Below are 56,850 nucleotides of genomic sequence, written 5' to 3' on the forward strand. Positions count from 1 at the left end.
ATCTCCTCGGCGACCTGTTTCACCGACCGGTTCGTGGACAAAACAAGCCGCACAGCATCCTCACGGAAAGCCGCATCGTATTTTCTTCTGGGCGTGGTCATCTGAACTGAAGCTCCCATCAAGCTGTCTCACAAAACCATACGACCGCACCCGGCATCCCTCTCTCACATCACGTTGACACCCTTTTGAAACCTTGGAGTGGTAGTTTGTTCTCTGCTTGAGCCAGACACCCGCACCCAATCGGAGGACATTTCCATGCTTAAGGGTTTCAAGGACTTCATACTTCGCGGCAACGTGATCGAACTGGCTATTGCCGTGGTCATCGGCAGTGCGTTCACCGCACTCGTTGCGGCTTTCACCACCAACATCATCAACCCCGTCATCGCGGCTGCGGGCGGCGTGAACGCCGACGGTCTGGGCTTCCGGATCTGGCAGGACAACCCCGCTACGTTCATCAACTTTGGTGCCGTGCTCACGGCAATGGTGACCTTCGTGATCACCGCCGGAGTGGTCTACTTCATCTTCGTAGCGCCCATGAACAAGATCAATTCAATGGTCAAGAACCGCCTCTCCACCGAGGAACCCGAAGAAGAGCCACTGCCGGCTGACACCGCCCTCCTGGCCGAAATCCGCGACCTCCTGAAGGATGCAGCGGCCCATCGTGGCACCGGACGGGGTTCGGATCTGGATTCGGATTCCGTCCACTAAGACAAATTCCCCGAGCGCTCCTTCCCGGTTGCTTCACATAGCCCGGCGTTCTCCCCGCGAGAACGCCGGGCTTTTGCGTTGCCAGCGTGGTGCGGGCAGGTAGTAAGTGGGCAGGAATTCAGCCGTTCGACGCCAGTAACCAGAAACGTGACGCGCAGGCAACCCTCACGAAACAGGCGTCGGGCAGCATGAAATCATGAAGCCCAAAGCGAGCTCTCCCGTCACCGCGGACCTCCGATGCGATGTCTGCGGACAGTTGCCCGAACCACCCAAGGCCCGGCTCACCCTGGCCAACATCGCGGTGATGCTTCCCATTGAGCTGCTGGTTCACGCCGCGGTTGTGGAAACTCATCTCCCCTATGTGGCCAAGGTCCTGCTCCTGACCGTGACTGCAACAGTGCTGGTTATCTGGGTGGCCGAACCGTCGGCCGCCAAGGTCCTCCGCCGCTGGTTGCATGCCCCTGCCCTCCGCCAGCGGCACAAGCTACATGCGGCCCCGTCTTTGTGGCGTGCTCGGGTCACGCTGCGGGACCAACCCGGTTCCCTGCAGAAAATCACCCAGTCCCTGGCCAAGCTGGAGACGAATATCCTCAGCATTCACGTTCACCCGATGGACGGCCCGGCTCGCGACGGATCAGAAGTCTCGCAAATAGTGATGGATGAGTTCGTCCTCTCCGCTCCGGGGGAGGTCACCGAACGTGAACTGCTGAAAGCGCTCGACGACGGCGGCGGGCGTGAGTCCCACGTGTGGCCTACCACGGCACTCGCCATGGCTGATGGCCAAACCAAGGCGCTGAGCCTCGCCACCCGTATTGCCGGGAATCCGAATGAGCTTCCACACGCGGTCGCCGAACTGCTGTCCGCGAAAGTAGTTCCCAACGATCCAGAGAATCCGGCACCCGAGGCGAGTGCCGGCGTCGGGCCTTCAACGGACATCCTCAAGATTCCAACAGCATGGCATGGACCTCTGGTCTTCTCCCGCCCAGGCGAGCCATTCACCCCGGCCGAGTCGGCTCGCGCGCACCGGCTTGCTGAGCTCGCGGAGATTTTGGCATACAGTCCTGACACATCCCCAAGCTCGGCATACCAGCGCTAATCAGCACCCCTTCCCAGTTACCGCCCCGAAAGCCCGGAATTTCCCAGGAAAGGCCGGGTTTTCGCGCGTCCGTGCAGGAGTAACCGGGCAGGAGCGTTCGCCCGCCAGCCCGCCCAGTCACATTCCGTTTCCAGATTGGGTATACCAAAACTCTTGACCGTGCCGCCCGTCACATCTAACTTAGATTTTGGGATCCCAAAACGGGATCCCAAATAGACCCGCTACCGGCTGCGGCCCCCGCCACCAAAAGGGCAGGGATCGCAACAGTTGCCGCCGGCACGGATCCAGCTGAAGCGATATCGCGCCCCGGCTCATCCCCCAAAGACATACCCCAAGACATTCCACCCCTGTTGACTCCTCTGAAGGAGAAGCTGTGTCTCCCCAAAACACCCAACTGGCAACCCAGGAAAACCAGGAAAACGAGCCCAAAACCGGCAAGGACGGCGTGCAGCGACGCACCAACGTCCGCTGGAAGCTCTTCATCCTGCTCCTGGTCCTTGTCTCGGTCAACTACATTGACCGTGGATCCATCTCCGTAGCCCTGCCCATCATCCAGAAGGAATTCAACCTCCCGCCCGAGCTTGTGGGGCTTCTGTTGTCGGCATTCTTCTGGACCTATGCCCTGATGCAAATCCCCGTCGGTCTGTTGATCGACAAGTTTGGCCCACGCAAAGTGGTCACCGCATCCTGCATTGGCTGGGGCGCCGCTACCGCCGCCTCGGGTTTCGCCGGCGGATTCCTCAGCATGTTCATCGCCCGCCTGGGCATCGGCGTGACGGAGGCAGGCGTCATGCCTGCCGGCGGTAAGCTCAACGCCATCTGGATGCACAAGAAGGAACGTGGCCGTGGCGCCACCATCCTCGACGCCGGTGCTCCGCTGGGTGCTGGCCTCGGCGGCATCCTCATCACTTGGTTGATTGCCTCCACCGGCAGCTGGCGGATGTCCTTCATCATCGCCGGCGCCCTCACGATTCTCATGGGCCTGGCCGTCTGGTGGTACGTCCGCGACAACCCCCGTCAGCACAAGAGTGTCAACAACGCTGAAGCTGACTACATCGAGGCTTCACACGCCGAGGACGACGCTGAAGCTGCCAAGGAAGGTGCGCAAGGTAAGCGCGCCCTGCTGCCCTACCTGAAGTTCCGTTCCTTCTGGGCAATGTGCTTCGGCTGGCTCGGCTTCAACGGCGTGTTTTACGGCCTGCTCACCTGGGGCCCGCTGTACCTGGCTCAAGCCAAGGGCTTCGATCTGAAGACCATCGGCTGGTCCACGTTTGTGATCTTCGGCGCCGGGTTCGTCGGCGAAATCCTCGGTGGCATCATCGCCGACAAATGGCGGGCGTCCGGTGCTTCGGCCAACCGGGTCATGCGCACCCTCCTGGGTATCTCCAGCGTCGTAGTGGTGGGCGGCCTCGTAGGCGTCACGGTCGTCGCAGACCCGATCACCGCCGTCGTGCTTCTCTCGGTAGTCCTGTTCTTCCTGCGCTGGGTTGGCCTGTTCTGGTCCATCCCGTCCATCCTGGGCGGTCGCACCAATGCCGGCGTGCTAGGCGGGGCCATGAACTTCAGCGGCAACATCGCCGGATTCGTCACCCCGATTGTGGTAGGCCTGATTGTCGGGGCCACAGGCTCTTACACCTGGGCTCTGCTGTACTTTGTTGGATCCGCCGTAATCATGGGCATCTCCGTCCTGGTCCTGGATTACAACAAGCGACTCCCGGTCTAACTCGCCTGACCGGGCCGGCCGGACGGTCCTGAACCGCCGGATGGCCGGAAGCCCACCTGGTCGCCGGGCGCACTGCCTCACACATCACGAAATGGAGCTGGAAATGCTAGCCGCAGAAGACACGAACATCGCTGACCGCCCCCTCCGGGAGTCAGTGCGTGACACGCTCCGTTCCAGGATTTTTGAGGGGCACTATGCGCCCGGCACCAGGCTGGTGGAGCGCGACCTCGCCGCCGAATTCAACGTCTCCCGACTGCCCATCCGCGAAGCACTGCGCATGCTGCGGCAGGAAGGACTTATCCGGGACCGCGCCGGCCGTGGTTCCGAAGTCAGCGGCCTGAGCCCCAAGGATGTGGAGGACCTCTTCGACGTCCGTCAATCCTTGGAAGTCCTCGCCTGCCGGCTGGCCGCCAAGCGGGCCACCACCCAGAATCTTGAACACCTCGCCGGCCTGCTGGATGAGGCCGATCGCTGCCTGGCCAAGGGCTCCATCCTGGAAGCCCACCGCGCCAACAGCGATTTCCACGATGCCATCACGGCAATCGCCAACAACGACTTTCTCCGCTCCGCGCTGGAACCACTCCAGGGTCGCATGCACTGGCTGTTCCGCCACGTCAGCGATCTCCCGGAACTCATCCAGGAACACCGCGACCTGTACGCTGCTATCGCCAGTGCTGACCCTGACCGGGCCGCTCTCCAATCGGCGTCGCACATCGGCAAGTACCGCGAACAGTTCCCCGAGGATTCCAGCCACACTGAGCCCAAACTGCAACGGAAAAAACCATGAGACTCCTGGTCATCAACCCCAACATCAGTGACGACGTCACAGCCCTGATCGAGGCCGAGGCCTTGCGCTCAGCCGGGCCGGACACCGAATTGATCGTTCGGACTGCCGGGCACGGCGTCGAATACATCGAAACCCGCTTCGAGTCGCTCATCGCGGCCGGCGCAGTGGCTGAGCTGATCGCCGAATACGCGCACGACGGCGGCGCCAGCCTTGGGCGGGAACGCGACAGCGCCGCTGTGGACGGCGTCGTTGTGGCTGCTTTCGGAGATCCAGGAATGCCTGCGCTGAAGGAACTCGTTGACGTACCGGTCATCGGTATCACGGAGGCGGCACTGTGCGCTGCGGCCTTGCAGGGCCACCGGTTCTCGATCATTGCCATCTCGGATCGTATCCAGGCCTGGTACCTGGACTGCGTGGAACGCTTCGGTTTTGGCGGCCGTCTCGCTTCCATCCGCTCCATCAACCAAAGCTTGAACTCGATAGGGTYGGTGCAGGCAGACTTCAAGGAAACCCTGCTGGCGCTCAGCCGGCAGGCCGTCGCTGAGGACGGCGCCGACGTCGTGATCCTTGCCGGTGCGCCGCTCGCAGGGCTTGCCCGGGAGCTCGAAGGACAGATCCCCGTGCCCGTGGTGGACGGCATTTCCGCCGGGATCCGCATGACGGAGGCCGTGGTCGCGTTGAAGTCCGGCGTTCACCGGCGCGGCTCGTTCGCAGCGCCACCGGTCAAGCTACGGCAGGGTCTTTCGGAAAACCTCGACGCTGCCCTGACCGGTGCTCAGTCCGCGGCCCAGTCAGCAGCCCACTCCGCGCACCTCTCCTCCGCGCCGGTTCCGGCATCGCCCGCCCTCCCGTCCCGCTAAAAACTTCCAAGAACAAGGAGGACAACGATGTCCCACTTCCCCGATCTCGTCATCGCCAACGGCACCGTCGTCAACAGTTTCGGCAGGCAAGCCGCCCATGTCGTAGTCGACGGCGGACGCATCGTCCAGCTCGTTGACGCTGCCGAACCCATTCCCGCGGCCGCACGAACCATTGAAGCCCATGGCCAGTTGGTCATCCCCGGCGGCATCGACGGCCACTGCCATGTTGCCCAAGTGACGGGCCGATTCCGCACTTTGGATGACTACCGGACCACATCAACGGCGGCGCTCTGGGGCGGCACCACCACCATCATCGATTTCGGCATCCCCCGCGATGCACAGGAGACTCCGCTCGAAGCGGTCCTGAACAAGAAGCGCCTCGCCACCGAATCCCGCTGCGATGTTGCCCTGCACGGCGCTGTTGTCACGTGGGATGAGACGGTTCCGTGGCAGCTCGAGCAGCTTGCAGCCGAGGGCGTCAGGTCCGTGAAGATGTACACCACCAATCGCGGCTCAACCATGGCCGATGGTGACACCATCCTGAAGGTCATGCGCGAGATGGTGCGCCTGGATGGCCTCACGTACGTCCATGCAGAGCACGATCCCATCATCACCGACTGCACTGAGCAGCACGCCTCGGACGGCCGCATCGGCATCGAGCATCTGCACCGCACGAGGCCCGAGCTTGCCGAAGAGATCTCGGTCAAGGAAACCCTGGCCATGGCTCAGTACACCGGAGCGCCCGTCTATTTTGTCCATCAGTCGACTCCGGGTGCCGTGGACCTCGTGGCCGAAGCCCGCGAGAGCGGCCAGGAGGCGTACTCGGAGACGTGCCCGCACTACCTGACCTTGGACGACACCGTCTATGGTTCCGCGTTCCCGGAATGGTACGCGTGCTGCCCGCCGATGCGCAGTGCCGAAACGGTGGCCGCTTTGAAGGATCGGCTTGCTGCCGATGCCATCCACACAGTTTCTTCGGACCATTCCTGCTACGACCTCTCCCAAAAACTCGAGCGCACGGACGATGTCCGCTACATGCCGCACGGCCTCCCCGGCGTGGAAACCCGCATGCCCGTGACGTTCACGGCACTGGTCACGGAGTCGGGCGGCTCTGTGGAGGACTTCGTTGAGGTTTTCTCCGCAGGTCCCGCCAGGATCAATGCAGTCCCGCGAAAGGGCGCGATCGTGGAAGGCTTCGATGCCGACATCGTGATCTTCGATCCCGCCTCACAGCAAACGGTCGACGGCGGTGCGTTGCACATGGGGACGGATTTCTCGCCTTTTGAGGGGAAGACACTCAGCGGCTGGCCCGCAGTGGTGATCTCCGCGGGACGGGTGGTCCTTGATGAAGCAGGTTTCCACGATCCCGGGCCGGTGGGTCGCTTCGTGCCCCGCAATGGCTTCACGGAACACCGCGACGCCCTCTCCGTTCCCGTCATTCCTTCTGCCGAATCCCTTAGCGCTTAGGAGCAACCATGCCTTCAAACAACCGCCCCATCCGCATCGGCATGATCGTGCCGTCCTCCAACACCTGCCTCGAGCCGCAGACTTACCGGATTCTTGGCGACCGCCAGGATGTAACCATCCATTCAACCCGCATCCCCGTCACCCGGATTGCCTTGGACGACTCCTCGGACAAGCAATTCGATTCCTCCGTGATGCGCGCCGCCGCCGAGTTGCTGGCCACAGCGAACGTGGACGTTATTGCATGGAACGGCACGTCCGGATCCTGGCTCGGCGCTTCCCACGACCACGCCTTGGTCCGTGAGATCACCGACGCCACAGGCATACCGGCCACCACGTCCACGCTCGCCTACTTGGAGGCCTTCTCGTCCTTTGGCACCGAGCGAATTGGTCTGTTCACGCCTTACACCGCAGACGTGAATGAGGCCGTGATCGCGTCCTATGCCAAAGAAGGCATCAAGACGATCGATCACCGGCACCTTGATCTCACCGATAACGAATCCTTTGGCCGCGTTACTGATGAGGAAATGCTGCCGGGTTCATTGGAGCTGGCTGCAGCTCATCCCGATGCCTTGGTCTATTTGTGCACCAACCTCTATGGAGCCAACATCACAGCAGACGTGGAAGCCCGAACAGGCGTCCCGGTACTCGATTCCGTGGCAGTGACACTCTGGCATGCACTTAAACTTGCCGGAGCTCCATTGCTGGACCCGAAATGGGGGCGGTTGCTGGCTGACGCCGTACGCTAATCCTCGTTGTCCTCATCGATGCGTTCGAGCAGCTTGCCGAGCGCATCCCGGATATCGTCATAGTCGTTCTGCGCCGCACGGCTCTCGGCAGAGATGACCGCACATCTGTGGATCTTCTTGAAGTCGCCGAAGGGGAATTTGTAGTGGCCCTTTTGGTCATCCGGGTGATCGTCGTCCACACCGAGATACCACTTGGAATACTCCGCCTGGCCGTGCTTCTCCAGGAACTTATTCTCGTCCTGGGTGGACGGGGCATGCTCGCTCCAGTCATCCCGGACGTCCTTGACGATCTTCCCGTCGCGGATCAGGTGCTTCGCGTTGTCGAATGCTTTCTTGTTGAGTTTGACGGTCATGGCGCAACCTCGCTTAGATGTGGCGGTTCGGCATGGGTTGGGTAACTCGTACGGTTCAGCTTAGGACGACGGCGGATGGCCGGGAAGGGTGCGAGGCCGGGCACCCCGGCTTTGTGCTCAGGTGATGAGCCGTACCCGAAGCCCTGTTCCGGCTTCCTTCATGACAAGCCGACGGTTGGTTGCTCCCTCTTGTTTGAGCCATAAAACGTCGCCGTCAGCGGTCACCGCTTCCACCAGGCCTTGGTCCACGATCTTGTTGCCGCGCCAGATTTGAACGTCCAGGCCAACGAGTGGCCTCCAATCTGTCACCCTCTTGCTTTGTGGTTTGTCGAAGCGGGAATCCGGCGTCGAATCCTTCATATCGTCTTGCAATCGATGACTCCTAGCCATGCATCTTTCTGCAGTCGCCTTTCTGGGCAGACTTCTGTTTAAAAGATGTGGCTTCACCAGTCGGAACGTGACGCAAAATTAGGGCCCGAAATTAGAGGGCCGATCCTCCTAGAGCGCCTTTACTGCGCCCAACACCTTGGTCAATGAATCCTTTGCGTCGCCGAACAGCAACGTGGTCTGGGGCTCGTAGAGAAGTTCGTTTTCTATGCCGGCGAATCCAGGACGCATGGACCGTTTGAGGAATACCACCTGCCGGGCGTCAGCTACTTCCAGGATTGGCATTCCGTAAATCGGCGAGCCGGAGGTGGTCTTGGCTGCAGGGTTCACTACGTCGTTGGCACCCACCACCAAAGCAACATCGGCCGTCTTGAACTCCGGGTTGATATCGCTCATTTCCTTCAGCGAGTCATACGGCACGTTTGCCTCGGCCAGTAGGACGTTCATGTGCCCGGGCATGCGTCCGGCAACAGGATGGATGGCGAAGTCCACCTCTGTCCCGCGTGCCTCCAAAGCCAAGGCCAACTCAGCGGCCGTGTGCTGGCCTTGCGCCACGGCCAAGCCGTACCCGGGAACGATAATCACCCGCTGGGCGTACCCGAGCAGCACCGCAACATCCTCCGGGCTGGAGGATCTGACCGGGCGCTCACTAACCGCAGTGGACCCAGCCGTGGAGCCACCCTTGAAGGCACCGAACATGATGCCCGCAACGCTGCGGCCCATTGCGGCGGCCATGGCCCGAGTGAGGATGGTGCCGGACGCCCCAACCAGGGTGCCGGCCACCACCAGGAGTACGTTGCCCAGCACCAATCCGGATGCGGCCACAGCCAATCCGGTGAAGGCGTTGAGCAGCGAGATGACAATAGGCACGTCGGCGCCACCCACCGGGAGGACCAGCAGGATACCGGTCACTAGCCCAAGAATCAGCAGCGCCAGCGCGAGCAGCAGCGAACCGTTCAGTATCACCACAACCCCTGCGCCCACTGCCGCCAGCAACACCACGGCCATGAGCACAGGCAAGCCCGGGAACGTCACCGGCCGGGTGGTCATCAGCCCCTGCAGTTTGGCAAACGTAACTCCAGAACCGGCGAAGGAAACGGCCCCGACGAGCAGCGTGAACACAATGGCCAGGCGGACCCACGCATCGCCTGTATGCGAGAGCTCCAGCAATGCCACGAGCGCGGCAGCGCCCCCGCCCACACCATTGAACAGGGCCACGAGTTGGGGCATCTGCGTCATCTGAACGCGCCGTGCCACGGGTGCGGCCACCACCGATCCCAGAGCTATTGCCCCAACGATCCACGGAACGTTGTCCAGCTTCACCGAGACGAACACTGTGACGACAGCCAACAAGGCTCCGAACGCCCCAATGAGGTTTCCACGCCGTGCCGTCCGCGGTGAGTTCAGACCTTTAAGCGCCAGGATGAAACAGGCTGCGGCCGCGAGATAGAGGAGAGCTGTCCAGGTGGGATCCAGAAGAGTCACCGGCCGAGCTCCTTACCCGCATGATCCTCGGATGAAACAACTGGCGACGGCGGCCGTTGCCTCCCGCGGAACATCTCCAGCATGCGGTCGGTCACCACGAAGCCGCCCACAAGGTTGGCAGTGGCAAGGACAACAGCCAGCAGGGCGACCGCCAATACCCAGGGATCAGAGGCCTGGCCCGCGACAATGATGGCACCCACGAGGATGATTCCGTGGATCGCATTTGCCCCGGACATGAGGGGTGTGTGCAGGGTGCTGGAAACTTTGGAGACGACCTCGAAGCCCACGAAAACTGCCAGTACGGTGATCGTCAGCAGACTCATGCCATCCATCAATGCGCTCCTTCACTGCCAGGGTTGGCCGCTGTGTGGGCACTGCCAAAGGGGCCGGTCTCACCCGCGAGCGCCGCGAGTGCCTCAGCTGTTGGCCCGTGCCGCACCTCGCCATCGTGAGTGAGGCAGGTTCCCGCCACAACCTCGTCTTCAAAGTCCGGGGCTACAACTCCGTCCCGGGTCATCAATGCGATCAGGTTGGCCACGTTCTTGGCGAACAAGCGTGAGGCATCGCCGGGCATCGCGGACGCTGGGTCCTTGAGCCCCACCAAGGTCACTTCGCCTTGCCCATCAGCGGTGGGGATGTGGATGTCCTGCCCGGGGATGCTGCCTTCCACGTTTCCGCCTGACTCTGCCGCCAGATCTACTACGACCGATCCTGGGCGCATCCCCTGGACCATTTCGCGGCTCACCAGAAGTGGTGCCCGGCGTCCGGGGACGGCAGCAGTGGTGATGAGGACATCTGCCTGCGCTACGTGCGGGGTCAGGAGCGCACGCTGCAAGGCACCCCTGTCTGCGCTGAGCTCGCGCGCATATCCGCCTGAAGCTTCGGCTGTTTCAAGGTCCAGCTTGATGAAAGTCCCACCCATGGAAGCCACTTCGTCTGCCGAGGCCGGCCTGATGTCATTGGCTGAAACACGCGCGCCAAGCCTTTTGGCAGTGCCGATCGCTTGGAGTCCGGCCACGCCTGCCCCCAGCACCAGGACTCGCGCCGGCGGAATAGTTCCGGCCGCGGTCATGTACAAGGGGAAGAACCGCGGCAGGCGCGTCGCGGCTTCAAGGACACAGCGGTATCCAGCCACCAGGGCCTGTGAGGTGAGGGCGTCCATGGACTGGGCCCGCGAGATCCGGGGAACCAGTTCCAGCGCAAAGGAGGTGATGCCACCTGCCGCGAGCGCGCGGACGGTTGGCAACTCCGACGACGGCGACCCCAAACCAACGGTGACTGAACCCGCGCGGAGAGCTCCCGCCGTCGACGGTTCCATGGGACGCACGTGGCAGTAAACGTCTACGGATCCGAGATCCAAGGACTGCACAACAGAAGCGCCGGCCTGCCGGTAATCATCGTCGCTGTGTCCGGAGGCAAGCCCCGCTCCGGACTCGATCTCAACATCAAGGCCCAACCCGGTCAATTGCTTGACCGTTTCGGGCGTGGCTGCCACTCTGCGCTCGCCGTCGAGTGCCTCGCGCGCTATGCCTGCTTTCACCCGCCACCCCTCTTCGGGAACTCTCCGGAACCAGTTGGCATGAGTCTATGGCCGCAAGGGTCCGGACGGGAGTAGGGGGGTGCGCTATGTGGACAAGTCCATTAGGGTCGGTGGAAGCTGGGGCAACCAGCGTCCACACCGTCGACGAGCCGGTTCCGGCCGTGCCGTCGGGAAGGAACGCCGCTATGGACACATTCAAAATCGGCTATTTCGTCGGAAGCCTCTCTAGTACCTCGATCAACCGGGTCCTCTCCAAGGCGCTCATCAGCGTGGCGCCTCCGGAACTGGAGTTCCATGAGATCGCCATCCGGGACCTCCCCTTGTACAGCTCCGACTATGACTCCGACTTCCCGCCTGCCGGCAGGGAATTGAAGGACGCGATCGCCGCATCGGACGGCATTCTTTTCGTCTCCCCCGAGTACAACCGCTCCATTCCAGGCGCATTGAAGAACGCCATCGACTGGGGATCACGGCCGTGGGGAAGCAACTCCTTCGCACGGAAGCCGACCGGCATTATCGGCGCGTCGCCTGGTGGCATCGGAACTGCGGTGATGCAGTCCTCCATGCGCAGCGTGCTCAGCTTCCTCGACGCGCCTCAGCTGAATGCCCCGGAGGCTTACATTCGCTTCGTCGCGGACGCATACGACGACGACGGCTCGGTTAAGGACGAAGGTACGGCAGGGTTGCTGCGGCACTATATGGAGGAATACAGCGCGTTTGTCCAGCGTGTCCTGGCAGCCAACGCTCCGGGCCATATCGGCGATCCGGAACCGGATTCGGCCAAGCTAACGCGCTAGCTCCTCGGGTGGGGTCGCCCCTTGTCTAGGGGCGACCCCATCCCATTTTCTTTGTTAGTCAGTATGCTTACTACTATGAGGATTCGCGGACACGCCCTATCCCACAGGAGAAACGATGCTTCGTAGATTAGCCCTGACAACGCTGGCACTGACCCTCTTCACCGGGTCCATGTTGTCCATCGCGGCAGCAGCAAACGCAGCAAACCCGGCCGCCCTGCAAGGCCACGTAGCTGCCACCACCTCCACACCGTCGGCCTCGCCCAGCAATCCTTCCGGCCCATCAACGGCGACACCCACAAACCCAGCTCCATCGTCCGGCGGGCAAACCACGTCCAACCCGGCAAGCAGCGGACCCGCGAACCCAGGGACCGGAGAGTCCCAACCCCAGGAACAAACCCGGACCGACGTCACGCCGTGGATCCTGGCAGCCGTTGCTGCGATCATCGTCATTGCGTTGATCATCTGGGCGGTTCGAGGACGCGGCCGGAATGAGGAAGTGCGGGACGAGGAACTCTAGACGGGGCCAGGCGCGGCCGTCAGGCTGTGATCAAACGCGGGAAGCAACTGCGGCCTGCCTCTGTTCCTACAGATACGTGATGAGAGAACAGAGAGTTGGCTGACATGACTGAGTTGGATGATGCGCACCCTTCCGACCAAACGAGTGGTGAGCAGCCTTCGGACGTGAGGCACGAGACTTTCAGTATCACGCGCGATTTCGATGCGAACCGGGCGGACCTCTTCGCCGTGTTCGCGGATGATCGGTTGCGCCGGCAATGGTTTCGGATGCCAGGAACGGGGTCCGTCTATGATCACGACTTCCACATTGGCGGCGGTGAGGAAGCGAGCAGCACTTTCGTCATGCTAGACGGGCAGGCCGAGAAACTGCGCAATCGTTCGCGCTACCTCGACATCATTCCCGATCGCCGGATCGTTTTCGTCTATGAAGCGATCGTGGACGATGTAACCCGGTGGGCATCGCTTGTAACAGTGACCTTGGCGGATGCGGAAACAGGGAGGAGCAAGCTGACCTGGACAGAGCAGGTCACGTTCCTCGAGCGAACCGGAGACGGCAGCGCTGACTTACCTCATCTGCGCACGGGGACGACCCTTCGCCTCAACGGGATACCGGGAGCCCTCAAAGCATAGTTTGGCGGTCGTAGAGCGATCCGTACCAGGTGCCGGACGCCGAAGCCCCCGAGCACCACGAGCTCCGAGGCTTTTGCGTCAATCTGCAGCGTTAGGAACTTTTCCTGCTGCCACGATCCGCGGAATGTATTCACCGTTCAGCCATTGGACGGCATCGCCGACAGTGGGAAGCACTACTTCCTCCAGGCCAAGGGCGGCATCGGCATATAGAGTGTCCCACTCCTTGGTCGATACTGCCATGGCTGGCCAGTCGTGTTGGCGCCGGAATCGGAAGAGCCGTTCCACCGTCTCGGCCACCAACACGTCATCGGCAAGGCCTGCCAACAGTTGCAAGTCCACCAGATCGTGGGCCCGCTGGCTTCCGGGTTCGGTACACGCATGCAGTTTCTGTGATACCTGATGGTGGAGGGGTAGGACAGGCACCGGATTCGGTCGAGGGAGCCCTAGGGCCATGAAGGTGTCGATCAATTCCGCCGAGAGTGCTGTCTCCGTGAGATCTCCGGTTGCTCCAAGCTCGTCGAAGCCGACTTCAAGCTCCACCGTCGTGAAGGACTTGTTTCGGTACTGCAGCTTCACCGCGAAAGGCTGCATGATGTAGGCGGTCGGCACGCTCTCTGGTGCGCGAGGAGTTCCCGGCACAACCGCACCGGTGAATCCTCCCCAACCAGCCGCAAGATTCTTTCGCAACTGCTCTTCAAAATTCTGCATGTTCCCGCGAAAGGCGGTGTCCAGATCAGGGGTTTGACGCGTGAGGTTCTCGCCAAGCCGTAGCTTTAGACCAGTGCCGCCCTTCACCGCTGATGGGGGCAGCATTTGGCACACCGCCAGGTTGGCTACTAGGGACTTGAGCTTGGCGACGGTCGAGTTCTCGGCCTTTGCGAGCTCTGCGATCCTGCCCTCTAAATACCGGACATTCTTGGGCGCAGTGATTTCCTCTGGCTGATTGTCGTTCGGTGGTGTGCTCAAGATGTTTCCAATTCTTTGATGACGCGGGCTGCGGCTGCTGAATCGAGCAGACCACGCTGCTCCGCTTTGCGGGCCGCATCGACCAGACGCTCAGTCATGATTCGTCCTCGAGAACCCAACAGGGCGCTTTCCACACCCATGGCTGGAATACCTTCAATGTAGCCGCTGTCCCAAAGAGGCACTTTCCGCTGTTCAATCTCGACCGTGTCCGGGAGCCGGCTGCGGACCCTCCGAGGGGTGACCACCCTGATTTTGCGGAGGTTGACCTGACCCAAGCCGTAGGCGGCGAGCACAGATTCGTCGGCGAGTACAGCTTCTTCTCCTCCGAGGGCTACGGCTTCAGCGAACTCGTCGAGGTTGCTCGAAGGGGCTTCGATCATCCGGTACACGCCGTGCCCTATGCGCCGCAGGGCTCCTCGCGCAGTCAATTTCCGGAGCTCCACGGGCGGTACTCCTGCTTCGCGCGCGTTGGCCACTGTGATGACGCCATGGGTGTCGTAGGCAAGTTCCCTCAGGATCTGCCGGTACGAACTAGTCAGCCTCACGGCAAAAGCGTACCGCTTTCGGTACGCTTGTGCCATCCTTGCGACCATTTTGGTCATCATCTCATCCTCGCCCGCAAGTCGGTCCACCATGGCCGTCCGAACGCCCAGCTTGTCGACGAAGTCCAATTATCCGAGGCGTTCGAACACCATCGTTGCCTGAATGCGGTCCCCGCCACCGATCATCCCCTTGCTCCCGCTGCTCGACGTGGTGATGGTGTGGAGCCGGTAGCCCTTCGCGGCCTGATCGTTGATGGCTTTCTCCAGGGAGGTCAGATTGCCCGAACCAGTTCCCAACAGTTTCTCCTTAAGGATCACTTGCAGGACGACATACTGCTGCATGACGCGACTTCCTTCCGTTGCTGGTCAATTGGGGGCAATGCTACTCAACCCGGTGGCGCGGGCGGCCACGCTTCTTAACCACTGAGCGTCTCTTAACCACTGAGCGTCGCCGCCGTCAGCCTTCCAATGGCGCTGCTTTCCAGATTCTCCAGCAAGTGCCGCGGATTGTCGTAGACCTCCGCGGCGCCTGCGTCACGCAGTTCTCCCTCGCTGATACCACCGCAGGTGAGGGCGATAGCGGGAACGCCAATTGCCGCAGCAGCCTTCACGTCCCAGACAGCATCGCCAACAAAGACGACGTCCGCTGGATCGAGTTCCAACTTCTTCAGGCACGCCAGGAGGATATCCGGGGCAGGCTTGCTTTCGTCCGCGTCATTGGAGCTGGTCCACGCGTCAATGGACCCACCGGCGTCGAGGAGCCGCCTGCTGACGTCAAGGTCGCGCTCTTGCGCTGACGACGCCAGCCCAACCGCCAGCCCGGAATCGGAGCAGGCTGCAAGGAGGTCCCTGGCGGAGTCGAAGGCGCGTAATGACGGCCAGAATGTCGAAAACACAGCTCCGTGCGCGGATTTCAATTCCTTTTGCATGTCTTCCGGACAGTCCGGAACCAGGTGCTGGACCAGCTTGTCGCCACCCATTCCGACACTGCGATGAATGTCGGAGATCTGGATGTCCAAGCCTTCGCGCCTGAAGGCCTGCCACCAGGCGAGGGCGTGGAAGTAGCTGGAGTCGATCAACGTCCCATCGACGTCGAAGAGGACACCGCGTTTCTTGGAGCTTGAGTTCGCTGGAGTAGACATTTAGTAAGCCTACTTATCACCGCCATTCACGGAAACTCTCGGCGCCCTTCGACATATTCCGTAACGCCGGAAATACGCGCCTGCAACATCTTGTTGGCGGGAGTATGACAACAATCGGAATCATCGGTGCAGGACACATTGGCAGCCAGGTTGCGCGCAAAGCCGTGGAACTTGGGTACGACGTCGTGATCAGCAATTCCAGGGGGCCGGAAACCCTCGCGGAACTGGTCACCGAACTCGGCCCGCGGGCCCGGGCCGCGACGGCGGCTGAGGCAGCAGCGGCAGGTGATTTCGCCGTCGTGACCGTTCCCCTGAAGAACTATCAGGACATCCCGGCGGGGCCTTTGGAAGGCAAGATCGTCATCGACACCAACAACTATTATTGGGAGCGCGACGGCCGTATTCCCGCGCTCGATAACGGCGAGACCACCACCTCGGGCCTGCTCCAGAAGCACCTGCCCACGTCCAAGGTAGCCAAGGGCTTCAACCACATCTTCGCCAAGGACATCACTACCGATGGCACCCCTGCCGGCACACCCAACCGCCGCGCATTGGCCACAGCCAGTGACTTCCCGGAGGCCGCCGAACTCGTGACCAAGCTGTACGACGAGTTCGGTTTCGACACCGTCAACATCGGGCCGCTCGAAGACAGCTGGCGCGTCGAGCGCGACCGCCCGGCCTACGTCATCCGTCAGAACGCGGACGAACTTCGCGACAACCTCGCCAAGGCGACGCGCACCGTCTGATAGACCGCACCATCTCACAACAGAACACGCACGACGGCGGCAGGCGGCTTACGCCTGCCGCTTCCTTTGTACTGGGCTGCTGTGGGACTACCGCTCCACGGGGGCGGCCACGATTTGGGGCCCGAATCGCATCACGAATTGGACGCTGGACGCACAAAGGGAGTGGCTGCCTCCCAGGAAGCCCGGCGCATAGGGCATTCCGGGAGGCAGCCGCGCCAATTAAGCCCCGAACCCAAGGAGTTGCTATGACTACCCAAACCGAGAAATGGCCTGCAGGAACACCCGCGTGGGTGGATCTGGGCGTGGATGATCTCCCTGCCGCCAAGGCCTTCTACACGGAGTTGTTTGGATGGGATTACCTCTCCGGAGACGAAGAAGCCGGGGGCTATCTACTGGCCCAACTGGATGGACAGGCTGTTGCGGGACTGGGCCCCAAGCAGGATTCCAACATGCCAACTGCCTGGACCACGTATCTGGCCTCGGACAATGTTGACACCACGTGCAAAGAAGTAGCGGCTGTTGGTGGCCAACTCATCGCTCCTCCCTTCGATGTAATGGATTCGGGGCGCATGGCAATTGCCGCGGACAGCGTTGGTGCAGTCTTTGGCATCTGGCAGGCGGGAAGCCATATCGGGGCAGAGCGCGTCAACGAGCACGGCACGTTGTGCTGGAACGAACTCCACACCCGCGATTATGCGCTGGCCCGGTCCTTCTATGCCGATGTTTTTGGCTTCACCTACCAGGACATCGACCAGGACGGATTCATTTACGCAACCGCCAAGCGGGCCACTGACGGCCGAGAAGTGGGCGGCATTCAGCACGACACCGAAATGGCCGAGGGCGCGCCGAATCACTGGCTGGCCTGGTTTGCCAGCGACCATGTGGATCGAACCGTCTCAACAGCTGTGGAACTCGGCTCTTCGGCCTTGGTGCCAGTCATGGACAGCCCCATGGGTCGGATGGCAATCCTGCAGGCGCCCCAGGGAGAAATCTTCGGCGTCATCGACGCGCCCCGAACCAAGGACTAAACCCGGACCAAGGACTAAGCCGGGACTAAGGACTAAGCCCGCACCAACGGCTACGTCAGGACAGGGTCCAAGGCTTCGCTGATGACCTCATGGGCGTGTGCCGCGGCGAGCGGCGCGGCGAGGCGGTGCACCGCCTGGAAGGTTCGGCGGACTTCCGGCCCATGCCACTCTGGCGGAAGGTAGTCCGTCGGGAGGTTGGGGTCCCGGTAAGGGAACTTGCGCCACAGGGTGAGCATCGGAATGTAGTAGCGGAAAGCGTCGCGCCGCACTTCGGCCGTGGAATCAGCCAAGGCCGCCTCAGGGTCGGTTCCCACAAGGTCAATCCACTGCTGCTCGGCGCCCCGGTAGATCTCAAGGAACTCCGTGAACTGTTCATCGAGTTCCTTGAGATCCCACCATTCGGAGATCTTGGGCCGCATGGGGCCATCGAAAACATAGTCGCTGCGGAAGAGGTCCACGAATTCGATCAGCCCGCTGGCAGTGAGGCGTTCGCGAGCCTGCTCCAGCTTGTGTGCCGGAGCGATCCATACACCGGAAGCCACGGACCCAAATCCCAGGCTGGACAAGGCGGACCTCAGCTGGTGCCGGCGGTTCCGCATCGACTCGGGCACGGAGAACACGGCGAGCACCCACGTATCCACGGGAGCTGGCTGTTCGGGGGCGAAGATCCGCCGATCACCTTCACGGAAGACGTCGCTCACCGATTCGGCAATCTTGTACTTGGCAATGCCGCTTTCGCGGACGCTCTTCAGGACACCCTTTGCCTTAAGCCTGGAAACGGACGACCTCACACCTGGCGCGTCATAGCCGAGCGTACCGAGCATCGAAACCAGTGCGGAGACCGGCAGCGCATCACCGGCATTCCTGCCATAAAGACCGAAGATGGTGACCAGGAGTTGCTGATGGCGCACCGGGGGTGCCGGGACGGCGAACATTGAAGGACCCTCATTTCCGCGCCAGGTAAGGCGCCAGTCATGTTCATCATAGGTGCGGAACCATCAATGGCCAGGAAGGGCGGAGGCCATGGATAACCAAGGATAAGAAATGTCCTCCTTCACTCGTATTCAGAAATAACTTTACCAAGTTAAGTTAATCACCTAATGTGAGGGCGATGGCGATGCACAGCCGCATCCCCAAAGAAGACAGGACCACATTGAAACCTTCAAGTGAACTTCTTCGCCGCCTCCGTAAGTGCGGCGCGACCCTGCTCATAGCTGTCCTCGCAGCCTCAACCTCTACTGGCGCCATGGCCGTCACCCCGTCCACCGAAAGCAGTTCCGGCCCTCCGCAACGGCTTGCCCTCACAGATCCCGATGCAACTCCCCGTACCGCAGCGCTTTTTTCCTACCTGCATTCCCAACAAGGCAAAGGCATCCTGTTCGGGCACCAGCAGGACACAGAGTTCGGCGTGACGTTTCCCGCTGGGAGTGCCGACGGTTTTCAGTCTGATGTGAAGTCGGCTACAGGAGATCACCCTGCTGTCTTCGGCTGGGATTTCGGGCACGACGGCAACGGTTCAGCACCGGGCAGCCCAACGCCGGAGGAGAACCTCCAGCACACTCTGGAACTGGTCAAGGCGGCAGACAAAATCGGGGGTGTCCAGACCTTCTCGGCCCATATGGACAACTTCGTCACGGGCGGCGCCTTCAACGACACCGACGGCGGAGTGGTTCCGCGGATCATGCCGGGGGGCGATAAGAACCAGCAATTCACTGACTACCTGGACAGAATAGCCCGACTCGCAAAGGCGGCAGTTGCCGATGACGGAAGTGCAATCCCCATAGTGTTCCGTCCTTTCCACGAAAACGCCGGTTCCTGGTTTTGGTGGGGCGCCGCCCACGCCTCATCCGCCCAATACATCGAGCTGTTCCGCTACACCGTTGAGTACCTGAGGGACATCAAGGGTGTCCACAACTTCCTGTACGCATATTCACCAGGCGGTGGATTCAGCGGAACCAACGATGTCTTCATGCGCACGTATCCTGGCGATGACTTCGTGGACGTCCTCGGATACGACAACTACGACAGCTCCGGCGGCTCCCAGCAGTGGCTGGATGGACTCGTGGCGGACCTCGGCATGATCTCCCGCCTCGCTGATGAACGAGGGAAAGTGGCAGCACTGACAGAATTCGGTGTCAGCGGGGCCCTCAAAGCCAATGGGCAGAACCCGGATCCCAGCTGGTACAGCCACGTGCTCGCCGCCCTCAAAGCCGATCCTGCCGCCAGGAGGATGGCCTGGATGCTGACATGGACCAACTACGGTACTGATCAATTTTTCGTTCCGTACCCGGCTACGGGCCAGCTGGCGGAGCACGAAATGCTGACGGATTTCCGTGCCTTCGCAGCAGATGACTTCACAGTGTTCAGCAAGGACGCCTCTTGGAGTGACGTATGGCAGCGAAAGGTCAAGACGTTCAGCCACGCCCCTGCAATGCACGTGGTGTCACCTGTTGATGGGTCACGGATTACGGAGACGGAAACCACCGTCCGTGTCCGTGTCAGCGACGCAAAACCCAAGACTGTGTGGTTCACGTGGGGCGATGACCAAACCACACACCCACTGGCTTACGACGCGGAGTCAGGCTATTTCACCGGCACATTGACTGTGCCTGAAACTGCCTTGGTGAACCAGCGGACCAGCTTTGCCGTTACAGCGGAGCTGCCGGGGAAGGACCCGCTCACGGCACAGCAGCAAATCGTCCTCGGCGCAAAGCCTCCAGCGGCTCTCGGAGTGGTGGACGATTTTGAAGGGTATGCCGACGACCACGAACTTCGTGCCACATACAGCGCGGTGGGAGCCAACACCATCTCGCTTTCCACCAGCCCTGTTGGAAGTGGAGAACGTTCGTTGCGGTTCGACTACGACTTCAGATTGCAGAACTACACGGGAATCACCCGACGCATTGATGGTGACTGGTCAGGCTTCAACGCACTGTCCTTGTGGTTGCGGCCGGACGGGTCCCAGCAAAAGCTGGTTCTCCAGCTGGTCTGCGGCGGCGTCGCCTACGAGGCTTACCCATCCCTCAGCGGCACGGAAGGGCAAACCATCAGTATCCCCTTTGCGGATTTCCGGCCAGCACCTTGGGATACGGCAAATGCTGAGCGGCGTATCACCGCCGAAGACCTCAAGGACCTGTCCCAGTTCAATGTATTCATCAACCAAGTACCTGAAGGGCATTCCACCAACGGGACGATTTACCTGGACGAGCTGAAGGCTGGCTAAGCGGGCTGGGGAACAACGGGCTGGTTCAGGCTCTGCTGGAGCATGAGGGCGGCAGCGCCAACGGATGCAGCATCAGTGACCTGACTGGACAACCTGACTGTTACCCCATGCTTGGGCGAGGCAAAGGCTTCCTTGCGGAGCCGCTGCTCCACCACCGGCAGGTAGAGCGATCCTGCAGTCGTAAACGATGGGCCCGCGAACGTCACAGAATCCAAATCGAGGATATTCACCAACGCGAGTACTGCATCAGCCACGAAATCCGCGGACTCCCGGACAAGTTCCATGGACAAGGGGTCACCATGGACGGCTGCCGTTGCAATGGCTGCGAAGTCACTGAAGGGATCGTTGTCCTTGGTGAGTTTTGCCGTCGTCGTCCGTCCGCCTGAAACGGCGGCCCTGGCTCGTTCGGCAACAGCTCGTGGTCCCGCGACTTCCTCCAGCGTTAGCCCTGCTCTTCGGTCCCCTTGGAAACGTACGCTTCCAAGGGGACCGCTGTTTGAGCTGGCACCCCGGTAAAGTGCTCCCGATATCAGCAACCCGGCGCTGATACTGGCGCCCATGTAAAGCGTGCAGTGTGCGGTGGCGTTGGGTATGGTGCCGCTCCAAAAGTCGCCCATTGCCGCAGCAGTGGCAACATTGTCCAGCAAGGCAGGCAAGCCCGAGGCCTTCCCCAGCGCTTCGCGGACAGGGAATCCCTGCCACAACGGGAGGCTGGGAGAAACCAGTATCGAGCCGGAGTCAACGTCCAGGGCTCCCGGGGCCACCAAGCCGATGCCGGCCACGACGCTCCGGTCCACGTTCGCCAGACGGAGCAGGACGGTCACATGGTCAGCCACGTCTTCAACCACTTCCTCCGGAGTTCTGGACCGCGCACCCCTGACGCGCGTCCGCGCCAGGACAGAACCTGCCGCATCCGTTACAAGGACCACGATCCAGTCCGCACCGAGCTGAACCCCCACGCTGCAGCGGGCCCGTGGATTCAGCCCGAGAAGGACCCGGGGCTTGCCTTTGGCCCCGGTGTAGGTGCGCTCCCCGGTCTCCACCAAAAGCCCCTCCACCAGCAGGGACCGGACAAGATTGGAAATGGAAGCCTGCGTCAGGCCCGTTCGCTCAGCGAGTTCGACCCGGCTGACTGGACCCTCGGCCCTGACCCGGTCAAGGATCAGAGCCCTGCTGGTTGGCGTGATGGACGAGGAATGCAGGACGGTCATGGACGCTTCAGGGCTCGGCTCATGTGCTAAGTATTGCCGGTCAAAGCCATACTTAGCACATGGACAACGTCGCATCGGCAAGCCCCCGGCCACCACGATTCGGGGTTGCAGTGCAAAGCAAGAATGGCCCCCACGGCACGGATCCGTTCTTTGAGGAACTGTTGACCGGCATGGAAGAGGCCTTGGACCGGCACGGAGCGACGGCCTTCCTGCGCCAATTCAGTTCCTATCAGGAGGAGCTGAACGCCTATCCGCAATGGGCCCAAAGCGGTGACGTGGATGTGGTGGTAATTGTGGACTCCCAAGACGATGACTCCCGCGCGGAGCGGTGCTTGGAGCTCGGGTTGCCCGTGGTCATACTGGGCGGCCCACCGACCGCCGGCGCATCCTTGGTGGACGTGGATAACTCCGGAGCCATGGAGATGGCCGTGGACTTCCTCGCGGGTTTGGGCCACAAAGTGATCGGACGTGTTTCCGGACCGGGACACCTTCACCACACAAAGTCCAGGAGCACGGCCTTCAATCAGGCTGTTGCCCAACGTAACATCAAAGGTCTGTCTGCAGAGGGCGACTATTCGGCTGAATCGGGTCGGCAACGAACTCGGGAGATACTGTCGGCAGCCGAGCCTCCCAGTGCTGTGATCTACGAAAACAGCATGATGGCAGTAGCTGGATTGGGCGCAGTTCAAGACCTGGGCTTGAACGTACCTGAGGACGTTTCCTTGCTCGCCTGGGATGACGGGCCCAACTGTCGTCTCGCCTCTCCACCCCTTTCGGTCATCAGTCTGGACGTGTATGAACTGGGGCAGACGGTGGCGGACGTATTGATGAAAACACATGCCGGGGCGGTCCAGACCGTGGTGCACGTACCCACTGGCCGCATAGTGCGGCGCGGCAGTACGTCGGAATGGCCGGGTACGGGGCCTGCACCTTCATAGGGAGACCCCGCACCCGTACCGGGCGCCTAAACCACGGGCGTCAAAACCACACGGCGCCTAGACCGCCGGGCGCCAAAACCACCAGGCGGCTAGACGCTTTGCACGTGCAGAACCAGCGCTTGGGCTGGCCACAGCAAGGGAATCTGCAAGCCTTCCCGGACAAGGACACTCCCCGGAAGCGTCACTTCACCTGCTGACACCCAAGGCGGCGTGATCCAGCCGCGGCGGGCCTCGCCCAATTCCTTGCGAAGCCGGACGCGATAGCGCGTGGAAACGTCCAATCCGTGCAAACGAACCTTCTCCGGCAGGGCGTCTTCCAGAGTCGCCACTGAGGCGATGGTCCACACTCCCTCGCTCTTATCCGGAAGGACGGCTCCCGTCACCCGCAAGGCAGGGTCCAGGACATCGCCGTGTACCGACGTTCCTGTATGCAGCACGTGACGGAGCTCTTTGTATAAGGCAGCGAAGCCCCGCACAGTCTTAAGCTCTTCAGGGCTGCATTCCAGGAGGTTCCACTCAAAGCCTGCGGAGCCCATCAAGCTGGTGGCGGCCCGGTAAGAGAAGTCCACGGTCCTGCCTGAACTATGGGAAGTGGTGGGTCCAACGTGGCCTCCCACCATTTCCGGGGGCAACAGCAACTGGGTCCACCGCTGGATGTCCTGCCGCTCCACAGCGTCATTGGAGTCCGAGGCCCAAACCCTGTCCGCGAACTCCAGAATGCCCAGGTCCGTCCTCGCCCCTCCGCTGGAACAGGACTCGATTTCCAGGCCAGGGTGGGTTTCCTTGAGCTCACGTATCAGCCGGTAGGCCGCCAATGTGTGCTCATGGGTGCCCGGCTTCCCAGGTCCGCCCACCGTGCCCGCATGTACAGGTTCCACGAGGTCCCGGTTGTGGTCCCACTTGATGAAGTCGATTCCAAGCTCATCAATGAGCGCGCTCATTTGACCGCGGATGTGCTCATAGGCGCCGGCGTTGGCCAGATCCACAACAAATTGCGTACGCCAGGACAAATCGTTCGGAGACTGCCAGACGTGGTCCGGATTGTGCAGCAGCCAGTCAGGATGCTTCCTTGCAAGATCCGAGTCCAGGTTCACCATTTCGGGCTCGAACCACAGCCCGAACTGCATTCCAAGCTCATGGACGCGTTTCGCCAAAGGACCCAGTCCCTGGGGCCAAACAGCGTGATCCACTGTCCAGTCTCCCAATCCCTTGGTGTCGTCACGCCTGGCCATGAACCAACCGTCATCGAGGACGAACCTTTCGACTCCAACTTCGGCAGCGCGTTCCGCCAACCGTGTCAGCGTGGCCGGGTCGTGGTCGAAGTACACGGCCTCCCAGGTATTCAGCACCAAAGGCCGGGTGCTGGCCGGGTGCTGCTCCCGCGAGCGCAGGGATTGGTGGAAGCGGGAAGACAAGCCATCAAGCCCGGCATCGGACCACGCGAACCATGCCTTAGGTGTGCTGTAGCTTTCGCCAAGTGCCAACCGCATTTCGCCCGCACGCAGAAGTTCGCCGGCCCCCAGCAGCGTGACCGATTCGGTCATCCGGTCCGTGCGGTACGTGCAGTCGGCGCTCCAGCCCAAGTGGACGGCCCACATCTCCCCGGTCCGGTTCTTAGGCTTATCAAGGCTCGCGATTTCCAGGTGCGGAGCATCATGTCCGCCACGGCCGCGCCTTGTTTCCCGGCTGACCGCACCCCTGGGCATCCCGATCGTGAAGGGCGCTTTCTCCCGCGTCCACCGACCGGAAAACGAGGTCAGCCAGTCTGCGGTCTTCGGCACGGGCATGGTTGCTTCCAGCCAATGGACGTCAAGGGCGGCCGCTCCTTGGTTCACCAGGCGGTGCACCACCGTGACCACCCCGCCTGGCGTCAAGGCAAGCGCGCTGTGAATTTCCAGACCGTTGGCGATGTCAGCGGCAGTGACTTCCACCTCGTAGTCGCTGGCATCGACGTCGGTTACCGTCCACCGCGGAAAGACCGGCGCGCCCTCCCGGGTGACTACCAACCCGGGTCGACCTGCCCAGCCATCACCTTCCTGCGGCAGAATGCTGAGCTGCCACGCGGCGTCGAGCGTTCCGGGCGGCGTTTGGCGAGCGCTGGCAAGCACCAAAGCGTCGAGGTCACCGCTCTCCAAGGGCCCGATGTCCGCACCCCAATGCAGGACGGAGGGCAGGCCCGTTGGCAGATGCCTAAGGACGAGGCTGACGCCATCGCGGCGCAGCATGGTGAACTGCTGCACCTGCTGCAAGGGCTCTAAAAGTTGGGACATGCGTTCCTCCGGGATCGTTCAGGGGTTGAGGCTGGCAAATTGTTGATGGTTGTGTCCGTGAAAGTACGACGGCGGAACGGGCTTCCGCTCCTTGGTGGCGCTGGCCGTTCGGAGTACCTGCAAAGAGCCTCCGATGGCGGCTGCGAGCGAACCATGCGAGGACAGGACGACGTCGATTGGCTGCAGCTCGCGGTTGAAGGCGGCGGCGTTGACGGTTGCCGAGATCGTGTCGCGGATGAGCGGGCCGGCCGCCGAGAAGGCTGGCCCGGCAAGCACCACTGTGCTGAGGTCGAAGAGGTTCACCAAGGTCACTGCGGCCTGTCCTAGCCCGCGTGCCGCGTCCTGGAGCAAAAGCCGGGCAGGGGCATCACCGGCCATCGCCGCCGATGAAATGAGTTCAAAATCGTTGAGCGTTTCCGCGGGATTGTCCTTGAGTCCCAAGCGGTCACGTAGCGCCACGTCCCCCACGGCCTTGGCCACTACAGCAGCTGCGCCGCAGAGATTCTCCACGCATCCCCTGTTGCCGCATTCACAGAGCGGTCCGTCTGCGTCGAGGGTGATGTGGCCAATCTCCACCGTGTTGGAGCCACTTCCGCGATATACCTCCCGGTTCACTACGGCTCCGCCACCCAGGCCACTTGCCATGTAGATCACTCCGAAAGAATCGGCGGCGACGTCCCCTAGCCATTGCTCGCCTATCGCGGCAGCAGTGGCATCGTTCTCCAGGATCACGGGCAGTCCAGTGAGCCGTGACAGCGACGGGACGAGCGGATGGCCGTACCACTGCGGACCGGGACGGGGCGCAAGAAGAGTGCCCTTGATCCTGTCCTGCGGACCGTGCGTGACAAGGCTTATTCCGAGCACACTCTCGAGCGGCACCTCCTGGACCTCAAGGAGTTTGTGGATGTGGGCAGCAAGAATCTGAAGCATCTCTTCAGGGCTGTGGCTCCCTGATCCTTGGAGCGTCTTTTCTGCCACCAAGCGCCCGGTGAAGTCGGCGAGAACCACGGAGCTGGTGCATCGATCCATTTGGACCCCCACTGCGTAGTGTGCTTGAGCCCGGAGCCTGAGGAGCCGTCTGGGCTGCCCACCTGTTGAGCGGGACTGCCCCACCTCCCGCACCAGGCCGTCGTCGAGCAGTTCGCGGATCACGTTGGTGATAGTGCCCGGCGTCAGGCCCGTGGCACCTACCAGTTCCACCCGGCTGACCGTTCCCCGAGTGCGCATGATGTCCAGCAACCTGGCCCGGGTTGATGGGCCCGGCGGTGGATGCGGCGTAATGGTCCTCACCCTTCTCCTCTTCAAATCTGTAACAGTGGCTGGGTTCATAATAACTTGACTGACTTAATTTAATCACCTAACTTTTTCATAGGTCGTGATCCACGGCACATAAAAACCCCAGCCGGTCATAGCGGTCCGGCTAGATGAAAGGGACCAGGGATGCTCCTCAACTTTCCAAACCGGGCTGCCAAACTTCGGCGCAGCACCCTTGCAATGGCCGCCGGCGCGACTGCACTCGGCCTCCTCCTCAGCGGTTGTTCAGGCGGCGGAACCAGCGCAGCAGGCGACTCAACACTGATCGCATACACCGGTCAGGCCGGCGACTACCAGATCAACTTCAACCCGTTCTCGCCCTCCCAGGTAGCGGGGCCGGGGGCTATCTTCGAGCCGCTCTTTTACCAAAACAAGGCGGCAGCAGATGCCAAGCCTGAGCCACTCCTCGGCAAGGAATTCACCTGGAACGAGGCCGGCACCCAGCTCTCCGTCACTCTTCGCGAGGGCGTGAAATGGAGCGACGGCGAAGCCTTCACGGCAAATGACGTGGCCTTCACCTTCAACCTGCTCAAGCAACATCCCGCGCTGAACAGCTTGGGATTCAAGGGAACCGTGAACGTGGTGGACCCTAACCACGTCACGTTCGTGTGGGACAGCCCCGCCTTTGTCACAGGACCGGACATCCTCACGCAGGCCGTTATTGTTCCCGAGCACATCTGGTCAAAGATCAACCCCGAGACCGACGTCGTGGAAAAGCCGGTAGGGACTGGCGCCTACCAGTTGGCGGACTTCAAGCCCCAGGCATTTACGCTGAAGGCCAACCCCACCTACTGGGGCGGCGAACCGGCCGTCAAGAACGTTCGATACATCGCCCTTTCCGGCAACACCGCAGGTGCTGACGCCATCGCTTCAGGCACCATCGACTGGCAAACCGGCCCTGTTCCGGACATTCAGAACGTGTCCAAGAATTTCCCCAAGTATGAGAAGCAAACAGTGGCCCAAAGCCAGCAGGTCCTGGCCGCCTGCGCCAACGCGGACCTTGGCTGCACAGGACCGCAGACAGACCCGGCAGTCCGGAAAGCCCTCTACCTCGCCATCGACCGCACCCAGCTGAACAAGCTGGCCTACGAGAACACGGCGTCACCCATCTCGCCGTCATTCGCCCTGACCGACACCCAGGCTGAATGGATCTCGACGGCGGTGAAGCCCACCACTGCGCCCGAAACAGCTGATACCCAGGGGGCACAACAAACCCTGGAGGCAGCCGGATGGGCCAAGGGCTCAGATGGAATCTACGCAAAGAACGGCCAGAAGCTCAGCCTGACCGTTGAGGTCGTGACGGGATGGACGGACTACATCACCGCAATCCAGACCATTTCCGAGCAGGCCAAAGCCGCTGGAATCGACGTCCAGGCTTCGCAGTCTTCCTGGAACGAGTGGACCGACAAGCGCAGCAAGGGCAAGTTCCAGCTGGCCATCGATTCGCTGTACCAAGGGCCAGCGGCAGACCCTTACTACGTCTACAACTACTTCTTCTCCTCCGCCACCTCGGCGCCAGTGGGCCAAACTGCAGGCACGAACTACGCGCGGTACTCAAACCCAGCAGTCGACGCAGCCCTGGAATCGGTCAAGAACCTCCGTTTCGACAACAAAGCCGAACGGCAGAAGCAGTTTGACATCATCCAGGCGGCCATCCTCAAGGACATGCCTTACATCCCCGTGGTAACCGGAGGCACCACCAGCATCTGGAACAAGGCCAAGTTCACTGGCTGGCCCAGCGAAGAGAACATGTATGCCTTCCCCGCAGTCTGGTCCCGCTTGGATGCTGCCCAAATCTTCAAGTCCCTCAAGCCCGCTGAAGGCTAAACAGTGAACTACGTCATCCGAAAACTGGGCTTCTATGCCGCAGCTCTCTGGGCGGCCTTGACCCTGAACTTCATCATCCCCCGGATGTTGCCAGGCAATCCCGTGGACATCCTGCTGGCCAAGCTCCAACAGCGGGGAGGCAGCATCACCGCTGAGACGCGCCAGTCCTACGCCATCCTCCTGGGTGGTGATGACTCGCAGCCCATCCTCGCGCAGTACTGGTCTTACCTGAGCAACATCTTCCGGGGCGATCTCGGAGTGTCCATCAGCTACTTCCCGGCTAAAGTTACGGACGTCATCGGAGCATCAATGCCGTGGACAGTGATCCTGGTAGGCGTCTCCACCATCATTGCCGCCACCCTGGGAATCCTGCTCGGAGCCTTCGTTGGCTGGAGGCCCGGTACGTGGCTGGACTCCTTGGTTCCAGCGACAACGCTTCTTGCCGCCGTCCCCTACTTCTGGCTCGCCTTGGTGCTGGTGTACATCCTCTCCCGTGGACTCGGCCTCTTCCCGGGCCAAGGAGGCTACAACGTGGTCCTCGACCCCGGATTGAACGGCCCTTTCATCCTCTCGGCCATAGAACACGCAGTCCTTCCTGCCCTGACCATTGTCATCGCATCCCTCGGAGGATGGCTGTTGGGAATGCGCAACATGATGGTCTCGACGTTGTCAGAGGACTATGTCCTCACGGCCCGGGCCAAGGGACTTCCGGACCGCTGGATCCTGCGTAACTACGCTGCCCGTAACGCGGTTCTCCCGTCCGTTGCCGGTTTTGCCATCTCGCTCGGGTTCGTCGTCTCGGGCTCCGTGGTGACCGAGCAGGTCTTCTCATACCCGGGAATCGGATCGCGGCTGCTGGCGGCAGTGACCAACAACGATTACGCACTCATGCAGGGCGTGTTCCTGTACATCACCATCGCTGTCCTCGCAGCGAACCTCCTGGTCGACCTCCTCTACAGCCTGGTCGATCCCCGGACACGGGCCAAAGGCTAAGGAGCGCAACCCACATGACCAATATCCAGTCCATATCAGGGCAGGCAAACGCAACGGAAGAACTGGCCACCATGGCCCGCGGTCGCGGCCAGCGCAGTCGCGGCCAGCGACCCAAGCCAGCCTGGCGCCTCATGCTACCCACGCCAACTCCTTGGCTGATCACAGGCCTGGCCCTCATCGGATCCATCATGGTTTTCGGTGCCATCGGCCCCTTGTTGGTGGGCGATCCCGCCGCCATCAGCAACATAGGACTCAGTGGGCCCACTGGCGAGCACTGGTTAGGCACCACGCAGACCGGGCAGGACGTCCTGGCCCAGCTTGCCCATGCAACCCGTGGATCACTCCAGATCGGCTTCCTGGTAGGTGTTCTGGCCACCGTCCTCTCGGCGTTCTTTGGCATTTACGGCGCCTACATCGGTGGATTCGCAGATGAGGTTTTCTCCCTGCTCTCCAACGTGTTCCTGGTGATCCCTGGCTTGCCACTGGTCATCGTCATCTCCGGCTTCGTGCCTCGCGAGAGCCGCGGATTATGGACCATCGCCGTGGTCCTTGCCCTGACCAGTTGGGCCGCCTCGGCCAGGGTCCTTCGCGCACAAACCCTCTCCGTGAGGAATCGCGATTACGTTGCAGCGTCGAGGGTTTCCGGCGAGCGCGCATGGCGCGTTATCGCCGTCGAAATCCTGCCCAACCTTCTGCCGGTTCTCGCCTCCCAGTTCGTGTTCTCAGTGATCGCGGCGATTCTCGGCGAAGCCGGATTGTCGTTCCTTGGACTAGGTGCCTCAAGTTCGTCCACGCTCGGCACCATGCTGTTCTATGCGCAGAACGGATTCGCCCTGCCGCTGGGAGCGTGGTGGTGGTTCCTCCCGCCAGGGCTGATGATCGCCCTCTTCGGCATGGGACTCTCGCTGATCAACTTCTCCATAGACGAGATCATCAACCCGAAACTCAAGAATGTCCGGCTCGTGCGGAAACGCGCACGGCAGGCTGCCCGGATCGAAAAGAAGGCTGTGACCTCATGAGCGCCGACCTCGCACTCGGGCAAGCGCCCGTCCGCACAACCCGCGGACCCGTTCTAACGGTCAAGAACCTGAGCGTCGTCTATGAGACGGATCATCCAGTGCCGGCGGTCAAGAACGCAAGCTTCGAGCTGGGCCGCGGTGAGATCCTTGGCCTGGCTGGCGAATCCGGCTGCGGTAAGACCACTTTGGCCTACGCCATCAACCGCCTTCACCAACCCCCCGCCCGTATCGCATCCGGGGAAGTCACCTTCCACGACCGTGACGGCCAGGACGTGGACCTCCTGGAGTTGGAGGACGAGGCCCTGCGCCGCTTCCGCTGGTCAAAACTGTCCATGGTTTTCCAGGGTGCCATGAACGCGCTCAACCCTGTCCGCACCATCGGAAACCAACTGGACGATACGCTCCGTGCGCACGAGCCAAGCCTCCGCAAGGCGGCACGGCAGGCCCGCTGCGCCGAAGTGCTCAGGCTCGTGGGTGTAGACCCCCAGCGCCTGCGTTCCTACCCGCATGAATTATCAGGAGGGATGCGGCAACGCGTCATGATCGCCATGGCCATGCTCCTGGAACCTCAGGTCATGATCATGGACGAACCCACCACCGCACTTGATGTGGTGGTCCAGCGGGACATCCTGCGGGAGATCGTGAGGCTGAAAGAGGAGCTGAACTTCGCCGTCGTATTCATCACGCATGACCTGCCGCTGCTTCTGGAGATCAGTGATCGCATCGCTGTGATGCTGCGGGGCGAGATTGTGGAATTGGACAGCGCGGAGTCGCTCTACCGCTCAGCGTCCCATCCCTACACCCGCAAACTTCTCGCCTCGTTCCCCAGCCTCAGCGGCGGCCGGGGCGCGTTCATCCGTTCCGGCGAGGACTCTGGCTTTGGCGGGAACTACGACTTCGAGGAGCAGCCATGACATCCGTCTCCGTGACCAACCTGACCAAGGAATACACGCTTCGAGAGGGATTTCGACGGCGGTCCTTGCGGGCGGTGGACCGCGTCAGCTTCGATTTGCTGCCAGGCAAAACGGTGGCCTTGGTAGGGGAATCAGGATCGGGGAAGTCAACCATCGCCAAGCTCCTCACACAGATGGAGAAGCCGACATCCGGCTCGGTCTCTGTTCAGTTGGATGATAAAACCCCTGTGCTCGGATCTGTCTATCGTCGTCACGTGCAAATGGTGTTCCAGGACCCCTTTGCCTCGCTGAACCCCTTCCATTCGATCGAACACCACATCGCGCGGCCCTTAAGGATCCACGGGCGCACACGGACGGCCGCTGAAACACACCACCGCGTTCTGGAGATGCTCGAACGCGTGAACCTGACGCCCGCAGAAGTGATCGCCGCCAAGCGTCCACACGAGCTTTCCGGTGGTCAGCGCCAGCGGGTTGCCATCGCCCGCGCTTTGGCACCCGGCGCCCAGGTGTTGATCGCCGACGAGCCCGTATCCATGTTGGACGTGTCCATCCGCCTGGGCGTATTGAACCTGCTGGGACGGTTGCAGCGCGAAGACAATCTCGCAGTCCTCTACATCACCCATGATCTGGCCACTGCCCGGCATTTCTCCGATGAAATCCTGGTCCTTTACAGGGGCAGGGTGGTGGAACGCGGGCCTTCCGATGATGTCATCCTCAACCCACAGCACCCCTACACCCAGCTGTTGGCCCAGGCTGCCCCGGATCCGGAACGCGTTGGCAAAGTGGCTGCCAGCGAGCTTCCGCCGGATCGTGACGCCATAGACAACACTGTGTGCTTCAACCACTTCAGCAAACGGTGGGTACATATGGACGAAATAGCCGCAGAACTTCCTACTCTCGAACACAACTAGGACCAAGAAGATGATCTCGACGCCATTGAATGACGGTTGGACAGTAGCTCCCGTTGCGGGCCCGGTACCAGCTGAAATCCCGGCACGCGTGCCGGCCCAAGTACCCGGGTCCGTACATACTGACCTGCTCCGGGCCGGACTCATCCCGGACCCCTACCTGGACGCCAATGAGAAGAAGCTGCAGTGGATGCACCATGTCGATTGGTGCTACGAGCTGCCACTGACGCTCCCCGTTTCTGGGGAAGGCGAGCGCATAGACCTCGTTTTCGATGGCGTGGACACCATCGGCAGCATCAAGCTCGGGGATGTCGAGCTGGGACGCACGGCCAACATGCACCGCTCGTACAGGTTCGATGCCCGCTCCGCTGCGGACGGAACCGGGACGACCCTGGCCGTCACGCTGCGTTCCGCTACCGCTTACGCCGAGGAACTTCGAGCAGCCTTGGGTGACCGCCCCAGCGCGTATCATCCCGTGCCATTCAACTTCGTCAGGAAAATGGCGTGCAGCTTCGGTTGGGACTGGGGTCCGGATCTGAGGACAGCAGGGCTGTGGAAAGAGGCCAGGATTGAGCGCTGGTCCGTGGCGCGGATAGCCCAGGTTACTCCGCTGGTCACTGTCACTCCCGATGGAACAGGAAACGTGGAGGTTCGGGTCTTGATCGAGCGCTCCGGGCTTGGCCACGAGGGTGAGCTCACCTTGTCAGCCACCGTTTTGGGGCAAGAAGTCACTGCAACGATCCCTGTTGGCAGTGATTCCGCTGTGATGACGCTGGACGTTCCCAATGCTCCTTTGTGGTGGCCGGCGGGCTACGGCGAGCAGCCTTTGGCTGAGCTACAGGTCCGTCTGAACGAATCCGGCGGCGTCGAACTTGATTCGTGGGAACGCCGGATTGGCTTCCGTAACGTGCACCTCGATACCAGCAAGGACGAGACCGGCACGGCCTTCACCCTCCACGTCAACGGCAAACCCGTGTTCGTCAAGGGCGCCAACTGGATCCCGGATGACCATTTGCTGACGCGGATCACGCGGGACCGAATTGACCGACGAGTGGATCAAGCCCTCGGAGCGAACATGAACCTGCTCCGTGTGTGGGGCGGGGGCATCTACGAAACAGAGGACTTCTACGAGGCCTGCGATGAGCGTGGCGTTCTTGTGTGGCAGGATTTCCTGCTCGCGTGCGCTGCCTACCCCGAGGAGTCACCGGTCTGGGAGGAGATCGAGGCCGAGGCCCACGAAAACGTGGTTCGGCTCGCTTCCCACCCTTCCCTGGTGGTCTGGAACGGCGGAAACGAAAACGTCTGGGGCCACGAAGATTGGGGCTGGAAGGAAGAGCTGGGAGGACGGAGCTGGGGTGATCGCTACGCCCACGAACTCCTCGGCGGGATCGTTGCTGAGCTTGATCCCACGCGCCCTTACTGCGATAACAGCCCCTACTCCCCCGGCCAGAACCCGGAGGTCATTCACCCTAACGATCCCGATCACGGCACCCATCACCAGTGGGAGGTGTGGAACAGGATCGACTACTCCGAATACCGGAGCGAGATTCCCAGGTTCTGCTCCGAATTTGGATTCCAGGGCCCTCCGACCTGGCGCACGCTCAGCGACTTTGTGCACGCCAGCGACGGCGGCCCGCTCGCTGACGCGGAAAACCCCAAGGAGGATCCGAATTTCCTCGTCCATCAGAAAGCGGACGACGGCAACGGAAAGCTGGATCGAGGCCTGGAGCCGCATCTGGGCATACCCGCCGACTTCCAGGACTGGCACTGGGCTACCCAGCTCAACCAGGCACGCGCAGTGCGATATGCGATTGAGCATTACCGCTCATGGTGGCCCCGCACGGCAGGGGCCATCGTATGGCAGCTCAACGACTGCTGGCCCGTCACCTCCTGGGCGGCAGTGGACTCGGAAGAAAGGCCCAAGCCCCTGTGGCATGCCCTGCGGCTGGCCTACGCACCACGGATCATCTCCCTCGGAGACCGTGATGGCCAGTTGGCGGTCTCCTTGGTGAACGATACGGACGAGACCTGGAGCGGTCCCTTGACCCTTTGCTTGCAGACGCTTGATGGTGCAGTCCGGAACGAACACGAAGAACTCGTCGAGGTTCCTGCCCGCGCCGTGCTCACGCTGCCGGTTAGGCAGGATTTGTCGACACCGGAGGACCCCTCCAACGAAGCCTTGGTGGTCAACCTCGGACAGGAGCGCGTTGTCCACACGTTCGTGGAAGACATCAACCTGCGGCTCAACCCTGAGCCGCTGGAGTCCTCCGTCAAGGCAGTCGAAGTCGGGTACGAAATCAGCGTGAAAGCAACATCGCTGGCCCGTGACATCACCCTCCAGGTGGATCGCGTAGATCCAGGTGCCCGCGTCGACCACGCACTGGTCACCTTGCCTGCCGGTTCGGAATGGACGTTCATCGTGACCACCGGAACCAGTGTGGTGGATCCTCTGGAGTTCATCTCGCCTGCCGTCCTCAGGACGGCAAACGATCTGCGCGCGGTGCCCACCACGCCGCTCCCGGCCAACGTCGCCCTGACGGTTTGAGCCGTCATGAGAGATTACTTCGATGCGGAACTCAAAACCGACGTCCTGCACCGCAGCCTGACCTCAGGCTGGCACATGCGCCTCCTTGCCGGACCAGCACCGCGGGGCGTATCCGGCCAGCTGATCCCCACCTCGCGTCCTGGAGCCATCCACCAGGATTTAGCATCTGCGGGCCTCTTGGCCAGCTCAACGGCGGAGTGGATTGCGCACTGCGGGTGGGAGTACAGCCTGGACTTTCCTTGGCGCGGCACAGGGAAACGAAGCACCAAGCTGATCTTCCACGGACTGACACCCTCCGCCTCGGCGAGTATCAATGGCCACGCACTTGGATCCAGCTGCGGCGGGGAACCGGTGCTCCACGATGTCGACGCCTTGCTCCTGAACGGCATCAATACCCTCAAAATCATCCTCAGCCCGGCCGCTTCATCAGGCGCCGGCAACAGCTGACGAAAGAAAGCAATCCCTGTGATCCCTCCCTCCACCGTCGTCGCCATTGATGGCGGTCAGTCCTCCATCCGCGCCAGGCTACTGGCCGGGACAGCCACAGAACTGGAACGCGAATTCCCCCCGCTCCTCACCGATGGCCCACTCATGCCCCAGCTCGAACGCGTCATCCGCTCAGTCCTCACTGGGCAGCCGCGCGAAGGTGTTCACGTTGCTGCAGCGCTTTCTGGCCTGACTCCCGCCAATGCTGACGCCGGAAGCATTTTGGCGGCCTGCGAAGACCTCGGCGTCACCGCGATCCGTTTGGCACATGACTCCATCTCGGGCTACCTCGGCTGCCTTGGCGAGCGCGGTGGAGCAGCGCTGGCGGCCGGCACCGGCGTCGTGACCCTTGCGACCGGGCCCGGCGGGTACTCGCGGGTAGATGGTTGGGGGAACATCATGGGCGACGCTGGAAGCGGGTACTGGATTGGCCGGGCAGGGCTGGACGCTGCCATGCGTGCGCACGACGGACGGGGACATCCCACCGCGATTCTCGAAGTGGTCCAGCAGGACTTCCCGGATGTAGAGACGGCCTACATTGAGATCCAATCCAATCCCGAGCGGATCTCGTTCGTAGCCTCCTACGCCCGCACCATCATCGATCTTTCCGAACATGACCACGTCTCGGCGCGGATCGTTGATCATGCCACCGATGAGCTGGCGTTGTCCGTGGGCGCCAGCCTACGCAATACCGGCTGGACGCCGGAGGACAACCCCTCCATCAGCTGGGTGGGAAAGATCCTGTCAAACCCCAGGGTTGCCTTGCCCTTGCAACACAAACTGGAACAGGCCTGGCCAAACGCCCAGATCCTCGCACCTCTGGGAGGCACCTTGGACGGCGTGGCACAACTGGCGACCCTTCCAACAGATCACCCTCTTCACGCGCTGCTGCACACGGCCTCGGTTCACACCGCGTAGTAGTGAGCCCGCAAACCAAAAGAAAAGGAACCATCCCGTGCATTTACTGACAGGCACCCGGCGCTCCTATGACTGGGGATCCATCGCGGCCATGCCCGAATTCCTCAACCTCACTCCTGACGGGGAGCCCTTTGCCGAACTCTGGCTGGGGGCTCATCCCACAGGTCCAGCCACCGTTGAAGCGCCCGGAGGGGCGGAAGGGCTGGATGAATTCGTCAGCCGGAATGAACGGAGGCACCTGGGGGAAAGGGTGATGGCAGGCTTTGGACGCTTGCCATACCTGGTCAAGCTCCTGGCGCCAGCAAAGCCACTTTCCATCCAGGTCCATCCGACGCGGGAGCTGGCAGAGGAAGGCTTCCATGAAGAAGAACGCCGGGGAGTGCCTCTGTCAGATCCGCGGCGCAGCTTCAAGGATCGAAGCAACAAGCCCGAAATGGTCTATGCCATTACCAGGTTCGAGGGACTCGTCGGATTTCGCCCATTTGCAGAGATAGTGCGGCTCCTGGACGCCATTGCGGGGCCGTTGTCACCGGTGAGGGCACTGCTCAGTGACGTACGGGCTGAGGACGGGCTCAAGCTGATTCTGGAAACCATGGTCGGCCTGGCCGCGGATGACATCAACACTGTGGTCGGAATTTCTGTGTCCATGGCCGCGTCTCATCCGGACCCTGACGTCCGGGCAGCGTGCGCGACGGTTGTCGAACTCGCACAACAGTACCCCGGCGACGTCGGCGCGGTAGTTTCCCTGGTGTTGAACCGTGTCCAGCTCGAGCCTGGCCAGCTCGTCTTTCTTGGCGACGGCGTTCCACATGCCTACCTTGGCGGATTTGGCCTGGAAATCATGGCCAACTCGGACAACGTCCTCCGGCTGGGCCTCACCTCGAAGCACATCGATATCGAGTCCATGCTCCATGCCATTGACTTCTCGTCCTGGGGCTTCGACGTTTCCACCGGGCCGGGCGACGCGGTGACACACGTGTTCGGACCTCCAGTCCCGGAATTCGCCCTCAGCATCACTCGCCCGAACCGATCAGCAGAAGGCAAGGTCATCCTGCCCGGCGACGGACCCCGCATCCTGGTCTGCCTCGACGGTGACATCACGGCCGCTACCAACGCCGCTCCCCATGGGCGAAGCATCACCAGGGGGCAGTCACTGTTCGTCTCCGCGGCCGACGGCGACATCACCGTCCGCGGGCACGGTACGCTAGCGCAGGCCTTCGTCCCGTAGGGGCACGTCCGCCGAGATGGCATTTAACCCCAATGCCAAGGCTCAACATTGGGGTTATCTGCCATCTCGCGAGGCTATTCGGTGGCCCGCACAGCCCGGACGAAATGTTCCGGCCAAGGCTGCGCGGCGGTGGTGCCGTTGGGGACGTGGACCGTGGTGACCGTCCCGAAGGCGGCCACCTCGCTGCCGTCCGACGATGCACCTTGGTGAGTGACGCCGTCGGGCGTTTCGCGGGCCGCATTTTCAAGTGGGTGGCCGCGGACCTCGAAGGCCATGGTCAGCGAGGTCCGGCCGAGCGCGTGGATTTTCACCGTGGCGGTGACGCGCTGGCCGAACCAGAGCTTGGCCTTGTAGTTGATCACCTGCTGGACGCGAGGAGCGTTGGGAAAGTAGTCCGGCAGCTCCAGGGAGCGGAACAGCTCTGCCTCGGCGGCTTCCACCCATCGGAGGATGGCCGAGTTGTGTTGGTGGCCGGAGGCGTCGGTGTCCACCCACTCAACCGTCCGCTCAACACTCGCTTCAGGAAACGCGTCCATGATTCTCCTAGCGGGTGCTGACTACCGCGGTCTCGTCGTCCGGATCCGCGACGCCGGCTGCGTTGGGTGCAACAACTGTCACCTCGGGTTGCGGCTTGGGAATCATTGCGACGGCGGCTGCGGCCACCACTGCGATGCCCGCGAAGATCGCGAAGTTGGCCTCGAATGGCAGCTTGGAACCTGCGATCCAGCCGCCGATCAATGGTCCGGAGATGGCACCCAGGCGGGCGAAGCTGAGAGCCCAACCCGTGGCGGTGCCGCGCACCTTGGCCGGGTAGTAATCGGCGATGTAGCCCGTGAGGACCAGCGACGTGGAGATGGAACCGATGCCTGCGAAGGCCACGAACAGCAGGTTGACCACCATGGTGTTGGGGAAGACGAGGAGCATGATGCCCAGGCCACCCAGGATGTAAAACACCACCAAGATGAGCTTCTTGCCGTACTTGTCTGCCGCACGGCCCAGGAGTAGGCCGCCGATGGCCGATGCCAAGCTGAAGACCAACAGGAACGTCAGGGACGAGCCGAGATCGTAACCGGCCTTCTTCATGATGCTCGGCAGCCAGGTGTTGAGCCCGTAGACGAGTACCAGGCCGCAGAACAGGGAGATCCAGAAGAACACCGTGGAGCGCAGGTACTTCCTGGAGAACATCGTGGTAATGGTCTTCCACCACGGATCGGCGGTGTGTGAGGCGGCCGGGGAACCGGGCTGCGCCACCGTTGCAACCGGCTGGTAGTCGGCGATCTCCAGCTTGGCAGCCAAGGCTTTGGCCTCCGTCTTACGTCCCTTGGACTCGAGGTACTCCAACGATTCGGGGAGGAACTTCCAAATGATGGGCAGCAGGACAATCGGCGCGGCACCAATAGCGATGACCGCCCGCCAGCCACCAACCGGCAGCACGAACATCGCAGCAAGCGCGGCCGCAACGATGCCCAGCGAGTAGCCCGAATACATGAGGCCGTAGTTGTAGGAACGCCTATTGGGAGCTGAGTACTCGATTGTCAGGGCTGCGGCCACGGGGATGACGCCGCCCATRCCGAGTCCCCCAATGAGGCGGAAGATGCCAAACAGCTCGGGCGTGGGAGCCCAGGCCGCACCTGCCTGGGTGATCGTGAAGATGACCATGGAAGCCAACAGCATCTTCTTACGGCCTACGAGGTCGCTGAGAGTCCCGATGAACAGGGCTCCAATAAGCATGCCGATCAAGGCATATGATCCCAGCCCACCCAGGGCAAGCGGGCTGAGGTTCCATTGCTTGTACTCGGCCAGCGCCGGAAGCACTGCCCCCAGAACGCCGACGTCGTAACCCTCAGCGAGGATGGCGAGCCAGCAGCAAATCAGCACCAAGCCGGTGGTGCGCTTGGGCACGTTCCAGTCATTAAGCGGTGCGGCGGCCATGGCTACTTCACCAACGCAGATGCAGTGGCGGACGCGGGAGTCCAGCGGAGGTGGGTGGTGGTTTGCTCGGCGTCGGGTTCCTTCAGCAGGGACAGGCGGGGGCGGACGGCGTCGGTGCGGGCGCTTGGGGGTTTGCGGCGGCCGGCGCGGAATTGCGGGATCCATTGGGCGCCGGGGCCGTGGTATTCCTGCTCAGCGGCGGCGTGCAAAGTCCATTGCGGATCGTAAAGGTGTGTACGGCCCAGGGCGATCAGGTCGGCACGTCCTGCGAGGAGGATCGAGTTCACGTCGTCGTAGCTGGAGATGGCGCCGACGGCGATCACGGCCACCCCGGCGGGGGCGGCGACTTCCTGGCGGATGCGGTCCGCGAACGGGGTTTGGTAGCTGCGCCCGAACGCAGGTTTTTCTTCCTTGGCGACCTGGCCGGTGGATACGTCAAGGCCTGCAGCACCGTGTGCCACGAACGCCTTGGCAATCTCGATCGAGTCGTCGGACGTGTTGCCGCCTTCGATCCAGTCCGTCGCAGAGATACGCACCGTGATCGGCTTGTTCGCAGGCCAAGCCGCGCGGACGGCGTCGAATACTTCCAGCGGGAACCGCAGCCGGTTCTCCAGGTTGCCACCGTATTCGTCGGTGCGCTTGTTGGAAACCGGAGAGAGGAAGGAGGACAGCAGGTAGCCGTGGGCGGCATGGATTTCGAGGAGGTCAAAGCCTGCCTCATCCGCGCGGACGGCGGAAGCGACGAACTCCGCCTTGATGGCATCCATCCCTTCGTGATCCAGCTCCACGGGAGTCTGGTTTTCGTTGCTGTACGGCAGTGCGGAAGGCCCGACGGCGGTCCAGTTGCCCGATTCGAGGGGCTGGTCGATGCCTTCCCACATGAGCTTGGTGGAGCCCTTCCGGCCGGAGTGGCCCAACTGGGCGCCGATCTTGGCGGTGGAGCGGGCGTGGACAAAGCCCACGATTTCCTTCCAGCTGTCCCGTTGTTCATCGGTGTACAGGCCGCTGCAGCCGGGGGTGATGCGCCCGGTTTCGGACACGCAGACCATTTCGGTCATGACCAGGCCCGCGCCGCCGAGGGCTTTGGAGCCGAGGTGGACTTTGTGGAAGTCCCCGGGGATCCCGTCGGTGGCGGAGTACATGTCCATCGGGGAGACGATGATGCGGTTCTTCAACTCCAGTTCCCCGATGCGGAATGGCTGGAACATCGCCGGCGCGACCTGGGCCAGGCCCTGGGATTCGGCGAAGTTCCGGTCCACGGCGTGGGCGAACTCCGGGTCGCGGAGACGGAGGTTTTCCTGGGTGATGCGGCGGCTGCGGGTCAGCAGGTTGAACGCGAACTGGGTCGGGTCCTGGTCCTTGTACTGGCCGATCCGCTCAAACCACTCCAGCGATGCCTGCGCGGCGCGCTGCGTGGAGGCGACCACGGGGCGCCGCTCGGCTTCATACGCTGCCAAAGCAGAGTCCACGTCCGGATGCTCGTGCAGGCATGCAGCCAGAGCAAGGGAGTCTTCCATGGCCAGTTTCGTGCCCGAGCCGATGGAGAAATGCGCGGTGTGCGCGGCGTCGCCGAGCAGGACAACGTTGCCCTTGCGCCAGCTCTGGTTGCGGACCGTGGTGAAGTTGATCCACTTGGAGTTGTTGGTGAGGACCTCGTAGCCGTTCAGTTCTTCCGCGAAGATTTCACGGATTTTGGCAACGGCCTTCTCGTCGGAGACCCCGGGAGGGAAGACATCGTTGGCGGTCTCGTCGAAGCCGGCAGCCTGCCACACGTCCTGGTGCATTTCCACGATGAACGTCGAACCCTCATCGGAGTACGGGTAGCCGTGGATCTGCATGACACCCCACTCAGTTTCCTTCACGAAGAACTTGAAGGCCTCGAATACCTGGTCCGTACCGAGCCACATGAACTTGTTGCTCCGCGGGTCCAGGTCCGGGCCGAACGCATCGGCATACTTGGCACGAATCTGCGAGTTGACTCCATCAGCGGCGAGCACCAGGTCATAGTTTGCTTCGAGTTCCTCAATGGCAGGGGCCATTGTGCTGAACCGGACGTCGACGTTCAGTTCGATGCAGCGGCGCTGCAGCAGTTCCAACAGTTCCTTGCGGCTCATGGCCGCGAACCCCTGCCCGCCGACGGTGATCATCTGGTCGCGGAAGTGGATGTCGATATCAGACCAGCGCGCGAACCGACGGCTCATGTATTCGGCCACCACGGGATCGGCGTTTCCGATGCCCCCGAGGGTCTCATCGGAAAACACGACGCCGAAGCCAAAGGTGTCGCTGGCCGCGTTGCGTTCCCAGAGGGTGATGTCGTGCGACGGGTCCAGCTGCTTCATCAGTGCTGCGAAGTACAGGCCGCCCGGGCCGCCTCCAACGATTGCGATCTTCATGCTCATGCTCCTTCTCAAGCCTGGCTTTGGCCGGCGGGGGTAAGTTGTTGGGTTTCTGCTTCGCCTGTGGCACTCTCCTGGAGGAGGCCATCGCGGAGCTTGAAGTGCTGGAGTTTTCCGCTCGGATTGCGGGGCAACTCGGTGACGAAGCGGACATCGCGCGGGTACTTGTACGGGGCGATGGTCTGCTTCACGAAGTCCTGGATTTCCTTGCGTTTCGCAGCGTCGCCAATGACGCCCTCACGCAGGACGATGAACGCGCACACGATGCTCCCGCGCTCTGGATCAGGCCGGCCGATCACCGCGTTCTCCACCACGTCCGGGTGCTGGTCGATGGCGGTTTCCACCTCGGGTGCCCCGATGTTGTAGCCGGAGGAAACGATCATGTTGTCCGAGCGGGCCTGGTACGTGAAGTAGCCGTCCTCGTCCATGGAGAACGTATCGCCCGTGACGTTCCAGCCCTTCACCACGTAGTTCTTTTGGCGTACGTCGTCGAGGTAACGGCAACCCGTGGGCCCAATCACGGCCAGCCGGCCGGACTGGCCTGGGCCCAGCTCGTTCCCGTCCTGATCAAGAATGGTTGCGCGGAAGCCCGGCACAGCCTTCCCGGTGGTACCTGGACGGATGTCGTCTCCGGCCGCGGAAATGAACACGTGAAGCAACTCCGTGGCGCCGATTCCATTGACCAGCCTCAGGCCCGTCGCTTCACGGACCGCTTCCCACGTCTCCTTGGACAGGTGCTCCCCCGCCGAGACAGCAACGCGGAGGCCACGGAGCAAGTCACCGCGCTTTTCCTTCAGGATCGCCCGATAGGCAGTGGGGGCGGTGAAGAGGATGGTGGCTCCAGCAGCCGAAGCGTGCTCGGCCAGTTCCACAGGCCCGGCCTTCTCGGTCAGGAGCGACGACGCGCCAAACCGCAGCGGGAAGATCACCAGTCCGCCGAGCCCGAAGGTGAAGGCAAGCGGAGGAGAGCCGGCGAAGACATCATCAGCCGTGGGCTGCAGGATGTAGCGGGCAAACGTGTCCGCATTCGCCAGGACATCACGGTGGAAGTGCATGGTCACCTTGGGCACACCGGTGGTCCCGGACGTTGGACCCAGCAGGGCTACGTCGTCTGCAGACGTGTCCACAGCCGTGAACTCCCCGCTCTTGGCCGTGCAGCGTTGAATGAGGTCGCCGTCGTCGGGTCCTCCGTAGCTCAAGACGGTGACGTCCTCGCCTGCCGCCGTCGCGAGCTCATCCACGAAGCGGTGATCGGAAATGGCGACAACGGGCTTGGTGAGCTGGATCAGCGTGGCCACTTCAGTGGAACGCAGCATGGGCATCGTAGTAACTACTACCGCGCCCGCCTTGAGCACGCCTAGCCAGGCGGCAACCAGCCATGGATTGTTGGGGCCGCGGAGCAGCACACGGTTTCCGGGCTCTACTCCGAGGTCTTCGGTAAGGACCTGGGCAACCTGGTTGGAGTGCTGCTGCAACTGTCCATAAGACCAGACTGTGCCATCCGGGGTGCGAAGCGCTGGCCTGTCCGGACAGTACGTCTCGACCGCGTTGTCGATCAGCACGGCGGCAGCGTTCAGCCGCTCCGGGTAGTGGAGTTCGGGCAGGGTAAATTCGAGCGCCGGCCAGGTGTTGGCGGGCGGCAGGTGGTCGCGGGTGAACGTGTCCACGTGGGCCGATGGCGTCATGCTCATGGCCGTTCCTTTCAGTGGTGCGTCAGTGAAGCTGGGGATGGTGGTGGGGGTAAAGCTGTTCAGGCGCGGATCATGCCTTCTTGGGCGACTGTGGCGAGGAGCCTTCCTTGCCGGTCGAAGAAGCGGCCCATGGCCAGGCCCCTGTTGCTTTGGCCTGATATGGCCTCTTGTGCATAGAGGACCCAGTCATCGGCGCGGCCATCGCGGTGGAACCACATTGAGTGGTCAAGGCTTGCGGYGGCGAGGCCGGGAGTGGACCAGTTGAGTCCGTTGACCCGGAGTAGCGGCTCCAGGATGGTGTAGTCGCAAACGTAGGCAAGGGCAGTGCGGTGGAGGTTGGCGTCCTCGGGGAGGCTGTCGAAAGCCTTGACCCAAATTGCCTGCTGCGGCATGGATCCACCCTCAAGCTCGATGTATACCGGCCCCGGAATATGCCGCATGTCGAAACTACGGCCCGTAGACCAATAGACTGCGGCCGGGCCTTCTGTCCCGTCCAGTGCCTCTGCTGCGGAGCGCAGGGATTCAGGCTCGACGGCGGCAGGAGCCTCCGGCTGGAAGTCCGGGCCATCTTCGGGAACCTGGAACGAACCCATCGCGGCATATACAGGCTTGCCATTCTGGAAACCACGGACATTGCGGGTGGAGTAGCCGCGACCGTCGCGCAAGCGCTCTACTTCATAGCGAACATGGGCACCGATGTCCACGGGGCGCATGAAGTAGCTGTGCATCGAGTGGAGCTGCCTGTCGGCCTCCACGGACAGCATCATGGCGGCTGCCGCTTGGGCCACCATGTCTCCGCCATAGGCTTTTGGCCACGGAACGTATTGGGTGGTTGCCTCGTAGGCTTCGTCAAAAACCTGGGCCGTTGTGGGCGTCAGTTCAACGGCCTTGAGGAAGGTCTCTGAGGTAAGGGTCCCTGTGATCATGGTGGTTACGCCCGGCGGTAGTCGGCGAGGGTTTCGTCGGGGACGTCGTCGAGGTTGACCACGAGGTTCTCCGGGGTGCGGGCCGTCAGCCACACGAGTTCTTCGGTGACGGACATGTTGGCTTCGACGTGAGGCATGAACGGCGGCACGAAGACCCAGTCGCCGGCCTTCATGTCAAGGAACTCTGAGTAGTTTTCGCCGAAGTAGATGCGGCCGTGGCCACGAAGAACGTAGCCGCCGGTTTCGGCTTCACCGTGGTGGTGCGGCAGGGAGCGGTACCCGGGGGTGTTGGAGACCTGGCCGAACCAGATCTTGGTTGCCGGGGTGTGCTGGATGCTCACTCCGGAGACGCGGATGCAATCCCCGGACTGGGCGGTGTTGGTGTCTTCCTCACCCGCGCGGGTCACTACGGGGACAACCTTGCCGTCAGCGCCGGCGTAGATGGAGTTGTCGCCTTCGAGGCGGTATTCGGTGGTGGTCTGGCTCATGGGGATTCTCCTTTTTGGCGGTGGGATTTAGGCGTTGGCGGGGATTGGCGCGACCGGCGCGTGGATTCGGAACGTGTTTTCCAGGCGGCCGATGCCGTCGATTTCGGTGGTGAGGACGTCGCCGTCCTTGAGGTAGCGCGGCGGGGTCATACCCATGCCGACTCCCCCTGGCGTGCCCGTGAGTACGAGATCGCCGGGGCGCAAGACGGTGAACTGGGAAATGTAGGACAGGAGCTGGGCGGGGCCGAACACCAGGGTGCCGGTGTTTCCCTGCTGCACGAGCTCACCGTTGACGTAGCCGCGGACCTCGAAGCTTTCGCTTGCCTCGTCCGCAGTCAGCATCACGGGGCCCACTGGCGTGGTTGCGTCGAAGGCCTTGCCCTGGAACCACTGCAGGGTGCGGTTCTGCCAGTCACGCATGGAGACGTCATTGGCAACGGTGTACCCGGCAATTGCCGCCCGGGCCTGCTCTTCGTCAGCGCGAAACAGTTCAGAACCCACGACGACGGCCAACTCGGCTTCCCAGTCCACGCGGCCACTGCCATGGACTTCTACTGCGTCTGCGGCTCCGATCAGCGTGTCCGCGTATTTGGCGAAGAGGGTCGGATATTCAGGAAGTTCGCGTCCCATTTCCTGGATGTGGTCCCCGTAGTTCAGCCCGCAACAGATGACTTTTCCGGCGTGGGGAAGGAGTGGGGCGAAGTCAGTTTCAGTTGCTGCGATGACGGTGAGTCCGCCGTCCGCCATTGCCTTCTCGGTGATCATGCGCCATTCCGGGTGTCCCAGGAGCGCGCCGACGTCGGTGGCCGGCAGCGCAACGTACGTGTCGGCACCCGTGGCGAGTGCCGCCGTCGTACTTCCGCCGGAGGTGCGCAAGGTGGCAAGTTTCATGGGTTCTGCTCCTTCGAGATTCAATGTGTCGACTTTTTTACGATCGTCACATATGCTCAACGTAGCACGGCAGAAATGATCTGCACAGAGGCATTTCAAAAGTTTTTGCAGTCGCCACAACAAGGAGGAACAGCATGAGCCACAAAACAATCAACCCGGAGTCACTCCCCAAGCCATCCGGTTTTGCGCATGGCATGCTTGCCGGAAACACGGTGTTCCTGGGTGGACAGACTGCCTTGGACAAGAACATGAACATCGTTCCCGGCGGCATTGTGGAGCAGTTCACGCAGGCGTTCTCCAACGTGCTGACCACGTTGCGGGAAGCCGGTGGACAGCCGGAGGACCTCGTCAACGTCACCATCTACCTCACAGACGTAGACGACTACATGGCGAACGGGCGCGAGATCGGACGAATCTGGCGTGAGATGGCTGGCACTCAGTACCCGGCGATGGCGGGCATCGGTGTGACCCGGCTGTGGCAGAAAGAGGCCCTGATCGAAATCCAGGGCATCGCAGTTATTCCTGAGGGCTAAACCTCTGGCCTCTGCTGCGGCCTTAATGAAGCATGTCTCGTATGGGAACCGTCACCGAATATCTGGAGAACGTCAGCGAGGGTAACCGGGAAATCCTCGAGCGGATAGTTGCGATCGCGCGTGAACTTGCCCCGGACGCCAAGGAAGGCACCAGCTACGGCATGCCTGCTTTGCTGGTGGACGGCAAGGGCTTCGTAAGTGTGATCGAAACCAAGAAGCACCTTGCCCTGTACCCGTTCAGCGGGCAGATCCTGCCGGAGATGTCGGAGGAGCTGGGCGGTTATTCGTGGTCGCCGGGGACATTGCGGTTCTCTGCTGACAACCCTGTTCCGGACTCCATGGTTCGGCGGATTCTCGAGACGCGGTTGGCTGCGATCCGTAAGTAGCTACTTAGTGCTTCGCGGACACGTCCTGCGAGATCGCGTTGGCCGTGGCGACGACTTCCTGCCGGACTGACTCGAGATACTTGTCCGGGTCCGGCTCCGCCGCGACCGCCTGGGCCTGAAGGGACACGTTGATCGCCGCAACATTGTCGCCGTTGTTGTGGTTCCAGACCGGCGCCGCGATAGACATGAGCCCGATTTCCAGCTCCTGGTCCAGCAGGCACCAGCCTTGCGCACGGACCTGCTCGACGGCGGCCCTCAAGTCTGCAGCGTTGGCCACGGTTCGCGGGGTGATGGGCTTGAGTTCGACGTTGGCCAGGTATGCCTCGAGCTTGGCCTGTGGCAGACCCGCGAGCAGAACGCGGCCCATCGATGTGGCATAGGCCGGGAAGCGGGTACCCACGGTGATGCCCACGTTCATGATCCGGCGGGTCGCGACGCGGGCGACGTAGAAGATGTCCGGGCCGTCTAAGACCGCGGCAGACGTGGACTCCCCCAGCTTCAGGCTCAACTGCTCCAGATGTGGCTGAGCCACCTGAGGCAGGGACAGCGCCGAAAGATACGAATACCCGAGTTGCAGCACCTTTGCAGTGAGGGCGAAGGTCTTGCCGTCCGTGCGAACGTAGCCGAGCTCAACAAGGGTGTGAAGAAAACGACGGGCTGTGGCGCGGGTCAGGTCGGTGCGGGCTGCGACTTCACTGAGGGTCATCACCGGGTTGTTCGCATCGAACGCCCGGATCACGGCCAGACCCCTGGCCAACGACTGCACATACTGGTCGCTGGCCTGCGGGGTAACTGCGGAATCGGTCATGGTTACCAATCCTAGGGTGCGTTGCGGGGCCCACTCCGCATCCCCAGAGCGGGCCCCACAACGTGAGGAGTGTTAGGCGCCGGGCTTCAGGGGAAGGGGAACGAGCTCCTGGATTTCCTCGAAGGTGCAGCCGAACGTCTCGCGGACAGTGACGCCGTCGGGTCCTGTGAGGAAGACGGCCTTGTCCGTGTACACGCGGGTCACGCAGCCGACGCCGGTGAGCGGGTAGGTGCACTGCTCCACCAGTTTGGACACGCCCTCGCGCGTCAACAACGTCATCATCACGAACACATCCTTGGCGCCCGTTGCGAGGTCCATGGCACCACCCACGGCGGGGATGGCGTCGGGGGCGCCGGTGTGCCAGTTGGCGAGATCGCCCGTTGCGGAAACCTGGAAGGCGCCGAGGACACAGATGTCCAAGTGACCACCGCGCATGATCGCGAAGGAGTCGGCGTGGTGGAAGTATGACGCTCCGGGCAGCTCGGTGACGGGGATCTTGCCGGCATTGATCAAGTCACCATCGATCTCGTCGCCCTCAGCCGCAGGGCCCATCCCCAACATCCCGTTCTCCGTGTGGAGCGTGATGTTCTGTTCCTCGGTGAGGTAGTTGGACACGAGAGTGGGCTGGCCGATGCCCAGGTTCACGAAGGAACCCGGTGCGATGTCTCGTGCCACCAACTGGGCGAGTTCGTCGCGGCCCAGGGGCTTCTCGGACGTCTGGATACTTGTCGCAGTGCTCATCATCAAGCCACCTTCCCATCGAATTCTGCAGAACCAACCCGGACCACACTGTTGACGTAAATCCCCGGCGTCACCACGTTCTCCGGATCCAAGGAACCGGTGGGCACGATCTCGGAGACCTGCACAATGGTGTGCTTGGCAGCGGCCGCCATGATGGGGCCGAAGTTCCGGGCAGTTTTTCGGTACACGAGGTTGCCCTTGCCGTCCGCCTTGAGTGCCTTGATGAGGGCGATGTCGGCGTGGATGGGCGTTTCGAACACCTGCCACTTTCCATCCAGCAAGCGCGTTTCCTTGCCCTCAGCAAGGGTAGTGCCATAGCCAGTGGGCGTGAAGAACCCACCAATCCCAGCGCCCGCGGCACGGATACGCTCAGCCAGGTTGCCCTGCGGAACCAGTTCCAGCTCGATCTCACCCGCATGGAACTTGGCATCGAAGTGCCAGGAATCAGACTGCCGCGGGAACGAACAGATCATTTTGCGGACCCGGCCTTCCTTGATCAGCAACGCGAGCCCCTGATCGCCCTGGCCGGCGTTGTTGTTCACCACGGTGAGGTCCTTCGCGCCGCAGTCCATCAGGGCGTCGATCAATTCGAACGGCTGCCCGGCATTGCCGAACCCGCCGATCATCACGGTGGAACCGTCCTTGATGCCGGCGACAGCTTCGCCAACAGTGTCAATGAAATTCAACATGACCCTTAGCCCTTCACTCCGGCAGAAACGTTTTCCAGCACCACAGCCAAGCCCTGCCCCACCCCGATGCAGATCGCCGCCACTCCCCAGCGCCGTCCGGAAGCCTGCAGGGAACGGGCAAGCGTGCCGAGGAGGCGGGTGCCGGAGGCACCCAGTGGGTGGCCCATCGCAATAGCCCCGCCATGCTGGTTCACGATCGAGGGGTCGATCCCCCACGCGTCAACGCAGGCCAGCGATTGCGCGGCGAACGCTTCGTTAAGTTCGACGGCGCCAACCTGGTCCCAGCCGATACCCGCCTTCGCGAGGGCCTTGTTCGCCGCCTCCACTGGAGCGAACCCGAAGAACTGGGGATCGTTGCCATGAGCACCACGGCCGGCGATACGGGCCAGCGGCTCGATGCCGAGGATCGAGGAAGCTGCTTCCGAACCGATCCACGCAGCCGAAGCACCATCATTCAAAGGCGAGGCGTTCCCGGCGGTGACCGTACCGCCGTCGGGCCCGTCAGCCTCGGGACGGAAAACGGTCTTCAAACCAGCAAGCTTCTCCGCGGATGAACCGGCTCGGATGCCCTCGTCACGGACCAAGTCAGTGCCCGGAACCTGCGAAACAAGGTTGTCGTAGAAGCCTTCGTTCCACGCGGCATCGGCGCGGTTGTGCGAGTCTGCAGCGAACTGGTCCTGACGCTCCCGGGTGATCCCGTACTTCTCGCGCAGCCGTTCGGTGGCTTCGCCCAGTGAGATGGTCCAGTCCTTGTTCATGGCCGGGTTCACCAGGCGCCAGCCGAGCGTGGTGGACGCGAGCGTCATATCACCGGCCGGGTAGGGCTTGGAGGTCTTCGGCAGGACCCACGGCGCACGGGACATGGACTCTGCCCCGCCCACGAGGATGAGTTCGGCGTCGCCGGCATTGATCTGGCGGGACGCAATAATCGCCGCATCCAACGACGAACCACAGAGACGGTTGACCGTTGTCCCGGGAATCGACACGGGCAATCCTGCCAGCAAGGTCGCCATCCGGGCCACGTTGCGGTTTTCCTCGCCGGCACCGTTGGCGTTTCCAAACACCACTTCGTCGATCCGTTCAACATCCAGTCCCGGAGCCCTGCGAACGGACTCACGGACCACGTGGGCAGCAAGGTCATCGGGACGGACAGCAGCAAGTCCGGAGCCGAACTTGCCAAAGGGTGTGCGTACGGCGTCGTACACGTAAGCCTGGTTCATGGGTTTTCCTTTGTTTCTCTCTGCCCAACTAGGGGACAGTAAACGTCGCTGTGAGCCTTCAATGGGACATGTGCTGTCCCCTAGTTGGGTTCGTTGGTGTCGATCTCGGCGAATACTTTCTGCGCCGTCTTGAAGGCCGAGTTGGCCGAGGGAACACTGCAATAGATTGCGGTCTGCAGCAGGATTTCCTTGATCTCGTCCCTGCTCAGGCCGTTGTTGAGGGCCGCCCGGATGTGCATCGCGAGCTCCTCCCAATGACCGTGCGCCACCAGTGCCGTGAGGGTGACGGCGGAGCGCATTTGCCGGGTAAGACCGGGCCGCGTCCAGATGCCACCCCACGCGATCCTGGTGATCATGTCCTGATAGTCCTCGGTGAAGGTGTCCATGTTGCCGTTCGCGCGGTCCACGTGCTCATTGCCGAGCACTTCGCGACGTACCGCCATGCCGGCGTCGTAAATGTCCTGCGCGGTGGCGCCCGGCTGAACAGCACCATTCCGCTCGGGAGATGAAGAGGTCATCGTCCGTTCTCCTTCATAAAGGTCCGCATCAACTCGGCCACAACTGCAGGCGCCTCCGCTGGCGCCAGGTGCGCGACGCCGTCGAGCGCCACGGCCTGAGCGGTACCGCCGCCTGCGGTGATACCGGAAACAACAGCTTCGGCCAGCGATGGCGGCGCCACAGAGTCCTCGACGCCGGCAATCGCCTGGGTGGGAACGGTGATGCTGCCGAGCTGCTCGCGGACGTCGAATGCGGCGAGGGCTTCACAGCAGAACGAGTAGCTGAAGCGGTCGGCGTCGCGGAGTGAGTGCAGGAGGCGGCTGCTGATTTCCGGCTGGCGGTCCATAAAGCCGGGACCGAACCAGCGCTCGGCGGAGCCTTGGATCATCACCGGCGTCCCCAGTTGGCGCACGGTTTCGGCGCGCTCCAGCCAGCCTTCAGGCGTGCCGATCTTGGCGCCGCTGCACTGCACGGACAGGCTGCGGAGGCGGTCGCCATGCTTGATGCCGAGTTGCAGGCCGATGGCGCCGCCCAGCGAGACGCCTGCGTAGTGGAACTTCGCGCCCGGACTCACAAAGTCCACGAGATCGACGACGGCGTCCGCCAGTTCCGCGATATCGAAACCTTCGGAGGCGGCCGGCGAGATGCCGTGGCCGGGGAGATCCCAGCCGATGACGTCGTACTCTTCGCCAAGCAGCGCTGCCGTTTCGGTCCAGAGCACGGTGGAGGTGCCCAACGATGGGCCGACCACAAGGAGCGGCTTCGCTCCTAGTTCACGCTCTGGGGACAGCAGAACGGCCTTGACGGTTGGCTTAGCCACGGGTGGCTCCCTTCGTTGTCGGTGAGTCGGAGGCGGCAGCCCTTGCATAGTCCGGGTAGGCGGCCAGGATCCGGCGCGCGATTTCGGCGGCTTCTCCGAGGTAGCTTGCGGGGTCAAGCAATGCCTTAAGCTCCGCGTCAGAAAGCTTGTCCGTGGGCACGGTTTCGCGGAGCAACTTGGTGTAGATCCGCGTCTGCTCGGCGGCGGGCGCTTTGAGCGTTTCATCGACGACGTTCTGCAGCCTTTGTTTTCGGTCCGGACCCAGGAGAGGCACGACGGCGGCAGCAACGCCTTCGCTGAGCAGCAGCGGTCCCGAGAGCTCAAGGTTCCGGCGCATCGCTTCCGGGAAGACACGAAGGCCTTCCGTGAGTTCGCGGAGGTGTCCGGCAGCACCCATAGCCAAGGCGAGCAGCTGACGCAGGGCCGGCCATTCGCTGTGCCAGGCACCGTCCGGGCGCTCGTCGTTGAAGGTGGCCGCCGCGAGGTGCAGCTGCGACGCAAGGCCGGGTGCCTGCAGCGCCGCACTGCGGATGAGTACGGACAGCACAGGGTTCTGCTTCTGTGGCATGGCCGAGGAAACCCCGCGTCCGGCAGCCAATGGTTCACCAAGCTCGGCAACTTCCGGACGGCTCAGGAACAACAGGTCAGCAGCGATCTTGCCGAAGGAATCGACGAGGGCAGCAAGAGCGTCGCCGAGGGCCGTGACGGCGAGGCGGTTGGTGTGCCAGGGAGCAGGAGACGTCGCGAGGCCAAGCTTTGAGGCCAAAGAATCGGCCAGATCAAAGGGCGTGGACTCGGAAGCAGCGGTCAGTTTGGTCGCAGACGCCAGCGTTCCACCGGCCCCACCAAACTGCACCGGCAGCTCAAGGGATTCCAAGCGGGCAGCCGCAGCCGCAACGCCGTGGAACCATTGCGCAGCCTTGAGCCCGAACGTGTACGGCAGCGCGTGCTGCGTCAGGCTTCTGCCCACGCAAAGGGTCTCCGCATGCTGTTCCGCCAAGGTGGCGAGCGCCGTCGTCGTGCGTTTCACGTCAGCGAGCAGTGAAGAAATGGTGCGGCTGGCGAGCAGCATGAGGGCGGAGTCGAGGACGTCCTGGCTGGTGAGGGAGGTGTGGACAGCGGAAGCCGCACCCGAGTCCACGGACTTCACTCGTGCCCGGAGGTCGCCGAGCAAGGGAATCACAGGGTTGCCCCCGCCCTTGCTACGTTCGGCCACAGAAACGACGTCGTAAGAGCCGGCATCGGCGGCCTCGCCCACCACGGCGGCGGAACCGGCGGGGACGAGCCCCGCCTCCTCGAGGACGACAGCCCAGGCGGCTTCGACGTCGAGGATCGCCGCGATCACGGCACGATCGCCCGTCAGCGCCGCAACAGCGGGCGACGCCGAAACCGGGCTAAGGAGGCCGAAGTCGCCGTCGGTCATGGCTGTGAGTCCGCGTTGACGCTGGTTTCCAGCGAACCGTCCTGCTGGAAATCCAGGAATACAGTTTCGTCGCCGCCCTGCAGTCGGATGTCCCAGGTGAGGCCGCCATCGGGGTCGCGACGGGCGATCAGGGTCTTGCGACGCTCGGGATCCAGGGAGCTAAGGAGCGGATCGTTGGCCAGCGCTTCCTCATTGTCCGGAAGATACACGCGGGTGAAAAGGCGGTTCATGAGGCCGCGGGCAAAGACCGCCACGGAGATGAACGGGGCCGAACCCGGCGAGGTGGGTCCGGGGTTGACGGTAGTGAACGTGTAAACGCCGGAGTTGCCCACGGAGCCGCGGCCCCAGCCGGTGAAGGTGTAGCCATCGCGGACCAGGGAGCCGGTGCGCTGGACGATGTTGCCCTCGGAGTCCGGCTGCCAAATTTCAAGGATGGCGTCCGGGATGGTGTTGCCGGCGCCGTCGTAGACCGTGCCTTGGAGGCGGATGCTTCCCGGGCTGCCCGGGGCGAGGAGTTCGTTGTCCTTGTTAAACGGGAGGGCGTAACCGTAGAAGGGTCCGACGGTCTGGCCCGGTGTGGGTGTCAGCTTGCTCATGTGCTTACTCCTCGTCCCCGGCGTCGCCGAATGCTTCGTTCTCTGTCCAGGTCCGCTTGGAGCCGGTCAGGATGATGTCCCACTTGTAGCCAAGGGCCCATTCGGGGCTCGTCAGCTCGTGGTCGTACTCAGCCACCAGGCGGTCGCGGGCGTCCTGGTCCACGATGGACTGGTAGATGGGGTCCAGCGGGAAGAGCTGATCGCCCGGAAAGTACATCTGGGTGACGATGCGCTGCGTGAACTCCGCGCCGAACATAGAGAAGTGGATGTGGGCCGGGCGCCACGCGTTCAGGTGGTTTTTCCATGGGTACGCGCCGGGCTTGATGGTGGTGAAACTGTACGAGCCGTCATCACCGGTGATGCAACGCCCGACGCCGGTGAAGTTCGGGTCCAGCGGTGCGGGGTGCTGGTCGCGCTTGTGAATGTAGCGGCCGGCTGCGTTGGCCTGCCAGATCTCCACGAGTTGGCCCGCGACCGGCCGGCCGTCGCCATCAAGAACACGGCCTGCGACAATGATGCGTTCACCCTGCGGCTCACCGTTGTGCTGGATGGTCAGGTCGGATTCCAGCGCGTGCACGTCCTGGTGGCCGAACGCGGGCGAGTAGAGCTCGATCGTCTCCGGGTCCGCGTGGTGCAGGCTCTTGGTCGGGTGGCGCAGGATGCTGCTGCGGTACGGAGCGTAGTCCAGCCGTGGCATGGTCTCCGGCGCCTTGCCGTTCTTCAGCGCCTCCGCATAGCGATCCGCAATGCCCTTCATCTCAGCACTGAGATCCGCTTGGGTTTCCACCTTCTTGGAATCATGCGCTGCGTGTGGCTCAGCAGGCGGCACGAGTTCCTCGGATTCGAGCGCTTGTGCAGAGTTGACTTGTGCTGTCTGTTCTTGTGGCACAGTCGGCTCCTTTCGGTTGATGGCTTCGTTACGGGTCTAGATGCGGTGCAGCGAGTCGTATTGGACGGCGTGGCGCACCGGCGCGTTGGGCGCTCCGTAGCCGTCGTAGTTGCCCCGGCGTTCCACCATTTCGAAGAACACGCTCCCAACCGTGGCGGTGTAGAAGTGGAGGAATTCTCCGTTGGCGTCGCGGTCGTACAGGAGATTGAGCTCCTTGAGGGTGGCCCGGAATTCCGGTTCAAGATCGAACCGCGCGTCCAAGTCTTCGTAATAGTTGGCGGGGATCTGCAGGAACTCGAGGCCACGACCGCGGGCCGACCGGGCTGCCCCCACGAGGTCGTTCACGGCGAACGCGATGTGTTCCTGGTACGTTTTGCGGGCAGTTTGCGCCTGCTGTGCCGGTGCCAGGTTCAGAACCAGCCTGACTGAGCCGTCCGAGGTCTCCATGACCTGCGAGCGCACGAGGCCGCTGGGGCTCGGGACTTCGGCGAACGGCTGCGGTTCAAGGGCCAGGGCGCTGGTGTAGAACAGGACGGCTTCGTCGAAGTGCTGCCACGGCTGGGCCAGATTTACGTGGTCAATCACGGCATTTTGCGCACCGGAAACGTGTTCCAGCCCCTCGCCAAACTCGTGCGTCCACGCGGCGGTCCCGTCCGGGCTGCCCTGGCACAGGAAGATTTCGGTGGAGTCCGGGGCAGAGATGCCTTGGAACACTTCCTCATCGGCTTGGACTTTGCGTGCCACGACTGGCGCCTTGAGTTGTTGGGCGCGAGCGGAGGCAATCACTGGAGAGTCGACGTCGAACCCCAATGCGGCGATAGCCGGTTCGGCGTGCTGTGCAGCTTGCTCGTTGATGATCACGCGCGCTTGGCCCATGGTCCAGAGCTGGACGTCCTTGGTGCGGTGCCGGCCCTCGAACTCGAACCCGAGCTGGCCCAGGAGCTTCTCCAGCTGGGCGGTGTCGTCAGCCTTGACCTCGGCGAAGTTGAAGCCAGCGGGTTCGTTCACCTTGGGCAACGTGGCCAGTTCCATGGGATAACGACGCCGGGAGGCGCTTCCGTTGCCGGTTGCGGAGTCCGCGGAGGTGCTTTCCAGCCACTTGGCGCTCTGCTCCTCGAGCCAGATCAGGGAACGCATGGCGTCCACGGCTGTCCGCTCGACATCGGACTGGCGGAAGACATCGTTGAAAACTTCCAGCGAAACCGGACCTGTATAGCCGGCGCGGACCACGTGGCCCATGAACTTTGCAAGCTCGAACTGACCCTCGCCAGGGAACACGCGGTAGTGGCGGCTCCAGGAGAGGACGTCCATGGAGAGTTTAGGGGCGTCGGCCACCTGGACGAAGAAGATCTTCTCCGCGGTGATCTTCTCGATCGGCGCAGTGTCCCAGTCGCGGGAGAGGATGTGGAAGGAGTCCAGGCACGTGCCGAGGTTGGGGTGGTCAACCATCTCGACCAAGCGATACGCGTGCTCGTAATCGTTGACGTACTTGCCCCAGGCCAGCGCTTCGTAGGCAACTTTGACGCCGTGGTCCCCCGCGAGTTCAGCAAGTTCTGCCAGTTGGGAGGCGCGAAGTTCGTCGTCGTCGATTGTTGCCGTCGCCACGTTGGAGCAGACCAGGATGGTGTCCATGCCCAGGCGTTCCATCACGTTAAACTTTGCCTCGGCCCGCCTAAGGTTGGCCTTGAGCAGGTCCGGAGTGACGCCGTCGAAGTCGCGGAAGGGTTGGTAGAGGTCCAGACCCAGGCCGAGATCGGCAGCCATTTTCCGCACATCCTCGGGGCTGAGCGGCGAGGTGACGAGGTCCTGCTCGAAGATTTCGATGCCGTCAAAGCCCGCTATTGCGCAGGCCTGCATCTTCTCTTTCAGGGTGCCAGACAGGCAGACAGTGGCGATACCGGTGCGCATCAGTGAGCTGCCTTCGCCAGTGCTGTCCCGGACATTTCGATTGCGGCATCTTCCACGGCGATCAGCTCCAGGAAGTGTGCCCGCATGCGGTCGCGATCGGCATCGCGTCCGGTGAAGAGCTGGAAAGCGTCGGCCGCCTGACCGACCGCCATCCTGCCACCGTCGAGGACGTCGCAACCCTTGGCGCGCGCCTCGCGGACCAGCCGTGTCTCGATCGGTCGGTAGACGATGTCGGCAACCCAATGGCGCGGTTCCAGGAGGTCGACGTCCAAGGGCAGTCCTGGATGTGCGGCCATACCGATAGGGGTGCAGTGCACCAGGCCGTCGGCGAGCGGCATGATCTCGTTTAGTTGTGCAGGAGTGCGTGGCGTGACGGTTGCCGCCGGAAAGAGTTCGCCGAGTTCCGTGGCACGATCGGCTGCGCGGGCTGCATCCATGTCCACGAGGTCCAGCACGCCGACCCCGGCCTTGAGCAACGCGTAGGCGACGGCGGACCCGGCACCGCCAGCACCCAGCTGGACAACGTGGTCGCGCTTCGCCCCGGGCAGGCCGTCGGCGAGCGCCGAGCCGAAGCCGGAGAAGTCAGTGTTGTGGCCGATGAACCGACCATCCTGGATCAGGACTGTATTGACAGCACCCAGCCTGTGGGCGTCGTCGGAAATTTCGTCAAGATGCTCCAGCACCAGCTGCTTGCACGGGTGC

General features: G+C 62.3%; 57 protein-coding genes (1 of these 57 only partly in view). 25 read left to right on the plus strand and 32 right to left on the minus strand.

What is annotated here, in order from left to right; all coding sequences use genetic code 11:
• A partial coding sequence (locus AC1DCM_RS04330; protein ID WP_477517623.1) for a transposase occupies positions 1 to 119 on the minus strand: 119 nt, incomplete at its 3' end.
• Between the two features lie 136 nt (positions 120 to 255).
• Between AC1DCM_RS04330 and mscL the strand changes: the two genes are divergently transcribed.
• The 7 genes from mscL (at position 256) to AC1DCM_RS04365 (ending at position 7,387) form a co-directional block, all read left to right on the plus strand.
• Positions 256 to 708 (plus strand): large conductance mechanosensitive channel protein MscL, encoded by a 453-nt coding sequence (gene mscL, locus AC1DCM_RS04335; RefSeq protein ID WP_442004813.1) that lies wholly within the window; start codon positions 256 to 258, stop codon positions 706 to 708.
• 196 nt (positions 709 to 904) lie between these two features.
• Entirely contained in the window at positions 905 to 1,804 is a 900-nt protein-coding gene (locus AC1DCM_RS04340) for an amino acid-binding protein (protein ID WP_477517420.1), read from the plus strand.
• A 373-nt stretch (positions 1,805 to 2,177) separates the two neighbouring features.
• Positions 2,178 to 3,527, plus strand: a complete 1,350-nt coding sequence (locus AC1DCM_RS04345) for an MFS transporter (protein ID WP_442017300.1) — start codon at positions 2,178 to 2,180, stop codon at positions 3,525 to 3,527.
• Positions 3,528 to 3,630: 103 nt separating this feature from the next.
• Positions 3,631 to 4,314, plus strand: a complete 684-nt coding sequence (locus AC1DCM_RS04350; RefSeq protein ID WP_477517421.1) for a GntR family transcriptional regulator — start codon at positions 3,631 to 3,633, stop codon at positions 4,312 to 4,314.
• The gene (locus AC1DCM_RS04355) at positions 4,311 to 5,174 is read left to right on the plus strand and encodes an aspartate/glutamate racemase family protein (RefSeq protein ID WP_477517422.1); all 864 of its coding nucleotides are present in this window, start codon (positions 4,311 to 4,313) and stop codon (positions 5,172 to 5,174) included. The genes AC1DCM_RS04350 and AC1DCM_RS04355 overlap by 4 nt, the downstream gene beginning before the upstream one ends.
• Before the next feature lie 27 nt (positions 5,175 to 5,201).
• Positions 5,202 to 6,641, plus strand: coding sequence for an amidohydrolase family protein (locus AC1DCM_RS04360; RefSeq protein WP_477517423.1), 1,440 nt, complete (start codon positions 5,202 to 5,204; stop codon positions 6,639 to 6,641).
• An 8-nt stretch (positions 6,642 to 6,649) separates the two neighbouring features.
• Positions 6,650 to 7,387 (plus strand): maleate cis-trans isomerase family protein, encoded by a 738-nt coding sequence (locus AC1DCM_RS04365; RefSeq protein ID WP_477517424.1) that lies wholly within the window; start codon positions 6,650 to 6,652, stop codon positions 7,385 to 7,387.
• On the opposite strand, the gene AC1DCM_RS04370 is transcribed toward AC1DCM_RS04365, so the two are convergent.
• The 5 genes from AC1DCM_RS04370 to AC1DCM_RS04390 all read right to left on the minus strand — a co-directional run bounded on the left by AC1DCM_RS04370 (position 7,384) and on the right by AC1DCM_RS04390 (position 11,152).
• A complete protein-coding gene (locus AC1DCM_RS04370; RefSeq protein ID WP_477517425.1) occupies positions 7,384 to 7,740 on the minus strand; it encodes a hypothetical protein in 357 nt (118 codons plus the stop codon). The two genes, AC1DCM_RS04365 and AC1DCM_RS04370, sit on opposite strands and share 4 nt — an antisense overlap.
• Before the next feature lie 117 nt (positions 7,741 to 7,857).
• Positions 7,858 to 8,112 (minus strand): hypothetical protein, encoded by a 255-nt coding sequence (locus tag AC1DCM_RS04375; protein WP_442004821.1) that lies wholly within the window; start codon positions 8,110 to 8,112, stop codon positions 7,858 to 7,860.
• 126 nt (positions 8,113 to 8,238) lie between these two features.
• Positions 8,239 to 9,612 (minus strand): NAD(P)(+) transhydrogenase (Re/Si-specific) subunit beta, encoded by a 1,374-nt coding sequence (locus AC1DCM_RS04380; protein ID WP_477517426.1) that lies wholly within the window; start codon positions 9,610 to 9,612, stop codon positions 8,239 to 8,241.
• The gene (locus tag AC1DCM_RS04385; protein WP_442004823.1) at positions 9,609 to 9,944 is read right to left on the minus strand and encodes an NAD(P) transhydrogenase subunit alpha part 2; all 336 of its coding nucleotides are present in this window, start codon (positions 9,942 to 9,944) and stop codon (positions 9,609 to 9,611) included. Before AC1DCM_RS04385 ends, AC1DCM_RS04380 begins: the two co-directional genes overlap by 4 nt.
• Positions 9,944 to 11,152, minus strand: coding sequence for a Re/Si-specific NAD(P)(+) transhydrogenase subunit alpha (locus AC1DCM_RS04390; protein WP_477517427.1), 1,209 nt, complete (start codon positions 11,150 to 11,152; stop codon positions 9,944 to 9,946). Before AC1DCM_RS04390 ends, AC1DCM_RS04385 begins: the two co-directional genes overlap by 1 nt.
• A gap of 185 nt (positions 11,153 to 11,337) precedes the next feature.
• Between AC1DCM_RS04390 and AC1DCM_RS04395 the strand changes: the two genes are divergently transcribed.
• The 3 genes from AC1DCM_RS04395 (at position 11,338) to AC1DCM_RS04405 (ending at position 13,095) form a co-directional block, all read left to right on the plus strand.
• A complete protein-coding gene (locus tag AC1DCM_RS04395) occupies positions 11,338 to 11,949 on the plus strand; it encodes an NADPH-dependent FMN reductase (protein WP_442004825.1) in 612 nt (203 codons plus the stop codon).
• A gap of 115 nt (positions 11,950 to 12,064) precedes the next feature.
• Positions 12,065 to 12,466 (plus strand): hypothetical protein, encoded by a 402-nt coding sequence (locus AC1DCM_RS04400; protein WP_477517428.1) that lies wholly within the window; start codon positions 12,065 to 12,067, stop codon positions 12,464 to 12,466.
• A gap of 104 nt (positions 12,467 to 12,570) precedes the next feature.
• Positions 12,571 to 13,095, plus strand: coding sequence for an SRPBCC domain-containing protein (locus AC1DCM_RS04405; RefSeq protein ID WP_477517429.1), 525 nt, complete (start codon positions 12,571 to 12,573; stop codon positions 13,093 to 13,095).
• A 78-nt stretch (positions 13,096 to 13,173) separates the two neighbouring features.
• Here AC1DCM_RS04405 and AC1DCM_RS04410 read toward each other — a convergent pair whose 3' ends face one another.
• From AC1DCM_RS04410 to AC1DCM_RS04425, 4 genes are all read right to left on the minus strand, one after another.
• Complete coding sequence (locus AC1DCM_RS04410; RefSeq protein ID WP_477517430.1) at positions 13,174 to 14,061, minus strand: nucleotidyl transferase AbiEii/AbiGii toxin family protein; 888 nt, start codon at positions 14,059 to 14,061, stop codon at positions 13,174 to 13,176.
• Positions 14,058 to 14,732 (minus strand): type IV toxin-antitoxin system AbiEi family antitoxin domain-containing protein, encoded by a 675-nt coding sequence (locus tag AC1DCM_RS04415; protein WP_477517431.1) that lies wholly within the window; start codon positions 14,730 to 14,732, stop codon positions 14,058 to 14,060. Before AC1DCM_RS04415 ends, AC1DCM_RS04410 begins: the two co-directional genes overlap by 4 nt.
• A complete protein-coding gene (locus tag AC1DCM_RS04420) occupies positions 14,733 to 14,945 on the minus strand; it encodes a DUF4177 domain-containing protein (RefSeq protein ID WP_477517432.1) in 213 nt (70 codons plus the stop codon). It abuts the gene before it with no gap.
• A 92-nt stretch (positions 14,946 to 15,037) separates the two neighbouring features.
• Entirely contained in the window at positions 15,038 to 15,745 is a 708-nt protein-coding gene (locus AC1DCM_RS04425) for an HAD family hydrolase (protein WP_477517433.1), read from the minus strand.
• A 104-nt stretch (positions 15,746 to 15,849) separates the two neighbouring features.
• Between AC1DCM_RS04425 and AC1DCM_RS04430 the strand changes: the two genes are divergently transcribed.
• Positions 15,850 to 16,491 (plus strand): NADPH-dependent F420 reductase, encoded by a 642-nt coding sequence (locus AC1DCM_RS04430; protein WP_477517434.1) that lies wholly within the window; start codon positions 15,850 to 15,852, stop codon positions 16,489 to 16,491.
• 245 nt (positions 16,492 to 16,736) lie between these two features.
• On the plus strand, positions 16,737 to 17,519 hold the full coding sequence (locus tag AC1DCM_RS04435; RefSeq protein WP_477517435.1) for a VOC family protein: 783 nt from the start codon (positions 16,737 to 16,739) through the stop codon (positions 17,517 to 17,519).
• A gap of 50 nt (positions 17,520 to 17,569) precedes the next feature.
• Here the strand turns inward: AC1DCM_RS04435 and AC1DCM_RS04440 are convergent, their stop codons facing one another.
• A complete protein-coding gene (locus tag AC1DCM_RS04440) occupies positions 17,570 to 18,454 on the minus strand; it encodes a PaaX family transcriptional regulator (protein ID WP_477517436.1) in 885 nt (294 codons plus the stop codon).
• 218 nt (positions 18,455 to 18,672) lie between these two features.
• On the opposite strand from AC1DCM_RS04440, the gene AC1DCM_RS04445 reads away from it, so the two are divergent.
• Entirely contained in the window at positions 18,673 to 20,742 is a 2,070-nt protein-coding gene (locus tag AC1DCM_RS04445; RefSeq protein ID WP_477517437.1) for a glycosyl hydrolase, read from the plus strand.
• Here AC1DCM_RS04445 and AC1DCM_RS04450 read toward each other — a convergent pair.
• Positions 20,739 to 21,953: an ROK family transcriptional regulator gene (locus AC1DCM_RS04450; RefSeq protein ID WP_477517438.1), complete on the minus strand. Its 1,215-nt coding sequence runs from the start codon at positions 21,951 to 21,953 to the stop codon at positions 20,739 to 20,741. The two genes, AC1DCM_RS04445 and AC1DCM_RS04450, sit on opposite strands and share 4 nt — an antisense overlap.
• A gap of 110 nt (positions 21,954 to 22,063) precedes the next feature.
• Here AC1DCM_RS04450 and AC1DCM_RS04455 point away from each other — a divergent pair, with 110 nt between their 5' ends.
• On the plus strand, positions 22,064 to 22,891 hold the full coding sequence (locus tag AC1DCM_RS04455; protein WP_477517439.1) for a LacI family DNA-binding transcriptional regulator: 828 nt from the start codon (positions 22,064 to 22,066) through the stop codon (positions 22,889 to 22,891).
• Between the two features lie 89 nt (positions 22,892 to 22,980).
• On the opposite strand, the gene AC1DCM_RS04460 is transcribed toward AC1DCM_RS04455, so the two are convergent.
• Together AC1DCM_RS04460 and AC1DCM_RS04465 are read right to left on the minus strand one after the other, a co-directional pair.
• Positions 22,981 to 25,161: an alpha-galactosidase gene (locus AC1DCM_RS04460; RefSeq protein WP_477517440.1), complete on the minus strand. Its 2,181-nt coding sequence runs from the start codon at positions 25,159 to 25,161 to the stop codon at positions 22,981 to 22,983.
• A gap of 18 nt (positions 25,162 to 25,179) precedes the next feature.
• Complete coding sequence (locus tag AC1DCM_RS04465) at positions 25,180 to 26,451, minus strand: ROK family transcriptional regulator (protein ID WP_477517441.1); 1,272 nt, start codon at positions 26,449 to 26,451, stop codon at positions 25,180 to 25,182.
• A 150-nt stretch (positions 26,452 to 26,601) separates the two neighbouring features.
• Between AC1DCM_RS04465 and AC1DCM_RS04470 the strand changes: the two genes are divergently transcribed.
• Genes AC1DCM_RS04470 through manA form a run of 9 tightly spaced genes read left to right on the plus strand, consistent with a single transcriptional unit; the run spans position 26,602 to position 37,313 of the window.
• Positions 26,602 to 28,302, plus strand: coding sequence for an ABC transporter substrate-binding protein (locus AC1DCM_RS04470; RefSeq protein WP_477517442.1), 1,701 nt, complete (start codon positions 26,602 to 26,604; stop codon positions 28,300 to 28,302).
• 3 nt (positions 28,303 to 28,305) lie between these two features.
• Positions 28,306 to 29,295, plus strand: a complete 990-nt coding sequence (locus AC1DCM_RS04475) for an ABC transporter permease (protein WP_477517443.1) — start codon at positions 28,306 to 28,308, stop codon at positions 29,293 to 29,295.
• A gap of 14 nt (positions 29,296 to 29,309) precedes the next feature.
• Positions 29,310 to 30,314, plus strand: coding sequence for an ABC transporter permease (locus tag AC1DCM_RS04480; RefSeq protein ID WP_477517444.1), 1,005 nt, complete (start codon positions 29,310 to 29,312; stop codon positions 30,312 to 30,314).
• Complete coding sequence (locus AC1DCM_RS04485) at positions 30,311 to 31,228, plus strand: ABC transporter ATP-binding protein (RefSeq protein WP_477517445.1); 918 nt, start codon at positions 30,311 to 30,313, stop codon at positions 31,226 to 31,228. Before AC1DCM_RS04480 ends, AC1DCM_RS04485 begins: the two co-directional genes overlap by 4 nt.
• Positions 31,225 to 32,139: an ABC transporter ATP-binding protein gene (locus tag AC1DCM_RS04490; protein ID WP_477517446.1), complete on the plus strand. Its 915-nt coding sequence runs from the start codon at positions 31,225 to 31,227 to the stop codon at positions 32,137 to 32,139. Before AC1DCM_RS04485 ends, AC1DCM_RS04490 begins: the two co-directional genes overlap by 4 nt.
• A 10-nt stretch (positions 32,140 to 32,149) precedes the next feature.
• Positions 32,150 to 34,681, plus strand: coding sequence for a glycoside hydrolase family 2 protein (locus AC1DCM_RS04495; protein WP_477517447.1), 2,532 nt, complete (start codon positions 32,150 to 32,152; stop codon positions 34,679 to 34,681).
• A 6-nt stretch (positions 34,682 to 34,687) separates the two neighbouring features.
• Entirely contained in the window at positions 34,688 to 35,128 is a 441-nt protein-coding gene (locus AC1DCM_RS04500) for a glycosyl hydrolase 2 galactose-binding domain-containing protein (protein ID WP_477517448.1), read from the plus strand.
• 18 nt (positions 35,129 to 35,146) lie between these two features.
• A complete protein-coding gene (locus AC1DCM_RS04505; RefSeq protein WP_477517449.1) occupies positions 35,147 to 36,085 on the plus strand; it encodes a BadF/BadG/BcrA/BcrD ATPase family protein in 939 nt (312 codons plus the stop codon).
• Between the two features lie 37 nt (positions 36,086 to 36,122).
• Positions 36,123 to 37,313, plus strand: a complete 1,191-nt coding sequence (manA, locus tag AC1DCM_RS04510) for a mannose-6-phosphate isomerase, class I (RefSeq protein ID WP_477517450.1) — start codon at positions 36,123 to 36,125, stop codon at positions 37,311 to 37,313.
• A gap of 74 nt (positions 37,314 to 37,387) precedes the next feature.
• Here manA and AC1DCM_RS04515 read toward each other — a convergent pair whose 3' ends face one another.
• Genes AC1DCM_RS04515 through AC1DCM_RS04545 form a run of 7 tightly spaced genes read right to left on the minus strand, consistent with a single transcriptional unit; the run spans position 37,388 to position 45,637 of the window.
• The gene (locus tag AC1DCM_RS04515; RefSeq protein ID WP_477517451.1) at positions 37,388 to 37,849 is read right to left on the minus strand and encodes an acyl-CoA thioesterase; all 462 of its coding nucleotides are present in this window, start codon (positions 37,847 to 37,849) and stop codon (positions 37,388 to 37,390) included.
• Positions 37,850 to 37,856: 7 nt separating this feature from the next.
• The gene (locus tag AC1DCM_RS04520) at positions 37,857 to 39,245 is read right to left on the minus strand and encodes an MFS transporter (protein WP_477517452.1); all 1,389 of its coding nucleotides are present in this window, start codon (positions 39,243 to 39,245) and stop codon (positions 37,857 to 37,859) included.
• Positions 39,246 to 39,247: 2 nt separating this feature from the next.
• The gene (locus tag AC1DCM_RS04525) at positions 39,248 to 41,638 is read right to left on the minus strand and encodes a bifunctional salicylyl-CoA 5-hydroxylase/oxidoreductase (RefSeq protein ID WP_477517453.1); all 2,391 of its coding nucleotides are present in this window, start codon (positions 41,636 to 41,638) and stop codon (positions 39,248 to 39,250) included.
• Between the two features lie 14 nt (positions 41,639 to 41,652).
• Positions 41,653 to 43,332 carry an AMP-binding protein gene (locus AC1DCM_RS04530; RefSeq protein ID WP_477517454.1) on the minus strand — a complete coding sequence of 560 codons (1,680 nt, stop codon included), beginning with the start codon at positions 43,330 to 43,332 and terminating at the stop codon, positions 41,653 to 41,655.
• A 59-nt stretch (positions 43,333 to 43,391) separates the two neighbouring features.
• Positions 43,392 to 44,258: an acyl-CoA thioesterase gene (locus AC1DCM_RS04535; protein WP_477517455.1), complete on the minus strand. Its 867-nt coding sequence runs from the start codon at positions 44,256 to 44,258 to the stop codon at positions 43,392 to 43,394.
• Between the two features lie 5 nt (positions 44,259 to 44,263).
• Entirely contained in the window at positions 44,264 to 44,746 is a 483-nt protein-coding gene (locus AC1DCM_RS04540) for a cupin domain-containing protein (RefSeq protein WP_442004841.1), read from the minus strand.
• A gap of 27 nt (positions 44,747 to 44,773) precedes the next feature.
• Entirely contained in the window at positions 44,774 to 45,637 is an 864-nt protein-coding gene (locus AC1DCM_RS04545) for a fumarylacetoacetate hydrolase family protein (RefSeq protein ID WP_477517456.1), read from the minus strand.
• A 134-nt stretch (positions 45,638 to 45,771) separates the two neighbouring features.
• Here AC1DCM_RS04545 and AC1DCM_RS04550 point away from each other — a divergent pair, with 134 nt between their 5' ends.
• Both AC1DCM_RS04550 and AC1DCM_RS04555 read left to right on the plus strand, forming a co-directional pair.
• Positions 45,772 to 46,170, plus strand: coding sequence for a RidA family protein (locus AC1DCM_RS04550; protein ID WP_442017275.1), 399 nt, complete (start codon positions 45,772 to 45,774; stop codon positions 46,168 to 46,170).
• A 41-nt stretch (positions 46,171 to 46,211) separates the two neighbouring features.
• Positions 46,212 to 46,556, plus strand: a complete 345-nt coding sequence (locus AC1DCM_RS04555) for an iron chaperone (protein ID WP_477517457.1) — start codon at positions 46,212 to 46,214, stop codon at positions 46,554 to 46,556.
• 4 nt (positions 46,557 to 46,560) lie between these two features.
• Here AC1DCM_RS04555 and AC1DCM_RS04560 read toward each other — a convergent pair whose 3' ends face one another.
• From AC1DCM_RS04560 to AC1DCM_RS04610, 11 genes are all read right to left on the minus strand, one after another.
• Positions 46,561 to 47,364: an IclR family transcriptional regulator domain-containing protein gene (locus AC1DCM_RS04560; protein ID WP_477517458.1), complete on the minus strand. Its 804-nt coding sequence runs from the start codon at positions 47,362 to 47,364 to the stop codon at positions 46,561 to 46,563.
• 72 nt (positions 47,365 to 47,436) lie between these two features.
• Positions 47,437 to 48,105: a 3-oxoacid CoA-transferase subunit B gene (locus AC1DCM_RS04565; protein ID WP_477517624.1), complete on the minus strand. Its 669-nt coding sequence runs from the start codon at positions 48,103 to 48,105 to the stop codon at positions 47,437 to 47,439.
• 2 nt (positions 48,106 to 48,107) lie between these two features.
• Entirely contained in the window at positions 48,108 to 48,794 is a 687-nt protein-coding gene (locus tag AC1DCM_RS04570) for a 3-oxoacid CoA-transferase subunit A (protein ID WP_477517460.1), read from the minus strand.
• 5 nt (positions 48,795 to 48,799) lie between these two features.
• Positions 48,800 to 50,014, minus strand: coding sequence for a thiolase family protein (locus AC1DCM_RS04575; RefSeq protein WP_477517461.1), 1,215 nt, complete (start codon positions 50,012 to 50,014; stop codon positions 48,800 to 48,802).
• A gap of 80 nt (positions 50,015 to 50,094) precedes the next feature.
• Positions 50,095 to 50,532: a 4-carboxymuconolactone decarboxylase gene (pcaC, locus tag AC1DCM_RS04580; protein ID WP_477517462.1), complete on the minus strand. Its 438-nt coding sequence runs from the start codon at positions 50,530 to 50,532 to the stop codon at positions 50,095 to 50,097.
• Entirely contained in the window at positions 50,529 to 51,332 is an 804-nt protein-coding gene (locus tag AC1DCM_RS04585; protein WP_477517463.1) for an alpha/beta fold hydrolase, read from the minus strand. The genes pcaC and AC1DCM_RS04585 overlap by 4 nt, the downstream gene beginning before the upstream one ends.
• Positions 51,325 to 52,755, minus strand: a complete 1,431-nt coding sequence (locus AC1DCM_RS04590) for a class-II fumarase/aspartase family protein (protein WP_477517464.1) — start codon at positions 52,753 to 52,755, stop codon at positions 51,325 to 51,327. The genes AC1DCM_RS04585 and AC1DCM_RS04590 overlap by 8 nt, the downstream gene beginning before the upstream one ends.
• Positions 52,752 to 53,351, minus strand: a complete 600-nt coding sequence (gene pcaG, locus AC1DCM_RS04595; protein WP_477517465.1) for a protocatechuate 3,4-dioxygenase subunit alpha — start codon at positions 53,349 to 53,351, stop codon at positions 52,752 to 52,754. Before pcaG ends, AC1DCM_RS04590 begins: the two co-directional genes overlap by 4 nt.
• 4 nt (positions 53,352 to 53,355) lie before the next feature.
• Positions 53,356 to 54,240 carry a protocatechuate 3,4-dioxygenase subunit beta gene (pcaH, locus tag AC1DCM_RS04600; protein ID WP_477517466.1) on the minus strand — a complete coding sequence of 295 codons (885 nt, stop codon included), beginning with the start codon at positions 54,238 to 54,240 and terminating at the stop codon, positions 53,356 to 53,358.
• Between the two features lie 36 nt (positions 54,241 to 54,276).
• The gene (locus AC1DCM_RS04605; RefSeq protein ID WP_477517467.1) at positions 54,277 to 56,148 is read right to left on the minus strand and encodes a bifunctional sugar phosphate isomerase/epimerase/4-hydroxyphenylpyruvate dioxygenase family protein; all 1,872 of its coding nucleotides are present in this window, start codon (positions 56,146 to 56,148) and stop codon (positions 54,277 to 54,279) included.
• Positions 56,148 to 56,850 carry the 3' portion of a shikimate dehydrogenase gene (locus AC1DCM_RS04610; RefSeq protein ID WP_477517468.1) on the minus strand. 215 nt of this gene lie beyond the right edge of the window, so the window shows 703 of its 918 coding nt (coding positions 216-918); the start codon falls outside the window, past its right edge; it ends in the stop codon at positions 56,148 to 56,150. The genes AC1DCM_RS04605 and AC1DCM_RS04610 overlap by 1 nt, the downstream gene beginning before the upstream one ends.

Source organism: Paenarthrobacter sp. 10N417, assembly GCF_056394745.1.

Coding starts and splice junctions, on each gene's coding strand:
- AC1DCM_RS04385 (WP_442004823.1), bottom strand. CDS start 9,944: ATGGATGGCATGAGTCTGCTGACGATCACCGTACTGGCAGTTTTCGTG.
- AC1DCM_RS04540 (WP_442004841.1), bottom strand. CDS start 44,746: ATGAGCCAGACCACCACCGAATACCGCCTCGAAGGCGACAACTCCATC.
- AC1DCM_RS04450 (WP_477517438.1), bottom strand. CDS start 21,953: ATGACCGTCCTGCATTCCTCGTCCATCACGCCAACCAGCAGGGCTCTG.
- AC1DCM_RS04370 (WP_477517425.1), bottom strand. CDS start 7,740: ATGACCGTCAAACTCAACAAGAAAGCATTCGACAACGCGAAGCACCTG.
- AC1DCM_RS04395 (WP_442004825.1), top strand. CDS start 11,338: ATGGACACATTCAAAATCGGCTATTTCGTCGGAAGCCTCTCTAGTACC.
- AC1DCM_RS04570 (WP_477517460.1), bottom strand. CDS start 48,794: ATGTTGAATTTCATTGACACTGTTGGCGAAGCTGTCGCCGGCATCAAG.
- AC1DCM_RS04575 (WP_477517461.1), bottom strand. CDS start 50,014: ATGAACCAGGCTTACGTGTACGACGCCGTACGCACACCCTTTGGCAAG.
- AC1DCM_RS04495 (WP_477517447.1), top strand. CDS start 32,150: ATGATCTCGACGCCATTGAATGACGGTTGGACAGTAGCTCCCGTTGCG.
- AC1DCM_RS04525 (WP_477517453.1), bottom strand. CDS start 41,638: ATGAAGATCGCAATCGTTGGAGGCGGCCCGGGCGGCCTGTACTTCGCA.
- mscL (WP_442004813.1), top strand. CDS start 256: ATGCTTAAGGGTTTCAAGGACTTCATACTTCGCGGCAACGTGATCGAA.
- AC1DCM_RS04400 (WP_477517428.1), top strand. CDS start 12,065: ATGCTTCGTAGATTAGCCCTGACAACGCTGGCACTGACCCTCTTCACC.
- AC1DCM_RS04460 (WP_477517440.1), bottom strand. CDS start 25,161: ATGTCCCAACTTTTAGAGCCCTTGCAGCAGGTGCAGCAGTTCACCATG.
- AC1DCM_RS04565 (WP_477517624.1), bottom strand. CDS start 48,105: ATGAGCACTGCGACAAGTATCCAGACGTCCGAGAAGCCCCTGGGCCGC.
- AC1DCM_RS04500 (WP_477517448.1), top strand. CDS start 34,688: ATGAGAGATTACTTCGATGCGGAACTCAAAACCGACGTCCTGCACCGC.
- AC1DCM_RS04545 (WP_477517456.1), bottom strand. CDS start 45,637: ATGAAACTTGCCACCTTGCGCACCTCCGGCGGAAGTACGACGGCGGCA.
- AC1DCM_RS04560 (WP_477517458.1), bottom strand. CDS start 47,364: ATGACCGATTCCGCAGTTACCCCGCAGGCCAGCGACCAGTATGTGCAG.
- AC1DCM_RS04405 (WP_477517429.1), top strand. CDS start 12,571: ATGACTGAGTTGGATGATGCGCACCCTTCCGACCAAACGAGTGGTGAG.
- AC1DCM_RS04555 (WP_477517457.1), top strand. CDS start 46,212: ATGGGAACCGTCACCGAATATCTGGAGAACGTCAGCGAGGGTAACCGG.
- AC1DCM_RS04360 (WP_477517423.1), top strand. CDS start 5,202: ATGTCCCACTTCCCCGATCTCGTCATCGCCAACGGCACCGTCGTCAAC.
- AC1DCM_RS04550 (WP_442017275.1), top strand. CDS start 45,772: ATGAGCCACAAAACAATCAACCCGGAGTCACTCCCCAAGCCATCCGGT.
- AC1DCM_RS04530 (WP_477517454.1), bottom strand. CDS start 43,332: ATGAGCATGACGCCATCGGCCCACGTGGACACGTTCACCCGCGACCAC.
- AC1DCM_RS04440 (WP_477517436.1), bottom strand. CDS start 18,454: ATGTTCGCCGTCCCGGCACCCCCGGTGCGCCATCAGCAACTCCTGGTC.
- AC1DCM_RS04470 (WP_477517442.1), top strand. CDS start 26,602: ATGCTCCTCAACTTTCCAAACCGGGCTGCCAAACTTCGGCGCAGCACC.
- AC1DCM_RS04485 (WP_477517445.1), top strand. CDS start 30,311: ATGAGCGCCGACCTCGCACTCGGGCAAGCGCCCGTCCGCACAACCCGC.
- AC1DCM_RS04490 (WP_477517446.1), top strand. CDS start 31,225: ATGACATCCGTCTCCGTGACCAACCTGACCAAGGAATACACGCTTCGA.
- AC1DCM_RS04480 (WP_477517444.1), top strand. CDS start 29,310: ATGACCAATATCCAGTCCATATCAGGGCAGGCAAACGCAACGGAAGAA.
- pcaG (WP_477517465.1), bottom strand. CDS start 53,351: ATGAGCAAGCTGACACCCACACCGGGCCAGACCGTCGGACCCTTCTAC.
- AC1DCM_RS04425 (WP_477517433.1), bottom strand. CDS start 15,745: ATGTCTACTCCAGCGAACTCAAGCTCCAAGAAACGCGGTGTCCTCTTC.
- AC1DCM_RS04430 (WP_477517434.1), top strand. CDS start 15,850: ATGACAACAATCGGAATCATCGGTGCAGGACACATTGGCAGCCAGGTT.
- pcaC (WP_477517462.1), bottom strand. CDS start 50,532: ATGACCTCTTCATCTCCCGAGCGGAATGGTGCTGTTCAGCCGGGCGCC.
- AC1DCM_RS04340 (WP_477517420.1), top strand. CDS start 905: ATGAAGCCCAAAGCGAGCTCTCCCGTCACCGCGGACCTCCGATGCGAT.
- AC1DCM_RS04435 (WP_477517435.1), top strand. CDS start 16,737: ATGACTACCCAAACCGAGAAATGGCCTGCAGGAACACCCGCGTGGGTG.
- AC1DCM_RS04420 (WP_477517432.1), bottom strand. CDS start 14,945: ATGCAGCAGTATGTCGTCCTGCAAGTGATCCTTAAGGAGAAACTGTTG.
- AC1DCM_RS04590 (WP_477517464.1), bottom strand. CDS start 52,755: ATGACCGACGGCGACTTCGGCCTCCTTAGCCCGGTTTCGGCGTCGCCC.
- AC1DCM_RS04365 (WP_477517424.1), top strand. CDS start 6,650: ATGCCTTCAAACAACCGCCCCATCCGCATCGGCATGATCGTGCCGTCC.
- AC1DCM_RS04350 (WP_477517421.1), top strand. CDS start 3,631: ATGCTAGCCGCAGAAGACACGAACATCGCTGACCGCCCCCTCCGGGAG.
- AC1DCM_RS04515 (WP_477517451.1), bottom strand. CDS start 37,849: ATGGACGCGTTTCCTGAAGCGAGTGTTGAGCGGACGGTTGAGTGGGTG.
- AC1DCM_RS04605 (WP_477517467.1), bottom strand. CDS start 56,148: ATGCGCACCGGTATCGCCACTGTCTGCCTGTCTGGCACCCTGAAAGAG.